The following is a 57,051-nucleotide window of genomic DNA, read 5'->3' as shown; positions in this document are numbered from 1 at the left end:
CCAGTTCCGACCGCTTCTCCCCCGCCGAGAGCGCGCGAACACGAGTCCGCAGCGTGGGCGACTGCGGTTCTGCAGACGAAGTCTTCGTGGAATCTGCACCTGCTGACGACCTGCGTTCGACGGTATCCAGGGCATCCGGCTGCGCTGCGAGTGACGATGCCTCGATCGAATCGGTTGGCGAGATAGCCGCTTTCGGCACATTGAGGTCGTGCAGGTGGCTCAGCGTGATCTGCGTACCGCGAATCGCCCCGGCCAGAGTCAGCCCGGTGCTGCGAACGTTGTTCTGCAGCGTCAGTTGTGTGTTGTGCAGGTTCTCGGTGATCACATCGCCGATCTGCTGCGCCGCGTGCTTGACGGTGATCTTCGCGTTGTGCAAGTTGGGTCCCGCGTTGATCAGGACGTCGATGCCGGCCTGCGCTATGGGCGCGATGGCAGTCACCACGCGGGCGACCCCGACTGACACGGCGTCGGCAACTGCGGCGAACGCCTGTCGAACGGGCACCGGCATCGCGCTGAGTGCGGCTGCGACGACAGCGTTGGGGATGATCAGCGCTAGATTGGCGAAGCCGAAGCCGAGGGAGGCCAGCTGTAGGTACACCTCCCGCGACAGAGACATCTTCGGCGCTGTGTAGTCGGTCAAACTGCCGGTGCTGTCGAACTCTGCGATGAGGGCGGCCAGAATCAGCGCGGACTGTTTGGGCTTACCGTCTGAAGTGAACAGACCAAAGTTCGCCTCGGCGTTCAGATCACCGGTCCTGATGTCCTGTGCGGTGTAGATGAACGCCGGTCCGGCGAAGGAGATCCTGGACCAGGCGGTGAGGAAGTCTTGCATGAGCTGGGCCTGCTCGGCCTGCGTGTTGCCGATGCCCGGAGTCGTGGCGGTGCCGTACTCGGTGGCCCAGATCTTCAGGTCGCCGTCGCCGTTGGCGGCCATGATCGAGTACAGCGCGCGAACCTGCTCCAGCGGGGAGTCCGTCACGCCCTCCCCCGCTGAGAACGGCAACGTGTAGTGGTAGGGGTGGTAGGACAGGGCGTCGAAATACCCACCGGCGCCCGCCGCGTACATCTGGTCGAGGAATTGTTGTGGGCTGACACTGATTCCGTTGAAGGTCTTGGTCGCACCGAGCGCGCCTGCCAGGACGGTCGCGTCGGGGTTGGCCGCCTTGATCGCGGTGTAGGCAGCCTTGAGCACCGCGGTGTATGAAGCAGCGCTGACGGGAGCGTAGAAAACGACCCCGTTGGGCTCGTTCCAGATTTCGTAGGCGTAGATCTTGTTGCCGTAACGGGTGGCGACCGTCGACGCGAAGTTGGCATACGCGGTCGGGTCGGGTGCCCCCGCCAGGACCACGCCGTCCCACGCGGGGTTGCCCGTGATGTCCGCGGTGATCGAGAAGCCCATGGATGTCGCCGTGTTGACGACGTTGTCCATCTTGGTCCAGTCATACGACGTGGAACTGGTGGGCTGGATGTACACCCAAGGCACGCCGATGCGCAGGTCTGTGACCCCGAGGCTCTTCATGGCGTTGAGCCGCTCGACCAGCTGCCCTTGGTCGAGATTGTAGAGAGTCGAGTCCGCAATCCCCAAAGCTGTTGAAGTGTCGGTGATTCCGGTGAGCAGCTGCACATCGATCTGAACCACGTGACGTGGCTGGGCCGCAGCGGTCACGTCGGGCGGCTGCGCAACGGCGGTTCCGGCCAGAACGGCGAGCGCCAGAGAGCCGGCTGCGATCTTGGCACGCAGAAGAGAAGTAGGCGTGATGGTCAACGTGGGTCCCCCAACCCGAGAGTGATATTGACGGGGACCGTACCAAATCAGCAAATGAATTTTCGACAATTGCCGAGTGAACACACCGAGAGCCGGTCACAGTTCGCAGCAGCGAAAATTGGTGCAGCAGGGCGCACCTCACAGGGCATAGCCTCGACCCATGACGTATGACGACGCCGGCTGGCATCACGATACGGCGATCGAAAACGGTCTGGAGCTGGCAGCCGCCAGCACCCACATCGGGATGTTCATGGCATGGCTTGCATTGCACGGCATGGCGCAGCCCGACTATGCCCCCTCGGAGCTCCACGAGCGGATGATCACCCCGGGTGAATATCTACGTCGGCACTGTGTCGACCAGATCGATCCGTTCATGCTGACCGACACCGGCAACGCGTTCGCCTCGGCGGCCTACCGCCCGTACCTTCGGCAGTATCGGAATGTGCCTGCCGTCGCCCGGTACGACTCGACATACGAGGCGCCGGACACCTGGGACACCTACGACGAAGTCACGGTGCTGATCGACGCCATGTACGACGAATGGCGTTCGGGCTCAACGACTCCCTAGCCTTCTGGGTAGAAGAGGAACAGCACACACCCCTCGGCCGATTGCGGAACGTGCCACGATCCGGCCGGGGCGTGCAGGAATGTGCCTGCGGCGTAGTCGTTCACGCCGTCGTTGAAGACACCGGAGACGACATAGACCTCTTCCGGGCCGGGGTCGTGTAGGTCTTCGCCGTCCCAGACAGCGCCCGGCGCGATGGTTGTCACCGCCGCCTTCGCACCGTTGGCTCCCCGCCAGAGCGGCTGGACGGTTATTCCGGGAAAGACCTCGATCGGTTCGACATCCGCTGTCGACTTCCATACGTATCCGGGCGCGTTAGGACCGAACGACGCAACATCGCCGTTTGTTGTCATATGTGGACGAACCGTGCGCACCGGCTCGCGATTCCCGAACACTCGAGTCCCACCTCAGGCACACAACCCGCTACGCCGACGGTTCCAGCGGCGGAAGCAGGCCGAACCGCTCCAATTCGGTGACGTATTTGGTGATGATGGGCGGTGAGATGCGTGGAATATCTGGATTCTCGTTGTCAGGACCGATTCCGGCCTCTCGCACCGCGGCCCGGAATCGATCGGTCGGGCCATACGATCCGTGGGTGGGCTCCGGGGCTTTCAAATCCCTTGTGAACTGCGACGCCAAGATCTGTAGCACCGAATGTCTGCGCTGCCGCTCGGGCAACGCGCGTAGGGCGGTCTCGAAGCGCTGCAACCATTCTCCGAAATCGGCGATGCGCTCGATCCGGTAGCCGGCCTCGATCAGCCAGTCGACGTATTCGTCGATGCCGATCCCGTCGTCGTGCGGGTTCATCACGTGATAAGTCTCGAAGTCGGCGGAGCCTGCGCGGGCCATCTGCCAGCCCAGAGTGGTGATCGCCTCAGCGACGAACCCGACGGGCAATGCGTCGTAGTGGGCTCGTTGACGGTTGCCATCGGGGTCGAGTTGATAGAAGGACGCCGGCGCGAGTCCGGTGGCCACGACACTCAGCACCATCCGGGTGAAATTGTCCGGCACGTTGAGCTGGCCCGCGTAGCTGGTGTCGGCCAAGATCATGTCGCAGCGGAACACCGCGACTGGCAGGCCGCACAGGTCGTGGGCCTCACGCAGCAACACTTCCCCGGCCCACTTGCTGTTGCCGTAACCGTTGGCGAAGCTACCGTCGAGCGCACGAACCGGGCTGATCACCCGAATGTCGGCGTGCTCGGTGAACGCCGAGGGCTCGATCTGATGGCGTACGTCGGCGGTCGACACGAACGTGTACGGCTTCAGCTTCGTGGTGATCGCGAACCGGATCAGCTCGGCGGTGCCCACCACGTTGGGTTGGAAAAACTCACTGTAGGGAAGGATTCCGTTGACGAACGCCGCTGAGTCGACGATCACGTCAACGGTTTCCGCCAACTGATGCCAGTTGGGTTCATCCAACCCGAGGTTGGGTTCGCCCTTGTCGCCGGCGATCACCTTGAGCCGTCCGTCAGTCAGTTCGCGGAAGTGGCGGTACAGAACCGGGTCGGTGTCGAATGTGGCCTCCAGCCTGCGCCGCGCGTCGGCGTCTGAGGCCGCGCGCACCAGACAGATGACAGCGTCGTCGGCGCGGCGCAGGCGTCTGAGCCAGTCCAGCAGCAGATAGCGGCCGAGGAAGCCCGTGGCCCCGGTCAGCAGCACGGTATGTGGCCTACGGCCGGGGCGCGACAGGGTCGGGGCGGTACGCAACGTGGGCCCGTCGACGAACTTCTCCAGCAACAGGTCACCGGCCCGCAATTCGTTGCTCCCGGTGCCGTGCACGGATTCGAAGCCGCCACCGCCGGCACCCGACAGGACACGCGATTCGGCCTCCCGGTCCAACTGCCGGCACAAACCGCTCACCGACGGCGTTTCGAACAATGTGCGTACGGCGAGGTCTGCGTCCAGTGCAGTGTTGACCGCTGCGACAACCCGCATCGCCGAGATCGAGTCACCACCCAGCTCGAAAAAGGAATCGTCGACGCCGACCCGCTCGACTCCGAGAACCTGGGCATAGATGGTGGCCACCGTCGTCTCGGCCTCGGTGGTCGGTGCTCGGTACTGACCGGTGCTCTGGAACTCCGGCGCGGGTAGTGCACGTTTGTCGAGCTTGCCGTTGACCGTCAGCGGCAGCGCATCAACCACCATGATGGCTGCCGGCACCATGTACGCCGGGAGCCTATCGGTCAGTGCACGTCGCAACCCAGCGGAATCGACCCTGCCGGTGGATGTTTCGGTGACGTAGCCGACCAGGCGCTTGTCCCCGGGACGGTCCTCGCGGGCAACCACCGCGGCCTGAACCACGCCGTCGAGCTCTGACAGAGCGGACTGGATCTCACCCAGCTCGATCCGGTAACCACGGATCTTGACCTGCTCGTCGGATCGCCCCAGATACTGCAGTTGCCCGTCCTCGCCCCACCGGACCAGATCCCCGGTTCGATACATGCGCGCTCCAGACCGGCCGAACGGGCACGCCACAAATCGCGACGCAGTCAGCTCGGGCCTGCGGACATATCCGACAGCCACGCCGAGTCCGGCCACGTACAGTTCGCCCACCACGCCGGCCGGCACCGGCCGCAGCCAGTCGTCCAGAACGAACAACGCTGCCCCGGGCACCGGAGAGCCGACCGGGACGACGGCCGTGCCGGTCGTCAAAGGAGCACTGATCGCGGCATAGATCGTGGTCTCGGTCGGACCGTAGCCGTTGACCATCGCTCGGCCCGAGGCCCACCGACCCACCACCTCCGACGGGCACTCCTCCCCGGCCACCATCAGCGCCGTCGAATCCAGACCCGCTTGTTCGAGCGCCGCCAACGCAGCGGGCGTCTGACTCAGAACGGTGACCCCTTCGGTGATCACCAACTCGTGCAGATCCCGCGGTGACGCGGCGACCGAGTCGGCGACCACCACCAGCCGCGATCCGTGTAGCAGGGCTCCCCAGATCTCCCAGACCGAGTAGTCGAAACCGTAGGAATGGCACTGCGTCCACACCTGTCCCGGCGCCGACGCGAGACCGACATCGAGTGAATCGAACAGCCGGGTGACGTTGTGATGAGTGACGGCAACGCCTTTGGGATTTCCGGTGGTACCCGAGGTATAGATCGCGTAGGCGATGTCGCCGGGCACGGGCGCATGCAGTTCGGTGGCGCGGCCGACGACACCGGCCGCGGAGTCGGCCTCGATGACCGGTATGTCCAAGCTGTCCAACCGCGGACGCAGTTCTGTCGTGGTGACCGCGACGATCGGCGCGGCATCGGCGATCATGAAACTCAACCGGGCGGGCGGGACGGCAGGATCGATCGGCAGGTATGCCGCCCCGGTTTTCAGCACCGCGAGCATCGCCACGATCGCGTCGGCGCAGCGGGGAACCATCAGCGCCACGAATTCACCAGGTCCCGCACCGCGCACCGCCAACTGGTTCGCCAGCCGGTCAGCCGACTCGTCGAGCTCGCGATAGCTCATCGAGCGGCCCCCGAACGTCACCGCTGGTGCCTGTGGGGTCCGTGCCACCTGTTCGGCAAACCGCTGCGGAATGGAGGTGGGTGCGCCCAACGGCCCGGACAACACCGCCTTATGCGCCCACTCGTCGAGCTGCTCACGCTCGGCCGCATCGAGCACACTGATGGCGCACAACTGCCGACGTGGCTCCTCGATCATGGCGCCCAGCAGTCGCCGGAACCGCTCGATCAGCAAGTCGATGCTCGCCACGTCGAATACCGCCGAGTCGAACTCCACCCGAATGCCGAGCTCGTTGCCGGGAATCACGATCACCGACAGCGGGTAGTGGTTGAACTCGCGGGTGTTGAAGCCGGTGAATGCCAATTCGTTGGCGCTGGAGAAGGCACTGAGGTCGAGCGGGTAGTTCTCGTACAGGAACAGCGTGTCGAACAGCCGGTCGTGACCGGTGAGCTGATGGATCTCGCTCAGCGACAGATGTTCGTGCTCGACCGTGTCGTTGTGGGCACTCTGCAACTGGCGCAACAGATCGGCGACGGTGTAGTCCGCCGTGGCGTGGGCCCGAATCGGCACGGTATTGATCAGCAAGCCCACGATCGTGTCGGACCCGGCCAACTCTGCCGGGCGGCCCGAGACCGCCGTGCCGAAGACCACGTCACGTCGGCCGGTCATCGTCATCAGCAACTGCGCCCACGCCGCCTGCAGCACGGTGTTGACGGTGGTGTGACACGAGCGTGCCAGTTCCCCAACGGCTTTCGTGACATCGGCTGAAACGCGGTAGGACTCCACACCGCGCGGCCCGGGATCTGCCGGCGCAGCGACCAGCGTCGGATGTCCGAATCCGTCCAGCGCGTGACGCCACGCCTCCCGCGCGGCGTCGTGGTCCCGTCCGGCCAGCCAGCTCACGAAGTCCCGGTACGCCCCGGTCACCGGCAACCGCTGCCCGAAATAACTGGCGCAGATCTCCTGCATCAGGATCGGCAGCGACCAGCCGTCAATGACGATGTGGTGGAAGGTCAAAACTATCCGGTGTTCATTGCCCCCGGTCCGGATCAGCGCCGCCCGAAATGCCGGCCGGCTGCGCAGGTCGCAGACCGCGTCGCGTTCGGCCGCGCACAGCCGGTCGACCTCGGCGTCGGGCTTGCGGTCGTCTTCCCGCAGATCGACGTAGCGCCAGGCGAGCACCGGATCGCCGGAAATGACCTGTACCGGCTCACCCATCTCGACGCAGAACCTGGCCGTGAGATTGGGGTGCCGGCCCACCACGGTGTGCAGCGCGTCGCGCAACCGATCGCGATCCAGTACCCCGGTGGCGGTGAGATCCAGCTGCACCGTGTACACATCGGCCGCTGCGGAGTCATCGGACCCATTACCGATGCCGGTGTGGAAGAGCAGTCCTTTCTGGATCGGGGTCAGCGGCAGTACGTCGGCGACGCGGTATTGCTGCTCCAGTTCGTCGATCTCCTGCTGGCTCAGCCGGGCGGGCACGATGTCCGACGGAGTCAGGCCACCGCCTCCGCCGGACACATGCGCACAGATCCCGGTCAGCGCCTCAAACCACAACTGGCTCAGCCGAAGCACTTGCGCCTCGTCCACCAGTGCCGGCGCCCAGGTCCACGTAGCCCGGAGACTCGGGCCCGCATCGCTGTCCTCGGTACCCGCGTTGAGTTCCACCGTGTGCATCAGCGGCATGGCCACCGCCGATGCCGCGTCGGCGACAGCCAGCTCTTTCTGGTCGATGCGCCACAGACCGTCTGAGTCCTCCACCCCACCGGCACCGACGCGCCCCAGGTAGTTGAACCCGATGGTCGGCTCCGAACCATCCAGATCCACCTCAGGGTTCAGATGTCGCAGCAGTCCGTAGGTGAGGCCGTCCGGCATGGCGCGCAACTGCTCCTTGGCGGCTTTGACGATCGAGCCGACAGCGGCTGCACCGGAAACGACCTGCTCCCAACTCGAACTCTCCGTCGACAACGAGACCGGATACCTGGTGGTGAACCAGCCCACGGTGCGCGACAGATCGATATCGGAGGCCAGTTCTTCGTACCGGCCGTGGCCTTCCACATCGATACCGACAGGTGCCGCGCCGGATCCCAGGAATTCGTTCCATGCCAATCCGAATGCGATCAACAAGATGTCCTGTACCCCAGCGCGAAACGCAGCGGGCACCGCGCCGAGCAACTGGCCGGTGGTCTCGGCGTCCAGCGAAACCGACAGGTGCCCGGCGTTGGCGTAGGTGTCACGGGCGGGGTCGATTTCGGGTAGGGCGGGCGGGCTCGACATCACCCGCCGCCAGGCGTCTGCCAGCTCGGCCACCTCGGGGCTAACGGCGTAGTCGTTCAGTACCGCTGACCACCGGGAGAATGACGTTCCACCGGTCGGCAACTGCACCGGCTCACCACGCCGCAATTGAGACCAGGCGATATTGAAGTCTTCCAAGAGGATCCGCCATGACACCCCATCGACAGCAAGATGATGGATGAGCAGTGCCAGCTGCCCGGTAGCCGGCGTCCACAACGCCGAGAGCGTTCGGCCCGCGGACAGGTCAAGCCGGTTCCGTGCCGTCGCCAGCGCCTCGTCCGACAGCGTCTCGACGGATCGCAGGCAGTCACCGGCATCCACCGAACCCGTATCGGGCACGCTCAGCGCCCAGCCATCTCCTTCCACCCGAATCCGCAGCCGCAGCATCGCATGGCGGTCCAGCAGGGCCTGGAGCACAGCGATCAGATCGGCCTCGGCCGCTTCCCCGGGCGCCTGCAGTACCACTGTCTGATTGAACTGTCCGACAGGGCCTTTGACGGTTTGCAGCCACCGCATGATCGGGGTCGGAGCCACCGGGCCGAGGCCTTCGTCGACGGCGTCATCGACACCGACCGCGCGGCACACCGCCGCCAGCCGAGCCACCGTCTGCTCGACGAACACATCACGCGGCCGGAACTGCAGGCCATGCACCCGCGCCAGCGCCACCACCTGCATCGACAGGATGCTGTCCCCACCCAGGGCGAAGAACGAGTCGTCGACGCCGACCTGCTCCTGGCCCAGCACCTGGGCATAGATCTCGGCCAGAATCCTCTCGACCTCAGTGCTCGGAGCCCGGAATTCATCTGCGCCGCTGCGGTATTCCGGAGCCGGCAGGGCGCGCCGGTCGAGCTTTCCGTTGATTGTCAGGGGCAGCGATTCCAGCGCCACCACAGCGGCCGGGACCATGTACGCCGGCAATCGGTTGGCCAGTGCGGTGCGAATCCCGGCCGGATCGGCTGTGCCGGTGATGTAACCGACCAGACGCTTGTCGCCGGGACGGTCTTCCCGGGCGACCACCACGGCCTGGTGGACGCCGTCCGACTCCGCCAGGACGGCCTGGATCTCGCCCAGTTCGATGCGGTAGCCACGAATCTTGACCTGCTCGTCGGAACGCCCCAGATACTCCAGCTGCCCGCTGCCGTCCCATCGCGCCAGGTCTCCGGTGCGATACATCCGTTGTCCCGGCGCACCGAACGGGCAGGCCACAAAGCGTGATGCGGTCAGGCCGCTCCGCCGCATGTATCCGACCGCCAGCCCCGCCCCCGCCACATACAGCTCGCCCGTCGCGCCCTCGGGCGTCTGCCGCAGGAATTCGTCGAGCACGAACGCTGCGCCCCGCGGCACCGGATGGCCGATCGGCACCACGCTGACATGTCCCGAAAGCGGCGCGCTGACCGCCGCGTAGATCGTGGTCTCTGTCGGCCCGTAGGCGTTGATCATCACGCGCCCAGGCGCCCAGTGCCTGACCAGATCAGCCGGGCAGGCCTCGCCGGCCACCACCAGCGTCGTCGAGTCCAGGCCGTCCGGGGCCAACATGCCTGCTGCGGAAGGAGTTTGGCACAACACCGTCACCTTCTCGGAGACCAGCAGATCGTGCAGGTCCGCCGGCGAGCTTGCCACCGACTCGGGCACCACCACCAGCCGACCGCCGTGTAGCAGAGCACCCCAGATCTCCCACACCGACACATCGAAGACCAGCGAATGCCATTGTGACCAGACCTGTTCCGGCACCGACGGCAAGACGGCAGGTAACGACTGGAGCAGTTGGGTGACATTGTGATGCGTCACGGCAACGGCTTTGGGCACACCGGTCGTTCCCGACGTGTAGATCAGGTACGCCAGATCCTCGGGGGCCGGATCGGACAATCGGCTGTCGGCCGGCCCGTCCTGGGCGGGGCCATCGACTTCGATTACCGGGATGCCGAATTCGGCCGTCCGCGGGCGCAGATCGGTTGTCGTGAGTGCGGCGACAGGCGCCGCATCGGCGATCATGAAAGCTATCCGCGCGTCCGGATGCGCCGGATCGATCGGCAGATAGGCCGCCCCGGATTTGAGCACGGCCAGTATCGCGATGATCGCTTCGGCGGAACGGGTGAACAGCAGCGCGACAGTCTCGCCCGGGCCCGCTCCGCGGCAGGCCAGCACGTGCGCCAGCAGGTTCGCGGCCCGGTCCAGCTCGAGGTACGTCCACGACCGTTCCCCGCATACCAGTGCCGTCGCACCCGGGGTACGGGTCACTTGAGCCGAGAACAACTCCGGAATTGATGCGGGCGCGCCCGCCGGCTGGGTCAGGGCAGCACGGTTGCCCCAGACATCCAGACTGTCGTGCTCGTCGTCGTCGAGCAGGTCGATCGACAGTAATCGCAGCGACGGGTCTCCACTCATGATTCCTCCCCCGAGAATCGACGGCTACGGTCTCCAAACCCGTCACAACTGGCGCCGACGACCTCCCGTACCCAGCAGAGAATAATGTGGAAGTTAGTGCCCTATCCATCGTTCGCGAAAACTCACACTTGCCAATTCATAAGCAAATATGAGCGCCCTGACAGTTCAATTGCCACATCCATTTTGGCAAACATGACGAACCTCGACAGGTGGCCCGCAATGAACCTTGATGGGGAAGCAACAGCCAGTCAGAGCAAGTTTCGATCGACCTGTCGCGAGGCGTGGCCGCTGAACAAAAAGCCCTGACCGCTAACGCTTTTGCATGCCGAATTGAGAAAGTAATCCCCAGTCGTTAGCAATGTGAAGAATGGTTCGTAGCCCTCGAATCCGCACCCTGAGTCGGCTATTCGAATGGCGCGAAAATCTCCACACAAACGAACTGTCGCATATTTGGCAAACCTCAGGATTCTTGCTCTCCACAGATTCTCGATCCGTGCCTCCGACGGGCGCAACGGCTTTGCCAGCTCTCCGCCGGTCTGCTCACGCGGCTTTGCCCCGGTCCGTCAGCGTCGACCGCGTTTGGTCGGGCCCGGTTTGCGGGCGACCTTGCCCGCGGCGGCACGGGCGGCCTGTTTCGCGAGAGTCTTCTCCCGTGCGGTGCGTTTCGGTGCCGGCTGGGCATGCCCCCGCGAAGAGCCGGGTTTGCGGCCCCGCACAATCCCGATGAACTCCTCGACCAGTTCCGGCTGCGGACCTTCTGGGAAAGCGAGTGCCACCGGGCAGGTGGGTGCATCGGCGATCGGCCGGTAAGTGAGGTCCTTGCGGTGATACAGCCGCGCCAGTGACTGCGGAACGATGAGAGCGCCCATCCCCGCCGCCACGAGTTCTATTGCATCCTTGGTGGTCTCCGGCCGGTGATCGACCGCGGTACCGGGAGCGCCCGCCCAGGCAACCGCATCGTCGAGTGGGAGCAGCGTCGGCTCACCGTCAAGGTCTGCGGCGGTGATCTCGTCGGCGGCGCTGAGTAGGTGATCGGTCGGGATCACCGCCACCGTTGTCTCCTCGTAGAGAGGGATGAGGGCCAGCCCAGACATGTCGGCGGACGGCCGAAGCAACGCCACATCGACGGCGCCGGCGCGTACCGCGTCGGCCGCCTCGGCCGCGTCGACGGCGCACAACTGCAGCGGCACGCCAGGGTGCCGCTCCGCCCAGATCCGAGCCCACTTCGCGGGCGTCCCGCCGGGGACATACCCGAGGGTGAGGGACTGCGGGGTCACCGCATCAGGTTACCGATACGCTGAATCCATGAGCAGGCCAAACGCGCAGTCCATGAAACCCGCCACAGCGGCGAAGAAGCTGGACGTGTATTTGCCCGCGACGCCTGCCGAGTTCCAGGAGAACGCGATCACCCGCGCCGAGCTCGCCGCCCTGCAGGCGGACCCGCCGCAGTGGCTCAAGGATCTGCGCAAGGACGGGCCGCATCCGAAGAACCTCGTGGCGGCCAAGCTGGGCATCTCGATCGCCGGCCTCGCGCGAGGCGCCGTCGGGGATGCCCTCACCACCGAGCAGATCGATCAGCTGCTCGAGGCGAAGCCGGAATGGCTGGTCGCCGAGCGCGAGAGCTATCAGAACGTGCTGGCCGAACAGCGACGCCTGAAGGCGCAGCGTGCGGGGCAGGCCCGCAAGAGCTGATTCCGAAAACGACCACTAGCGGTCGAAGATGTCGCTGACGCGATCAAAGAAGCGATCGATGCGCTGCTCCAGTCGCGTCCCTTTGCCCCACTTCTCCCACACATAAATCAGGCCGAAAATCGCGACAACGATCCCGAAAACCAGAGCGGTGACAAGGATTGCCTCAACGGTTGTCGACATCGGATCACCTTCTTCCCCTCCGAGCTGCTGCCGCTCGGCCGAGTTTCAGAACCTCAGCTCTTCCGACGGAAGAGCGGCACGCCCTCGTACGGGTTCCAACTGGTACTGCCGCGGGTGACGTGGAGGAAATAGGCCCAGTTCGCGGTGCTGGAGTAGAGCGCGCCGATCGCGGCGCCGTAGGCAGCCGGCGGGAAGGTGAAGTTAAAGGCGAACTCGATGATCGCGATGATGAAACTCACGACGAACGAAATGCCGAAGAGGCTGAGGCCCTTGCGCCAAGGCCCCTTGATCGCAAAGTAGATGGGGCCGAAGAAGAACGCCGGACCGTTCGCTCCGAGCCGCATCCGCTGTCCGAACGAGAGCTGCTTGAACGCGGCCGTCGCCTCGGGCGAGGACGCGGGCTGGCCGTAGCGGGAGAAGAAGTCGAAACGGCTGCGCCACTTCTCGGGCACCTCGAAGGCCACCGGGCCCGGTGCCGGCGCCCCGTAGGGGTTCGGTGTCGCGTAGGGGTTCTGCGCCCCGTAGGGGTTGGGCGCACCGTACGGGTTCTGCGCCGCGTAGGGGTTCTGCGGGTCATGCGAGTACTGAGGAGGAACGCCGTTATCGGTCACCGCGCGATAATAGCTGCCGAGCGAAACTCCATGTTTGCCAGCGGCACTGCCGTTCCAGTACCTGCCGCAGAGTGGCCGTCCCTACGTGCTGCGTGCGCCGCGAGGAATCGGGTCACCACTGACCATCATCGCCATCGTCGTCGTCGCCATCGTCGTCGTCCTCAAGCGGCGAGCGCGGCTCGCGCATCACGAACACCGCCCAGATCACACCGCCGATCAGCGCCGCGACCATCGCGAAGAAGAGCAGCTGTCCTACCAGTGCGGCCATCGTCGTACCCCCTCAGAGTCGCTCAGTGCCCTCCACACAGTCTGCCGAATGTCGAATGGCCAGTTATCACACGCTTTTTCGCAATCTGCGTGCAATAACTGGCCATTGAACGTGCGTGCTTACAGCGTCACAACATGCAGCTGACGCAGTTTTCCACCTCAGTGCCTTGCAGTGCCATCTGCCGCAACCGGATGTAGTACAGCGTCTTGATGCCCTTGCGCCAGGCGTAGATCTGCGCCTTGTTGACCTCACGGGTGTCGGCGGTGTCCTTGAAGAACAGGGTCAGCGAAAGACCTTGATCCACATGCTGGGTGGCCGCGGCGTAGGTGTCGATGATCTTCTCGTAGCCGATCTCATACGCGTCCTGGTAGTAGTCCAGGTTGTCGTTGGTCAGATACGGCGCCGGGTAGTAAACCCGACCGATCTTGCCTTCCTTGCGGATCTCGATCTTCGATGCCACCGGGTGGATCGAGGACGTCGAGTGGTTGATGTAGGAGATCGACCCGGTCGGCGGGACGGCCTGCAGGTTCTGGTTGTAGATGCCGTGCTTCTGCACCGACTCTTTCAACTGCTTCCAGTCGTCCTGCGTCGGGATGTGGATGTCCGCATCGGCGAAGATCTGCCGGACCTTGTCGGTGGCCGGCTCCCACACCTGCTCGGTGTACTTGTCGAAGAACTCACCCGACGCGTACTTCGAGTCCTCGAACCCGCCGAAGCGCGTACCACGTTCGATCGCAATGAGATTCGATGCCCGCAGCGCGTGGAACAGCACGGTGTAGAAGTAGATGTTGGTGAAGTCGATGCCCTCTTCGGAGCCGTAGTGGATCCGCTCACGGGCCAGATACCCGTGCAGGTTCATCTGCCCCAGGCCGATCGCGTGCGAGCTGTTGTTGCCCTGCTCGATGGACGGCACCGACCAGATGTGGGTCTGATCGCTCACCGCGGTCAGCGCCCGGATCGACGTCTCGATGGTCTGTGCGAAATCCGGCGAGTCCATCGCCTTGGCGATGTTCAGCGAACCGAGGTTGCACGAGATGTCCTTGCCCACCTTGGCGTAGGACAGGTCCTCGTTGAACAGCGACGGCGTAGAGACCTGCAGGATCTCCGAGCACAGGTTGGAGTGGGTGATCTTGCCGGCGATCGGGTTGGCCCGGTTCACCGTGTCCTCGTACATGATGTACGGGTAGCCCGACTCGAACTGCAGCTCGGCCAGCGTCTGGAAGAACTCGCGCGCCTTGATCTTGGTCTTGCGGATCCGGCCGTCGTTGACCATCTCGTGGTACTTCTCGGTCACCGAGATGTCGGCGAACGGCACGCCGTAGACCTTCTCGACGTCGTACGGCGAGAAGAGGTACATGTCCTCGTTCTTCTTCGCCAGCTCGAAGGTGATGTCCGGGATCACCACGCCGAGGCTGAGCGTCTTGATCCGGATCTTCTCGTCGGCGTTCTCGCGCTTGGTGTCGAGGAACCGGTAGATGTCGGGGTGATGCGCGTGCAGGTACACCGCGCCGGCACCCTGGCGGGCACCGAGCTGGTTGGCGTAGGAGAACGAATCCTCTAGCAGCTTCATGATCGGGATGACGCCCGAGCTCTGGTTCTCGATGTTCTTGATCGGCGCGCCGTGCTCACGAATATTGGTCAGCAGCAAGGCAACTCCGCCGCCGCGCTTGGACAGCTGCAGGGCCGAGTTGATCGAGCGCCCGATGGACTCCATGTTGTCCTCGATGCGCAGCAGGAAGCAGGACACCGGCTCGCCGCGCTGCTTCTTGCCCGAGTTGAGGAACGTGGGAGTGGCCGGCTGGAAGCGGCCGTCGATGATCTCGTCGACGAGCTTCTCGGCCAGCACGGTGTCACCGGCGGCCAGGGTCAACGCGACCATCACCACGCGATCTTCGAAACGCTCCAGGTAGCGCTTTCCGTCGAAGGTCTTGAGGGTGTAGGAGGTGTAGTACTTGAACGCGCCGAGGAACGTCGGGAACCGGAACTTCTTGGCGTAGGCCCGATCCAGCAGGCTCTTGACGAAATTGCGGCTGTACTGGTCGAGCACCTCGCGCTCGTAGTACTCCTTCTCGATCAGGTAGTCGAGCTTCTCGTCCTGGCTGTGGAAGAACACCGTGTTCTGGTTGACGTGCTGCAGGAAGTACTCCCGCGCGGCCTGCACATCCTTGTCGAACTGAATCTTGCCGTCAGCGTCGTACAGATTCAGCATCGCGTTGAGAGCGTGGTAATCCGTCTCGCCGGGAAGCGCGTGCGCGGCGGTGGTTACAGGCTCTGCAGCTGTGACGGTTGGTGGCACGTCTGGTCCTTCCAAAAGTCTTTCAACCCCGTGCGAACGGCTTCTACGTCGTCCGGAGTTCCCATGAGCTCGAAGCGATATAGGTACGGCACGCCGCACTTGCGCGAAATTACATCGCCCGCGTAGGCGAATTCCGCACCGAAGTTGTTGTTGCCCGCGGCGATGACGCCGCGGATCAACGACCGATTGTGTTCATTGTTCAGAAACGCGATGACCTGCTTGGGCACATAGCCACCGTCGTTGATGTCGGGGGTCGAACGGCCGCCGCCGTAGGTCGGGAGGATCAGAACGTAGGGCTCGTTCACCTCGATGCGGCCGTGCAGCGGGATCCGGGTGACTCGGTCTTCGGGCCACTTCAGCTTCTCGACGAAGCGATGGGTGTTCTCCGAGACACTGGAGAAGTAGACGAGATGACTCATCGTGTTCTCCGTCCTCCCCCGTTGATGACCTTCCGTTACGCGCTGGCCGCGACCGTGCTGAGTGCCTTGATCCGATCCGGCCGGAAGCCCGACCAGTGGTCGTTGCCGGCCACCACGACCGGCGCCTGCAGGTAGCCGAGCGCCATGACGTAGTCACGGGCCTCGCTGTCGAGGGTGATGTCGACCTTCTCGAACTCGATGCCCTGCTTTTCCAACGCCTTGTAGGTGGCGTTGCACTGCACGCATGCGGGCTTGGTGTACACGGTGACGGTCATCTTCGGTACGGCTCCTCTTGCGGAAAGTGAAAAAACTAGACAGTGACTGGCAACTGATCGGGTCTTACGTTTCGCTTAAGTTCAGCGACCTTCGGGCCGCCAAAATTCCTGCCGGTCGAAGTCGCTCTCCAGCTGGTCTTGAAACCGACTCAGCCGGATTCGCTGCGCTCCGGCGGGCTCCCGAACTGTGGTGGCCTGTCGGTCTCACAGACACTACACCTAGTGGCCGACAGTTCGAAGCCATACAACATGTTCTGAATAACATTTCTGAAATTCCCTGGTCGTAAGCTTGCCAGCAACCACACCGACGGCGTGTCGTGCCCGACTTGACAGACCGTGTCGCGCCGCACCCCTAGATGTACCACCAGGCACCGACAAACCCGGCCGCCGCAAAGCGCAAGACCCCCCAATAGCAAAGCCGCCGGCCGGGTCGGAGTGACCCAGCCGGCGGCAAGATTTTGCCGCAAAGCGGCGCGAACGGCAAAACGCGACGACGAACCCTCAGTCGACCTCAACTGTGAGCTTGCCCACAATGTCGCGCAGCGCCTCGGCCACCTCCGCGTTCTCCCTCGGATGCTTGTCGTCGAGCGTCTTGGACGGCACCGAGAGCTTGAGATCCTCGACCACGCGCGGCCCGGCGATGGCGAAGGACTTGCGGGTCTCGTCGTGCGCCCACACGCCGCCGTACTGCCCGAGCGCGGCACCCACCACCGCCAGTGGCTTGTCCTTGAGCGCGCCGTTGCCCCATGGCCGCGACAGCCAGTCGATCGCGTTCTTCAACACACCCGGGATGCTGCCGTTGTATTCAGGAGTGACCACCAGCGCGGCGTTAGCCTCGGCGGCCGCCGCGCGCAGCGCGACCACAGGTTCGGCCACGTCGTCGGTGTCGATGTCCTCGTTATAGAAAGGCAACTCCCCCAGCCGGTCGAAGATCCGCAGTTCCACCCCGTCGGGCGCCTGCTCCACGGCCAGTTCGGCGAGCTGCCGGTTGATCGACGCCGCACGCAGGCTTCCTACCAACACCAGGACCTTCACATCGGCCATGTTCACCACTCCCTTGTTCGTCTGACCCGATTCTCGCAACGATCAACCGGACTGTGGTCCGATTAATTCCACCTGAGTTAAAGTGCAGTTGTGGCAGCCTCTGACCGCCCGACCCAGCTCGCGGGCTTCGACCCGGCGCCACAGGAACGCGGCGATGCCGCGCGAAACCGTGCCCTTATTCTCGATGCCGCGCGCCGGCTCATCGCCGAACGCGGACCCGACGCGGTCAGCACCGACGATATCGCGGTAGAGGCAGGCGTCGGGAAGGGCACGGTGTTCCGCAGGTTCGGCAGCCGGGCGGGGCTGATGATGGTGCTGCTCGACGAGGACGAGACCGCCGAACAGGACGCCTTCATGTTCGGCCCGCCCCCATTGGGACCGGGCGCGCCCCCGCTGGAACGGCTATTGGCCTACGGCGCGGATCGCCTCCGCTTCGTGCACTGCCACCAAGCGCTGCTGTCGGACGCCATCCGCGATCCCGCCCTGCGCTACACCGGCCCGTTCACCCTGCACCGCACCCACGTCCGGATGCTGCTCGAAACCGCGGGCACCACAGGTGATCTCGATGCGCAAGCCGATGCCCTGATCGCGCTGCTGGACCCCGACTACCTGGCCCACCAACTCTCCCACGGCCGGAGCCTCGACGAGCTCACAGCGGCGTGGCAGGACACCGCCCGCAAGTTGTGTGGCCACTAGCACCATGAGCGCCTGGGTGCTGCATGTCGACCTGGACCAGTTCCTGGCGTCGGTGGAGCTGCGCCGTCACCCTGAACTCGAGGGCCTGCCCGTCATCGTCGGCGGCAGCGGTGATCCGACCGAACCGCGCAAGGTGGTCACCTGCGCGTCGTATCAGGCACGTGAGTTCGGTGTGCACGCCGGCATGCCGCTGCGCACGGCAGCTCGCAAATGCCCCGACGCCACCTTCCTGCCGTCGGACCCGGACGCTTACGACGCGGCGTCCGAACAGGTGATGGGTCTGCTGCGCGATCTCGGCCACCCGTTGGAGGTCTGGGGTTGGGACGAGGCCTATCTCGGTGCCGAGGTCAGCGATCCGGTCGAGCTGGCCGAGCGCATCCGCACCGTCATCGCCGCCGAGACCGGGCTGTCGTGTTCGGTAGGTATCAGTGACAACAAGCAACGGGCCAAGGTCGCGACCGGGCTGGCCAAACCGACGCGCACGCGAGGAGCAGATCAGACCCCAGGTGTCTACATGCTCACCGAAGCCAACTGGATGTCGGTGATGGGTGACCGTCCGCCCGATGCGCTGTGGGGCGTCGGCCCGAAGACCACGAAAAAGCTTGCCGCGCTGGGCATCACTACGGTTGCTGATCTGGCTGCCACCGATGCGACCGTGCTCACCTCGGCGTTCGGGCCCAGCACCGGGCTGTGGATCCTGTTGCTCGCCAAAGGCGGCGGTGACACCGAGGTGAGCTCCGAGCCCTGGATCCCGCGGTCCCGCAGTCACGTCATCACCTTCGCCGCCGACCTCACCGAGCGCGGCGAGATGGACGACGCGATCCGCGAGCTGACCCGCCGGACCCTCGACGAGGTGGTCGAACAGGGCCGCATCGTCACGCGGGTGGCGGTCACGGTGCGCACCAGCACCTTCTACACGCGCACAAAGATCCGCAAGCTGGCCGCACCGAGCACCGACGCCGGCGTCATCACCGAGACGGCGCTGGCGGTTTTCGACCAGTTCGAGCTGGACCGACCGATCCGGCTGCTGGGTGTTCGGCTGGAACTGTCCATGGACGGGATTCCCACCGGCCAAGTTGTCACAGTCGACCAATAGCCTCGAACCCATGCTGCAGACCATCGCGATCCGGGGCTACCGCTCGCTGCGGGAGGTGATCCTGCCGCTGACCGACCTCACGGTGGTCACCGGCGCGAACGGCACCGGCAAGTCATCGATCTACCGCGCGCTGCGGCTACTGGCGGACTGCGGCCGGGGCCAGGTGATCGGCTCGCTGGCCCGCGAGGGCGGCCTGCAGTCGGTCTTGTGGGCGGGCCCCGAGCAGCCGAACGGGCAGACCCAGGGCACCGTCCGGACTCGCCCGGTGTCGCTCGAACTCGGCTTCTCCGCAGACGATTTCGGGTACCTGGTGGATCTGGGCCTTCCGCAGATGGCCGGATCGGGTGGCGAGCCGTCGGCATTCGCCCAGGATCCCGAGATCAAACGGGAAGTGGTGTTCGCCGGGCCGGTGCTGCGGCCGGCCTCGACGCTGGTGAGCCGCACCCGCGAGTACGCCGAGGTCGCCGCGCAATCGGGCCGGGGTTTCGATGAGCTGACCCGCTCGCTGCCTTCCTACCGCAGCGTGCTCGCCGAATACGCACACCCGGACGCGCTGCCGGAACTGTCGGCCGTCTCGGATCGGCTGCGCGACTGGCGGTTCTACGACGGATTCCGGGTCGACGCGGGAGCGCCCGCCCGCCGGCCCCACATCGGCACCCGTACCCCGGTGCTCTCCGACGACGGCTCCGATCTGGCCGCGGCAGTTCAGACGATCGTCGAGACGACCTTCGACGACCTGGCCCGCGCGGTGGCCGACGCGTTCGACGGGGCCACCGTCTCGGTTGCGGTCAACGACGGCCTGTTCGATCTGCAGCTGCGTCAACGCGGCATGCTGCGACCGTTGCGCGCGGCCGAATTATCCGACGGCACACTGCGTTTCCTGCTGTGGGCGACGGCACTTGCCAGCCCGCGGCCACCGTCGCTGATGGTGCTCAACGAGCCCGAGACGTCGTTGCACCCCGATCTGGTCCGGCCGCTGGCCGCCCTGATCAAGACCGCCGCCAAACAGTCCCAGGTGGTCGTCGTGACACACTCACGTGCGCTGCTGGATTTCCTGGACACCACACCGGCCGCCGACGAGCAGCGGAGCACGGCGATCGAGGTGGAGCTCTACAAGCAGTGGGGTGAGACGAAGGTGGAAGGGTTCGGCATGCTCAACACGCCGTCCTGGCATTGGGGAAAACGCTAGGGCTGCACGGATTTCGGCCGCAACGCCCGGCTGAACAACACGTTGACCTGTCGCATGGCCACGCTGTAGGGCCACCACGCGGCGCGTTTGAAGGCGTACAGGGCGCGGATGTCGACCGAGGTGTAGATCAGGAACCGGTTGCGCGCCATCCCGGCCAGGATCTTGTCGGCCGCCTTCTCCGCCGAGATGGCGTGGCCGGCGAACCGGTCCACCCACTTCTGCACGTTCGGATCCTCCCGGTCCACACCGGCGATCTGAACCGTCTGCACCAGACCGGTTTTCACCGCACCCGGCACTACGACCGACACCCCGATGCGGTGCCTCGCCAGATCGAAGCGCAGCACTTCACTCAGCCCACGCAACCCGTACTTGCTGGCGCTGTAGGCGCTGTGCCAGGGCAGTGCGACGATGCCGGCGGCCGAGGACACATTCACCAGGTGCCCACCGCGGCGGGCCTCCACCATCGGCGGCAGGAACGTCTCGATCACGTGGATCGGGCCCATCAGGTTGACGTCGATCATCGAGCGCCAATGTTGATGGGTGAGTTGGTCGACGGTCCCCCATGCCGACACCCCGGCGATGTTCATCACCACGTCCATCGACGAGTGCGCCGCATGGATGTCGGCACCGAACGCCGCCACCTGGTCGTAGTCGGAGATGTCCAAAGCCCGGTGGGCGGGCACCTGGGCGCCCAGCGCACGGGCATCGGCAACGGTCTGGGCCAGACCGACCTCGTCCCGGTCGGTCAGGTACAACTCAGCGCCCCGGGCCGCCAGGGCCAACGCTGTGGCGCGGCCGATTCCGCTGGCGGCGCCGGTGATCAAACATTTCTTGCCCCGAAAGTCCGCCCGGGCGTTACCCGCGGTATCACTCCCCATAGCGGTGACCTTACCTGTGACGCTAGCCCTCCTGGCCACCCCACAGTGCGTTGAGCCACAGTCGCTCGACCACGTCGAGCGCACGGTCCGGGTCGGTGCCCCGTCCCACGAAGGCCGAGTCGTGCGACAGCGTCATCGCCGTGGTCGCAACCAGGGTCCGTACCAGCGCGGGGAGGTCGTCCGAGATCGGGCGGGCACCTGCGTCTTGTTCGACGAGGCCGACGATCTGGTCGATCACAGCGTCCTCGTAGTCGTTCATCAACTCCCGGATCTGGGCGTCGGTGTTCTGCGCGACGGTGCAGGCCGACATGATCGGGTCGTTGGTGGCGAAGACGGTTGCCGCACTGCCGACCATCCGCTTGGCGAAGGCGGCCGGTGTCTCGCCGGCGTCGCGGGGCGCGTAGTTGTGCGTCAACGCCGCGAGTTGTTCCATCGCGTCGGACACGATCACGGCCAGCACCGCGTACTTCGAATCGAAATAGAAGTAGAAGCCCGACCGGGCCACCCCGGCACGTTCGCTGATGGTGCTCACCGACAAATCGGCGAACGACTGCTCTTCGAGCAGGTCCCGCACGGCCGCGACGATGGCCTCGCGCTGCCGATCGCCCCTGCTGCGACGGGCCTGCGGACGCCCGGTGGAGCCATTGCTGCTCCCCGGTATCGATTCGGCGGTCATGGCATTAGACCTTTGCATCCACGACGCGCCAGTTCAAAACTTGACATGCGTCAAGTCTGACAGTCAGGATGGCCTCAAGTGGTGACATCGACCACACTTCGTCGGACTTTGTTGGTCAGGAGCGGCCCATGGCAACCATCAGCACCCCGAATTACCTGCTCGATCAGGCCAAGCGCCGGTTCACCCCGACGCCCAACACATTGCCGGGCATGGGTGCACTGGAAAAGCGCCTCAAGGCCAAGGACTGGGACCAGTTCGTCTTCGCCGAGCCCCCCGCCGGCAGCGGCCTCAAGCCGATCATGGGCGACTCCGGTTTGCCGATCATCGGCCACATGATCGAGATCTTCCGTGGCGGACCCGACTTCATCCTGGAGCAGTACCGCAAGAACGGTCCGCTGTACTACGCGCAATCCCCCGCCCTGTCCTCGGTGATGGCGCTGGGCCCCGACGCCACCCAGGCGGTCTTCTCCAATCGCAACAAGGACTTCTCTCAGCGCGCCTGGGACCCGGTGATCGGCCCGTTCTTCGAAGGCGGCCTGATGCTGCTCGACTTCGACGAGCACATGTTCCACCGGCGGATCATGCAGGAGGCGTTCACCCGTACCAGGCTGAGCGGCTACATCTCGCACATCGACTCGGTCGCCTCGGCCGTGCTCGCCGATGACTGGGCGGCCAACGACCCGCGGTTCCTGTTCCACCCGGCGATCAAGGAGCTCACGCTCGACATCGCCTCCGAGGTGTTCATGGGTGTCCCCGCCGGTACAGACCGGGCCCTGGTCACCACCATCAACAATGCGTTCACCACCACCACGCGAGCCGGCAACGCCATCGTGCGGACGTCGGTGCCGCCGCTGAAATGGTGGCGGGGCATCCAGGCCCGCAAGACCCTCGAGGACTACTTCGCCAGGAGCATCGGCGAGAAGCGGCGCTCGGAGAGCACCGACATGTTCAGCGTGCTGTGTCATTCCGCCGACGAGGACGGCCAGACCTTCACCGACGACCAGATCATCAGCCACATGATCTTCCTGATGATGGCGGCCCACGACACGTCGACCTCGACGATGACGACGATGGCCTACCACCTGGCGGCCAATCCGGAGTGGCAGGAGCGCCTTCGCGACGACTCCGCGCGGATCGGCGACGGGCCGTTGGACTTCGAGTCGCTGGACAAGCTGGAAACCTACGACCTGGTGATCAACGAGTCGCTGCGGATGATGACGCCGCTGCCGTTCAACTTCCGCGAGGCCGTGCGCGACACCGAGCTGCTGGGCTACTTCATCCCGGCCGGAACCAGCGTGGTGACCTGGCCCTCGATCAACCACCGGCTGCCCGAGCTGTGGACCGACCCGGACAAGTTCGACCCGGAGCGTTTCGCCGAGCCGCGCAGCGAGCACAAGAGCCACCGCTACGCGTTCGCCCCGTTCGGCGGCGGCGCGCACAAGTGCATCGGCATGGTGTTCGGCCAGCTGGAGATCAAGACCGTGATGCACCGGCTGCTGCGTCGCTACAAGCTGGAGCTCGCCAGCCCGGATTACCGGCCGCGCTACGACTACGGCGGCATGCCGGTCCCGATCGACGGCATGCCGATCGTGCTGCGCCCGCTGCACTGAGGTATTCAGTGGCCCATTGGCCAGTTGTGGCACGCTTTCCTGGAGTTTGCGTGCCACAACTGGCCATTCGGCGCCGCGCGGCCGCCTTCACGCCGCGGTCATCAGCCGATTGGCGCAGGCGATCACGGCGTACAGCGCCGACTGCTCCGGATCATCGGCGAGCCCCATGGCCCACTCGCTGTGCTGGCCGTCGCAGCCTTCGATGAACGTCGCGGTCCGACCGCCGGTGCGCAGCTGATGAAACGACATGGTCTCGACCGTGATCCCCCGCGCGTAGAGCATCTCGGTCAATGCGGCGATGGGTCCGCTCGCGGCCGCGGTCAAGGTACTGATGGTGTCGCCCAGGGCCAGCGTGGCCTGGTAGTGGCGAGCCTGCGGCCCCAGCCTGCTGGCTGAACGCTCCGTATCGGTGCAGGTCCACTGGCCCAGTTTCAACGCTCCGGGGCCGGACGCATATTCGTCCAGGAACTGGTCCCAGGAGGCGGCCTGGCCGGCTTCGCGCAGGCCACGCGGCAGCGGGTCGCTGAAATGGGCGGCGAACGACGGTGCCGAGTCGGATTGCGGTGCCGATGAAGTGAGATGCATGTGCCGGTCTTCTCTGATCAGAGGAAGTGACCGACGAAGTAGCGAACGACCCACAGCGAGGGGTCGGTCTGGTCAGACCCCGCTGCGGGTTGCTACTACAAGTCGCCTTGGCACGTTGGCGATGCTAGACGCAGCCCGCCCAGTCACGCAAACACTTTGACTCCGTAGTCTCGGCGGAGTGGGAACGGCATGAGCGTCGGTGAGGTCGTCCTGCTCGTCGTCGCCGGCATCGGTGGCGGACTCACCGGCAGTATCGCCGGGCTGGCCTCGGTGGCCACCTACCCCGCACTGCTGCTCATCGGCTTGCCGCCGGTCACCGCGAATGTGACCAACACCGTGGCGTTGGTGTTCAACGGCGTCGGTTCGGTGTGGGGGTCGCGGCCCGAGCTTGCCGGGCAGGCAGCCTGGATCAAACGGATCATTCCGGTCGCGGTGGCCGGTGGGGCACTCGGCGCGGCCCTGCTGCTGTGCACGCCGGCCGAGGGCTTCGAGAAGATCGTCCCGTTCCTGCTGGCGTTCGCGTCGGTGGCGATTCTGCTGCCGCGTGGCCGGCAGCGGGAGACACGGGTGGCCGACCATCGTGAACATCGAATCAAGGTCGCCATGGAGGCCGGCGCCATCTTCCTCATCACCATCTATGGCGGTTACTTCGGGGCCGCCGCCGGGGTGCTCCTGCTGGCGCTGCTGCTGCGGACCGGCGGCGCGACGCTCGCGCACGCCAACGCCGCCAAGAACGTGATCCTCGGTGTCGCCAATTCGGTTGCCGCGGTGGCGTTCATCGTGGTTGCCCCGGTGTACTGGCCGGCCGTCATCCCGTTGGGTGCCGGCTGCCTGATCGGCTCACGCCTGGGCCCGGTGATCGTGCGTCACGCGCCGGCCACCCCGCTGCGCTTCCTGATCGGCGCGGCCGGCGTGGCCCTTGCCGTCAAGCTCGCGCTCGACACCTACTGATTTCTCCGCGCGAGAAGTCAGCTGAACGGGTTGTCCCCCTTGGCGACCCGCGTCCCCAGCGCGAGAAGGTTCTCGGCCGAGGCATGCAGTTGCTCGCCGGCGTCGCGGCTGGCCCGCCCGGCCAGGTACCGCGACCAGGTGCCCTCGATGACGATGCCGAGTTTGAAACAGGCCAGCGCCACATACCAATCGAGCTGATCGGTCTGGCGGCCTCCCGCGGCGCGGTAGGCCTCGATGAGTTCATTGCGGTGGGCCAGACCGCCGAGGGCGGCCAGTGCCGACCCCGCATTGATCGGGTTGGGGTCGTCGGGCCAGCACACCAGCATCCACCCGAGATCGAGCAGCGGATCGCCGATCGTGCACATCTCCCAGTCGATGAACGCGGCCAGTTCGGGAGTGTCCCTGCGCAACAGGACGTTGTTGAGGTGCGCGTCGCCGTGCATGATGCCCGGTTCGGCGTCGGCCGGCCGGTTGTCCTCCAGCCATTGCGCCAGCTCCCCCACGCCCGTCAACGACTCGGGGGAATACTGCTCGTGGCGGTAGCTCTCGAGCAGCCCCAGGAATTGCGGAACCTGCCGGGCCAGAAAGGATCCTGGCCGGCGGATGGCGGCGAGTTCACTGTTCTCCCAGGCGACGTTGCCCAGTTCGGCCAGGCTCCCCGCGTACGACAGCCCGACGCGGTAGCGCAGTTCGGCATCGTCTCGGTAGGCCTGACTCACCTCGGTACCCGGGTTGAACCCGTCGACCTCCTCCATCAGGTAGAACACCACGCCGATCACGTCGAGATCGGTGCAGGCGGCGATGAAACCCGGATGCGGTACGGCCGAGCCCGCCAGGGTGCGCAGCACCGCGATCTCCCGCAGCATGGTCTTGTCACTGGTCGGCCGTGGGTGTAAAGGTGGGCGCCGCAGCACCATTCGGCGACCGTCGACGCTCATGCCCACCACGATGTTCTGGGTCCCGCCGGTCAGCGGTGCCACATCGGTCAGGGTTGTTCCGATCCGCTCATCCTGCAACCACCGCTGAATGGCGTCCTGATCGGCGGCACTGAGAGTCGGCAATTCCTGCACATCGTCGGGCATGCAGCCATGGTGCCAGCTGCCCTTCCCGCTCAGTGCACGTTCGCCAGTGTCAGCAGGTATTCCCACCGCATCGTGGAACCGCTGAGGTACCGGTCGCCGAGGGCGGCGATGTCGGCGTCCAGTGCCGCAACCCGGTCGGCATCGGCGGCGATGGCCCGGTAGGCCGAGATGGTCGGGCCGTAGTTGGCCTTGAAGTGGTCGCGGAACGCCGCGCCGTCGGGGAACAACGCGACGTCGAGTTCTCGCCGCTCGCAGGTCAACTCACCGACCCTGTCGCCCAGTAGGCCCCGCACATAGTCCTCGTCTCCCCACTTCGGCGGCGGGGACACCCCGGGCGGCGGCGCGGGCACATATGGCTTCATGGTGGCGAACAGCTGTCCGATGAACCCCTGTGGTGTCCAGGAGATCAGACCGATCCGCCCACCCGGGCGGGTGACCCGCACGAGTTCGTCGGCCGCCTGCTGATGGTGCGGCGCGAACATCACCCCGATGCAGGACAGCACGGCGTCGAAGGAATCGTCGTCGTAGGGCAACGCCTCGGCGTTGCCCTCGGCCCAGTCGATGGTCACGCCGGCGTCCGCTCCCAGCCGCCGTCCCTCTTCGACCAGTTCCGGGCACAGGTCGCTGGCGGTGACCCGCGCACCGGTCGCGGCGGCGGGGATGGCGGCGTTGCCGGTCCCGGCCGCGACGTCGAGGACTCGGTCACCGGGGCCGATGCCGCTGGCTTCGACCAGTACGGGTCCCAGTGGCCGCACGATGTTGGCGGCGATCGCCGCGTAGTCACCCAGCGCCCACAACGCCCGGTGTTTGGCCTCAAGCTCGCTGTCAGTGGTCATGGTGTTCATCGTGATCTCACTCGGTGCGGCAAATCCAGTACCAGATCTGTAGCGGCACCGGTTCTGGATCTGTACTGGCTTCCGGGCCCTGACAGCGGTGTACTTATGGCACTGCGCACTCTCCGTGGAGGTGGACCGCCGATGTCGACATATGGCCAGTTCTGTCCCGTGGCCAAGGCCATGGAGCTGCTCGACGAACGCTGGACCCTGCTCGTGGTCCGGGAACTGCTGCGGGGCAGCGCCCACTTCAACGACCTGCGCCGCGGGGTCCCGAAGATGTCGCCTGCACTGCTGTCCAAGCGACTGAAGTCGCTGACCCGAGCCGGGGTCGTCGAACGCTCCGAGATCGACGGCCGGACAAGCTATTCACTCACCGAGTCCGGGCAGGAACTGGCCGGCGTGGTCGATGCGCTCGGATCGTGGGGCGTGCGGTGGATCGGCGATCTCGGCGAGGAGGATCTCGATCCGCACCTGCTGATGTGGGACATGCGCCGCACCATTCCCATCGCCGACTGGCCCCGGTCGCGCACCACGATCGCGTTTGTTCTCGACGGCGTCGTGCCCAAGGCGTCGAGGTGGTGGCTGACAGTGAGCGACGGGCAGGCCGATGTCTGCGATTTCGATCCCGGCTACGACGTCGCCGGGACGGTGCAGACCAACCTGCGCACGTTGATCGAGATCTGGCGCGGTGACGCCGGCTGGGCCCGGGCGGTTCTCGACGGCAGCATCGCGCTGTCCGGATCCGCCGACGTCCGCCGGGCCATCCCGAAATGGCTGGGCCAGAGCACGGCGGCGGCGATTCCCCGGCCGGCCTGAGCGATCAGTCCAGGATCCGGCGGGCGACGTTGGTGGTGACGAGGTCCAGGAGTTCGTCGGCGCGACCGGCCAAGATGGTGCGGATCGCGTAGAGCGAGAAGCCCTTTGCCTGCTCGACGGTGATCGCCGGCGGTATCGACAGCTCCTGGCGCGCGGTGTGCACGTCGATCACGGCGGGGCCGTCGTGCGCGAAGGCATCGGCGATGGCGCGTTCGAGGTCCGCCGGTTCGGTGACCCGCCTGCCGAACATGCCCATGGCCTGGGCCACCGCGGCGAAATCCGGGTTGACCAGGTCGGTGCCGAACGTGACGATGCCCGCGGCCTTCATCTCGAGCTCGACGAAGTTCAGCGACGAGTTGTTGAAGACGATGAGCTTGACCGGCAGCCGGTTCTGGATCAGCGTCACCAGCTCACCGAAGAGCATGGTCAACCCGCCGTCACCGGCCAGGGCAACCACCTGCCGGCCGGGGAATGCGGTCTGTGCGCCGATCGCGTGCGGCAGTGCGTTGGCCATGGTGCCGTGGTTGAACGACCCGATCAGTCTGCGCCGCCCGTTCATGGTCAGGTAGCGGGCCGCCCACACCACCGGGGACCCGACGTCGCAGGTGAACACCGCGTCGTCGGAGGCGATCCGGTTGGCAAGCGCGGCAACGTATTCTGGCCGGATCGGGGTCTTGTCGCGATCGTTGACGGCCAGCGAGTCCAGCGTGGCACGGGTCTTGCGGTAGTGGCGCAGCGACCGGTCCAGGTGGTCCCGGTTGCCCTTGGGCCGCAGCAGCGGCTGCAGCACGGGCAGGGTGTCGGCGACGCTGCCGCGCAGGCCGAGGTCGATCGGGGTGCGCCGGCCGAGGTTGCGGCCGCGGATGTCGACCTGGATGACGGTGGCGCCCTCGGGATAGAACTGTTGATACGGGAAGTCGGTGCCCAGCATCAGCAGGGTGTCGGCTTCTTTGATGGCCTTGTAACCGGAGGCGAAACCGAGGAGTCCGGTCATCCCGACGTCGAACGGGTTGTCGTACTCGATGAGTTCCTTGCCCCGCAGCGCGTGAACGATCGGGGCCTGCAGGGTGGACGCCAGTTCGATCAGGGCGTCGTGCGCACCGGCAACACCAGCGCCGCCCAGGATGGTGACGCGCTCGGCGGCGTTGAGGATGTCGGCGGCCCGGCGCACCGACTCGTCGTCCGGACGCACGATCGACCGGGTGGGTCGCACCGGACGGGTGGTCCAGCCGGTCTCCCCCGCGCGTTGCAGAAAGATCTCACCGGGGATGACGACGACGGCCACCCCGTTCTCCTCGACGGCTGCCCGCATCGCCATCTCGAGGATGCGGGGTGCCATCTCGGGAGTGCTGACCAGTTCGCAGTACACACTGCACTCGCGGAACAGGTCCTGGGGATGGGTTTCCTGGAAGTACTCCGACCCGATCTCGGTGCGCGGAATGTGGGCGGCGATGGCCAGCACGGGGACGCGGCTGCGCTGCGCGTCGAACAGTCCGTTGATCAGGTGCAGATTGCCCGGCCCGCAGCTACCCGCACACACGGCCAGTTGCCCGGTCAGCGCGGCGTCAGCGGCCGCGGCGAACGCGGCGGTCTCCTCGTGGCGGACGTGCTGCCAGCTGATGTCGCCACTGCGCCGGATGGCATCGGTGAATCCGTTGAGGCTGTCACCGGGAAGGCCGTAGACCCGCCGTACCCCGCTCAATGTCAGTGCGGAGATGACTTGGTCTGCAATCGTCGCCATGACGCCTCCCGGTATGCGATTCCGGCGTGATCGGTGACGCGGGCGCGCCCTCGATCACGCCGGAATTCACTCTACTTGGGGGCGAAACGCTGTCCGGCGTCCAAACGCAGGCACTGGCCGTTGAGCATCGGGTTCTCGGCGATCGCCACGGCGAGCTTGGCGTACTCCTCGGGCTTACCCAGACGCTTGGGGAACGCGGCGTCCTTGGTCAGCACCGCGGCGAACTCGTCCGGGATGCCTTCGGTCAGGCCGGTGGCGAACAGGCTCGGCGCGATGGCCAGCACGCGGATCCCCAGGCTGCCCAGGTCGCGCGCCATGGTCAGGCACATCCCGGCGATGGCGGCCTTGGACGCGGTGTAGGCGACCTGACCGATCTGACCCTCGAACGCCGCGATCGAGGCGGTGTTGATGATGACGCCGCGCTCTTCGGCCTCGGCATCGACCGGCTCGTTCTTGCTCATGTGCCAGGCCGCCAGCCGGCTGATGTTGAACGTACCGATCAGGTTGAGGTCGATGGTGGAGCGGAACGAGTCCAGGCTGTGCGGACCGTCCTTCTTGATGGTGCGCTCGCCGATGCCGCCACCTGCCGTGGTCACGATGATGTGCAGGCCACCCAGGGCGGCCACGGCCTCTTCCAGCACCTTTTCGGTGCCGTCGAAGTCGGTGACGTCGACGGGGAGGAACGAGCCGCCGATCGCGTCGGCCACTTCCTGTCCTTTGGACTGCGGCCGGTCGAGCACGGCCACGCTGGCGCCACGCTTGGCCAATGCCTCAGCGGTGGCCCGGCCGAAGCCCGACGCGCCGCCGACGACGATCGCCTTCTTGCCTTCGATCTCCATCTAGCTTCCTTTCCAAAAATGACCGAAATCGTAAAGCAACCTATCCCATCGACCCTTCCCGTAAGCCTTTCGGGTTCCCCTTGCTGTTCCCTTCTGCTCCCGTGCTGCTCCCTTCTGCACCGCGAGCGACCGTGTCTGTACGCCGACACGCCGCATTTTGCGTACCGCCGCGGTCGCTCGCGGTGCAGAGAGCGTGCGTAAATCCCTCGACGCCACCCCGCAACCCCGTTAAGTTCGCCTGCCATGACACCTGCCCAGCACTGGCGCGACCACCTGCGCGAGTCCCTGCTGTCGGCGCGCAAGTCCCGCGACACCGCCGGCGTCACCGCCATCCGGTCGGCGCTGAGCGCCATCGACAACGCGGAGACGCCGCAGGCCGACCAGACCGATACCCGCATCGGTGGAGCGATCGCGGGCGCGGTGTCCGGCGTGGGCTCGACCGAGGTCGCCCGCCGGACGCTCAGCGATGGTGAGATTCGCGGCCTCATTCAGGCCGAGGTCGATGAACGACTCACGGCAGCAGACCAATACATCGCGCACGGGCATCACGAACGGGCAGCTGACCTGCAATCGCAGGCCGCCGTCCTGACACAGGTGCTCGGCCAAACGCCGGAGGTTGTCTGAGCCCCGTGGCACGCTGAGGGCGTGTTGCTCGCCGACGTCGCCGCCGCCTCTGCCGACATCGCGGGGACGTCGGCGCGGCTGGCCAAGATCGACCGCATCGCCGCCCTGCTGTCGGTGGCCGCCGCCGAGGGCGATGCCCGGACGGTGGCGGTCACGGTGTCCTGGCTGTCCGGGGAACTCCCCCAACGCCAGATCGGTGTCGGGTGGGCGGCGCTGCGTTCACTGCCCGCACCTGCAGAAGACCCAGCGCTGACGGTTGACGGGGTCGACGCGCGGTTCACCCGCATCGGCACGGTCTCCGGCAAGGGCTCTCAGGCGCAGCGTGCCGAGTTGGTGCGTGACCTCTTCGCCACGGCCACCGACGCGGAACAGACCTTCCTGCGCCGGCTCCTGGGCGGCGAGCTGCGCCAGGGCGCCCTGACCGGGGTGATGGCCGACGCGGTGGTCCGGGCTTCGGGCATACCGGCGGCCGAGGTCCGGCGCGCGGCGATGCTCGCCGGTGATCTGCCCGCCGTGGCCGCCGTGGCGCTGACCGGTGGCCGTACCGCCTTGGCCGAGTTCCAGTTACAGGTCGGGCGCCCGGTCGGGCCGATGCTCGCGCAGACCGCGACCGGTGTCGCCGACGCGCTCGAACGGCTCGGCGGTACAGCGATTCTGGAGGCCAAGCTGGACGGCGCCCGCGTGCAGATCCACCGCAAGGGATCGGAGGTGTCGGTGTTCACGCGCAGCCTCGACGACGTCACCCACCGACTGCCCGAGGTGGTCGAGGCGACGCTGGCACTGGCCGCCACCGATCTGATCGCCGACGCCGAGGCCATCGCTCTGCGTCCGGACAACCGCCCGCACCCCTTTCAGGTCACCGCCGCCCGGTTTGGCCGCAAGACCCCCAAGGATCTCGAACCGTTGTCGGTGTTCTTCTTCGATCTGCTGCACGTCGACGGTCAGGACCTGCTCGATCTGCCCACCGAACAGCGGCTGGCCGCCCTCGACGCACTGGTACCGCAGGACCGGCGCGTCGATCGCGTCGTCACCGCCGACCCCGCCGTCGCACAACAGTTCCTCGACCGGACTCTGGCCGCCGGGCACGAGGGAGTGATGGCGAAGGCGCCGACGGCACCGTACGAGGCCGGCCGCCGCGGGGCCGGCTGGCTCAAGGTCAAGCCCATACACACGCTCGATCTGGTGGTGCTGGCCGTCGAGCGGGGTTCGGGGCGGCGCACCGGCAAGCTCTCCAACATCCATCTGGGCGCGCGCGATCCGGACACCGGCGGATTCGTGATGCTGGGCAAGACGTTCAAGGGCATGACCGACGCGATGCTGGCATGGCAGACCGAGCGGTTTCACGAACTGCAGGTCGACGACGACGGCTGGGTGGTCACGGTCCGGCCCGAGCAGGTGGTCGAGATCGCCTTCGACGGCGTCCAGCGGTCGAGCCGGTACCCGGGCGGCGTCGCGCTGCGCTTCGCCAGGGTGCTGCGCTACCGGGACGACAAGACCCCGGATCAGGCGGACACGATCGATACCGTGCGCGCATTCCTCACCTGACCTGCCCACGGTTTCCCGGCTACGGTTCGGAAACCGGGATTCGATGCCGCGCGGTTTGGCTCGATGAAAAGATCACACACGACGCGTACGACACTGGGCGAGCGAGGAGAAACCGTGGCAACACCGGATGCCCCACCGGCGGATCGGATCGAGGAGCACGACGGCGACATCACCTATGTCCGCACCGACAAAGACCTCCCGCCGGTGGCGATCATCGACCGGTCGCCGATCACCGCCAAGCACAAGGCGATCTTCGCGGCCATCGCGGTGCTGGGCGCCGTCGCCTGGGCGGTGATCGCCTTCTTCCGCGGTGAGACTGTCAACGCGGTCTGGTTCGTGATCGCCGCGATCTGCACCTACATCATCGGCTTCCGGTTCTACGCCCGGTTGATCGAGATGAAGATCGTCCGGCCACGCGACGACAATGCCACTCCGGCAGAGCTTTTCGAGAACGGCACGGATTACATGCCGACGGACCGGCGCGTGCTGTTCGGTCATCATTTCGCCGCGATCGCCGGCGCCGGGCCGCTGGTCGGTCCGGTACTGGCGATGCAGATGGGCTATCTGCCCGGCACCATCTGGATCATCGTCGGCGCCGTCGTGGCCGGCTGTGTCCAGGACTACCTCGTACTGTCCATCTCGGTGCGCCGGCGCGGCCGCTCACTGGGTCAGATGGCGCGCGACGAGCTCGGCGTGGTCGGTGGCGTTGCGGCTATCGTCGGCGTGCTGGTGATCATGGTGATCCTTCTGGCGGTGCTGGCCCTGGTGGTGGTCAACGCACTGGCCGAAAGCCCCTGGGGCGTCTTCTCGATCGCGATGACCATCCCGATCGCCATCTTCATGGGGTTGTATCTGCGCTTCTTCCGGCCCGGCCGGGTGTCGGAGGTGTCCCTCATCGGCGTGGCCCTGCTGCTGCTCGCGGTGATCTCCGGCGGCTGGGTGGCCGAAACCTCCTGGGGTGTCGACTGGTTCACGCTCTCGAAAGTCACCCTGTCGTGGTGCATCATCATCTACGGCCTGGCGGCCTCGGTGTTGCCGGTGTGGTTCCTGCTGGCCCCGCGTGACTACCTGTCGACGTTCATGAAAGTCGGCACCATCGCCCTGCTTGCCGTCGGCATCCTCATCGCGCGGCCGGTGATGCAGGCTCCCGCCATCTCGCAGTTCGCCACCAGCGGCACCGGCCCGGTGTTCGCCGGCTCGCTGTTCCCGTTCCTGTTCATCACCATTGCCTGCGGCGCACTGTCGGGCTTTCACGCGCTGATCTCCTCGGGCACCACGCCCAAGCTGCTGGAGAAGGAAAGCCAGATGCGGCTGATCGGCTACGGCGGCATGCTCACCGAATCGTTCGTCGCGATCATGGCCCTGATCACCGCGGCCATCCTCAATCAGCACCTGTACTTCGCGATCAACGCGCCGACGGCGGCCACCGGGACGACCGCGCAGACCGCGGCCGACTACGTCAACGGCCTTGGCCTGTCGGGTCAACCGATCACCGCGCAGGAGATCACCGCGGCCGCCGAGGGCGTCGGTGAGCATTCGGTCGTGTCGCGCACCGGCGGTGCACCCACGCTGGCCTTCGGCATGTCCGAGGTACTGCACCAGGTGTTCGGCGGAGAAAGCCTCAAGGCGTTCTGGTACCACTTCGCGATCATGTTCGAGGCCTTGTTCATCCTCACCACGGTCGACGCCGGCACCCGCGTCGCGCGGTTTATGCTCTCCGACGGCCTGGGCAATTTCGGTGGGCCGCTGAAGAAGCTGCGCGATCCCAGCTGGCGGGTGGGCGCATGGGCCTGCTCGATCATCGTGGTCGCCGCGTGGGGTTCGATCCTGCTGATGGGTGTCACCGACCCGCTGGGCGGCATCAACACATTGTTCCCGCTGTTCGGCATCGCCAACCAGCTACTGGCGGCGATCGCGCTGACAGTGGTGACCGTGGTGGTGATCAAGCGCGGACTGGTGAAGTGGGCGTGGATTCCCGGTGTTCCGTTGCTGTGGGATCTGACGGTGACGATGACGGCGTCGTGGCAGAAGATCTTCTCCGCCGACCCGAAAGTCGGGTACTGGAAGCAGCACTCGCAGTACGTCGCGGCCCAGGAGGCGGGCAAGTCATCGTTCGGAGCCGCCAAGAACCCCGACCAGATCGACGCGGTCATCCGCAACACCTTCATCCAGGGCACCCTGTCGGTGGTGTTCGCGGTGCTGGTGCTGATCGTGTTCATCGCGGGCGTGGTGATGGCGCTGCGGGCGCTGCGTGGCGCCGGCCGCCCGCTGGCGGTCGACGAGGAGGTGCCCTCGCGCATCTTCGCACCGTCCGGACTGATCGCCACACCGGCCGAGAAGGAGGTGCAGAAGCAGTGGGACGCCTTACCCGGAGCACACGCCAGGCCGCACGCCACGTCGGGTGGTACTGGTCAACATTGATGGGCGACAACCACTATCGGCGCTACGTCGCACATCGGGAGCTGACCCACCCGGGTGAGCCGGTGCTGTCCGAGCGGGATTACTGGAAGATGCGGCACCGCAACACGGAGGCCGATCCGGGCGCGCGCTGCTGCTGAGACGAGAGTGCTGAATGCGCATACTGTAACCTATTCAGTATGTCGCTTTCCGGGAAGACGCTGTTCATCTCCGGCGCCAGTCGTGGTGTCGGGTTGGCCATCGCCAAGCGCGCCGCCGCCGACGGGGCCAACGTCGCGCTGATCGCGAAAACCGCGGAACCGCACCCCAAACTTCCCGGCACCATCTACACCGCCGCCAAAGAGATCGAGGAAGCCGGCGGGCACGCCCTGCCGATCGTCGGCGACATCCGCGACGGGGACACCGTGACCGAGGCCGTGGCCAAGGCGGTCGCACAGTTCGGCGGCATCGACATCTGCGTCAACAACGCCTCGGCCATCAACACGGGCTCCATCGAGGAAGTGCCGCTCAAGCGCTTCGACCTGATGAACGGCATCCAGGTCCGTGGCACCTACGCGGTGTCGCAGGCCTGCATCCCGCACATGAAAGGTCGCGAGAATCCGCACATCCTGACGCTCTCGCCGCCACTTCGGCTCGAGCCGAAGTGGCTTGCGCCGACGGCCTACATGATGGCGAAGTTTGGGATGTCGTTGTGCGCGTTGGCACTTGCCGAAGAGCTCCGACCGTACGGGATCGCGTCGAACACACTGTGGCCGCGCACCTCGGTGGCCACCGCGGCCATCCTCAACCTGCGTGGCGGCGAAGAGTCGATGAAGCGCTCCCGACGCCCCGAGGTGTACTCCGATGCCGCCTACGCGGTGCTCAACCGGCCCTCACGCGACTTCACCGGTCGCAGCCTGTTGTGCGAGGACGTGCTGCTCGAATCGGGCGTCACCGACCTCTCGGTCTATGACTGCGTACCCGGCGCCGATCTTCGTGTCGACCTGTGGGTCGACACAGCCGATCCGCCCGGATACGTAGGCCCAACTCCGGGCCGATAATCCAGCATCAAGGCTAAACTGTGAGCCATACGGTAAGGCAGTCGTGAATGGAGCGCGTTCGTGAATAAAGACGACATGATCCTGATCAGCGTGGACGATCACATCGTCGAACCACCTGACATGTTCAAGAATCACCTTCCGAAGAAGTACGCCGACGAGGCACCGCGCCTGGTGCACAACCCCGACGGCAGCGACACCTGGCAGTTCCGTGACATCGTCATCCCCAACGTCGCGCTGAATGCGGTGGCCGGCCGCCCCAAGGAGGAGTACGGCCTGGAACCCCAGGGCCTCGACGAGATCCGCAAGGGCTGCTACAACGTCGACGAGCGCGTCAAGGACATGAACGCCGGCGGCATCCTCGGCTCGATCTGCTTCCCGTCCTTCCCTGGTTTCGCCGGCCGGTTGTTCGCCACCGAGGATCCGGAGTTCTCCCTGGCCCTGGTCCAGGCCTACAACGACTGGCACATCGACGAATGGTGCGGCGCCTACCCGGCCCGCTTCATTCCGATGGCGCTCCCGGTCATCTGGGATGCCGAGGCATGTGCCGCCGAGGTCCGCCGGGTGTCCAAGAAGGGCGTGCACGCCCTGACGTTCAGCGAGAACCCGGCCGCGATGGGCTACCCCAGCTTCCACGACGACTACTGGACTCCGCTGTGGAAGGCGTTGTGCGACACCAACACCGTGCTCAACGTGCACATCGGATCTTCGGGCAAGTTGGCCATCACCGCACCCGACGCACCGCTGGACGTGATGATCACGCTGCAGCCGATGAACATCGTGCAGGCCGCCGCGGATCTGTTGTGGTCCAAGCCCATCAAGGACTACCCGGATCTGAAGATCGGCTTGTCCGAGGGCGGCACGGGCTGGATTCCGTATTTCTTGGAACGCGTCGACCGCACCTACGAGATGCACTCGACCTGGACGCACCAGAACTTCGGCGGGAAGCTTCCCAGCGAGGTGTTCCGTGAGCACTTCCTGACCTGCTTCATCTCCGATCCGGTCGGCGTCGCGCTACGCGACAAGATCGGCATCGACAACATCAGCTGGGAGGCCGATTACCCGCACAGCGACTCGATGTGGCCGGGCGCCCCCGAGGAGCTGTGGGACGTGCTGACCGAGAACAACGTGCCCGACGACGAGATCAACAAGATGACGCACGAGAACGCCATGCGCTGGTACTCGTTCGATCCGTTCACGCACATCTCGCGGGAGCAGGCCACCGTCGGTGCGCTCCGCAAAGCCGCTGAGGGTCATGACGTTTCGATCCAGGCGCTGAGCCACCACGAGCAAGGCACCCGCGGCGATGCGCTTCATGCCGCGGCCAGGGGCAACTCGGGAAGCGAGTAGGCAACTCCGCCTCGAGACAGAAGTCAGGGCTGCTGACCCTTCCAGTTAGCAGCCCTGATTGCTGTTTCGCAGCTCCTAGCGCAGTGAGTACCGCACCGGCAGGTGCTTGAGACCGCCGACGAACGTGGTGGCCATGTGCTGCGGTTCGCCGGCGAGCTCTGCGGAGCGCAACCGCGGTAGCAGCTCGGAGAAGAAGCTGTTGATCTCCAACCGGGCCAGTGCGGCACCGAGGCAGAAATGCACACCGTAGCCGAACGCGATGTGTTTGTTGGGATCCCGTCCGACGTCGAAGCGGAACGGATCGACGAAGACGTCCTCGTCGCGGTTCCCTGAGACATAGGACAGCAGTACCGACTCGCCCTTGGCGATGCGTACACCGCGAATCTCGTAGTCCTGTTGCGCGGTACGCATGAACTCCTTGACCGGTGTCGTCCACCGGACCATCTCCTCGACCGCCAGCGGCATCAGACTCATGTCGTTCTGCAGCCGGGCCAGCTGGTCGGGATTCTGCAGCAGCGCGTGCATACCGCCGGAAATGCTGGCACTGCTGGTGTCGTGGCCGGCAGCGGCGATGATCGCGTAATAGGAAACCGTGTCGATATCGGACAGCGGCTCCCCGTCCAGGGTGGCGTTGGCGATCGTCGAGGCCAAATCTTCGGTCGGATTCGCCCTGCGCGAGGCGGTCAGTTCGGTGAAGTACTGGAACATTTCGAGCAGCGCCATGCCCTGCTCTTCCATGCTGGTGCCGCGCTTGTACTCGTCGTCGTCGCTGCCGAACAGCTCCTGGGTGAGCTTGAGCATGAACGCGAAGTCGGACTCGGGCACACCGAGCAGCGTCATGATCATGTACAGCGGGTAGTTCACAGCGACCTGCTGCACGAAATCGCATTCCGGCCCCTCGTCGACCATTCTGTCGACGAACTGCTTGGCCAGTTCATCGGCGCGATCCTTCAACGCGCGCATGGCCTTCGGCCGAAACCAGTTGGCTCCGATGGCCCGCAGGTCGCGGTGCAGCGGGTCGTCCGTGTGGATCAACGTCCGGATGCCGATCGCGGCCTGCTGCTCGTCGCCCTCGCGGGTGACCAGAACCGGGCGCGGCGAGTTGGTGAAGATGTCGTTGGCACGCTCGATCTCCATGATGTCCGCATGCTTGGTGATCGCCCAGAAGGGGGCATAGTCGGGTACCTCGACCCAGGACACCGGGGCGTTGGCCCGGAGGTGGGTCAGGTCCGCGTGAAGTGTCACCTCGTCGGCGTACGCCGCCGGGCTGGCGAACATCTTGGCGACATCGTCGATCGTGCGGACGGTCATACGTTGCTCCTCACTGGCGGGCATTCGCGAAACTCCTGCAGCACCGCGTTGACGGTTTCCGGGGACACGGCGACGGGAAAACCTGGCAGCACGCGGTCGATGACACCGTCGCAGCGGCGCCGCAACGTCGCAGCCAATTCGGGGATCGGGGCGACGACGGCGAAGGTGCCGAGCACTTCGTCGTCGATCAGATCGCCCATCGCATCCCACTGGCCGTCCAGCGACAGCCGGTGCAGATCGGTGTGCAGATCACCCCAGCCGTGCAGTTCCAGGACTTTGCGGTAGGCCGGTGTCGAGCCGTAGAACGCGAGCTGTTTGCGGGTCGCGACCGAAGCCGCGGCCATCTCCTGTTCGTCGGCGCCGGTGACCACGAAGACGGGGCAGGACAACTCGAAGTCGGCGCGATCACGCCCGCTGCGGTCCATTCCGCGCTGCAACGCCACCGTGGTCACCTCGTCCAGATAGCGCCGAGTGGTGAACGCGTGGGCCAGCAACCCATCGGCCACCTCACCGCACACTTCGGTCATCAGTTCGCCGACCGCGGCCAGGAACACCTCGGGGAAGGGCAGGGCCGACGGCTCCGGGGTGAACATCGGCGTCATGATCTTGTGGGTGTAGAACTCGCCCTCGAACCTCAGCTTGGTGCCGTCGCGCCAGCAGCCCCAAATCGCATGCAGCGCTTCGATGTACTCGCGCATGCGGCGCGCCGGGTGACTCCACGGCATGCTGAAACGCTTCTCGATGTGCGGCTGGATCTGGGTGCCCAGTCCGAGGATGAAACGTCCGCCCGAGTAGTTCTGCAGATCCCAGCCCAGCTGGGCAGTGGTCATCGGGTTGCGCGCGAAGGCCACCGCGATGCTGGTGCCGATCTGAATCCGCTCGGTGTGCTCGGCCGCGATCGCCAGGGGCAGGAACGGGTCGTGGTTGATCTCGCCCGTCCAGCACCCGTCGTAGCCGTGAGCTTCCAGCTCACGGGCGGTGTCCGGAACTTCGGCCAGCCGGCTGGGGATGCCGCGGTCGACTTTGACAGCGCGGGGAACGGGGTCACTCATCGGCGACGCATTCCTTTGCCAGCGTGTTTCACCATGCGCAAAACGAGCACCCGAACGACGCTACAGTAAGCAATTCAGTATGGTCAACGGCGGTAGGCTTGTGCACCCAGGCGCGAACGCTCGACAAGAAGGACGGCGGCATGACGAACGACCCGGAGTGGAAAGAGACACTTGAGGATCTCGCCAACCGACGTGAACGTGCGTACGGCATGGGCGGAGCCGAACGGCTGGCCAAGCACCACGGCAAGGGCAAGCTCGACGCGCGCGCCCGGATCGCCCGCCTTCTCGATCCCGACACCTTCCAGGAATTCGGCACCCTGGTCGGCGGTGACATCGCCTCCGACGGTCTGGTGGCGGGCGCCGGCCGAATCGACGGCACGCCGGTGATGGTGGGTGCCGAGGATTTCACCACCCTGGCCGGCAGCATCGGCCCGGGCGGCAATGCCAAGCGGTACCGGCTCGCCGAGTTGGCGCTGCGCAACAAGATTCCACTCGTGATGCTGTTGGAGGGCGCGGGTTTTCGCCCGAGCGGGGAGCACTACGGACGCACCCCCACTGATCTGATCGCGCAGGCGAAGTGCTCCGGAAAGGTGCCCACCGTATCGGCCATCCTCGGCCCGTCGGCCGGCCACGGCGCGCTGGTGGCCCCGGTATGCGACTTTTCGATCATGAGCCGTCAGGGGGCGATCTTCACCGCCGGCCCGCCGGTCGTGAAAGAGGCTACCGGCGAGGAGATTTCGAAGGAGGACCTCGGCGGTCCGGGTGTGGCGCTACCGAGTGGGGTGATCCACAACTACGCCGAGGACGACGAGACGGTCATCGACGACATCCGGCGCTACCTGTCCTATTTCCCGTCGAGCGCATGGTCGTATCCACCGACCCGACTCGCCGATGACACGGCTGATCCTCGACTCACCCCGGAAATCCTCGACATCGTGTCCCGCGACAACCGCCAGATCTACGACATGCGTGCGGTCCTCGATGAGATCTTCGATCGTCCCGACTGGTTCGAGGTGCAGCCCAAGTTCGGCCGGGCGATCATCTGTGCGCTGGCCCATCTCGGCGGTTATCCCGTCGCCGTGGTGGCCAATCAGCCACAGGTGGTGGCCGGTTCGATCGATGCCGACGCTGCCGACAAGGCCGCGCATTTCATCACCGTGGCCGATTCGTTCCATCTGCCGATCGTGTTCCTCGCCGACAATCCGGGAATGCTGCCGGGTAGTCATTCCGAGCGCACCGGGGTGCTGCGTAGCGGTGCGCGGATGTTCGCTGCCCAGACCGCCGCGACGACGCTCAAGCTGCACGTGACGCTGCGCAAGGCGTTCGGATTCGGCTCGATGGTGATGTCTCTGTTGGGTTTTGACGATCAGGTGGCGACGTTCGCCTATCCAGGTGCCACCATGGGCGCGATGGGCGCGGCGGCACTCAGTGCCGCGACCCATGCCGGCGAGGATTACACCGAGGTGCTCAAGCGGATGGAGCTGGAGGCGTCCTTCCGGTCGGCGGGTCACCTCGGCTTCGATGAGCTCATCTCCCCCGAGGAGACCCGCAACGCGCTTCTGGTCACCCTGCAGCACGGCATCTTCAGCCGTCAGGCGGTGGCCGAGCCGGTGTCCCGCACCCTGATCATGCCGTGACCGCGGCCCAGCGTCCCTACTGTCGGGTGGCCCGGTATTCGGCGACGATCGGCTCGAGCTCGTCCGGGGTGGCCCCGTGCATGATCACCGCATCGGCGCCGTAGTCGAACTCCTTGCGGATGCGGTCCACACACTGACGTGACGATCCGGTGGCCGACGGCTCCAGCCACTCGTCGGGGATCAGGGTCGCGATGTGTTCGATCTGTTCGGCGCTGGCCTTGTGGTCGATGCCGCCCGGGATCGAGGTGACGACGGAGTCTTCCCGGAAGCGTTGCAGCACGGCGGGATCCCAGTTGTTCGTGCTGACCAGCAGGTCGCCGTAGCCCTGCAGGTAGGTGGCGAGCCGGGCCACGGTCTTCTTGAGCCGCAGTTCCTCGGGCAGGTGGTCGCCCACGGTGGCGAAGCACGACCAGACCCGGACGCTCGCCGGATCACGGCCGGCCTGCTCGGCGGCTTCCTTGACAGTCTTCACCGCGCGCTGCAGCGTCTCCGGGGTGAAGTAGGTGTGCAGGATGACGTCGTCGAACTCGCGCCCGCCCAACGCCAGCGTCTGCGGTCCGAAGGCCACGATCGCCAGGCGGATGTCCTCGTTGAAGTCGGGGTCGAGGAACAGCACCTGGTACTTGCCGATCGGCCCGTCGTGGTTGAAAACCACCTCGCCGTGCCACAGCCTGCGCATGACCTGCGCGAAGTCCTCCATCTGCGCGGTGGTCACCGCGGGCACCCCGAACGCGTTGTACATGGCCGCAACACCGCGGCCGATGCCGAGGGTGAACCGGCCCCGCGACAGCCGGTGCATCGTGGTGGCCCACGATCCGGTGATCAGCGGATGGCGGGTGTTGTGATTGGTTGCGGCCGTGGCGATCTGCATGCGTTCGGTCACCGCGCAGGCGGCGCCGACGAGCGAGGATGCTTCCTTGACGTTCCACCGTTCAGAGATGAACGCGGTACCGAAGCCGAGCTCCTCACCACGGCGCGCCTCGTCCATCAGCGTGGCCGGGCCCTCACCGCCCGCACCGGCCAACAGGTAGTAGCCAAGTTCGTCGAGAACCGGTTCTGACATTCGAAACCCCTTTGTTCACAATCTCTTAAGTCGCCGCACCACGGTGTTGAACGGCAACAACGTAGCAAGGCCGGTACGCAACGAGGGTCCCATCGGGCCGAAGTTCACCACGACAAGGTGGCGCACACCGTGATCCCGCCACACCGCGGCCTGCTCCAGCACATCGGCCGGACTGCCGTTCAAGATCATGTTCCTGACCACATCGCCCGGAACCTGCGCTGCCTTCTCGGTGATGGTCTGCTCGTCCATGGTGAACGCCACATGGTCTTGCATCCCGGCGTATCCCGCGCCCATCGGATGCTCGGCTCCGTAATGGGCGTAGAACTCGGCTGGTGCGTTGAGAGACCAGGCCCGCACCGACATCGAGTCGAGCGCCTCGTCGACGGCATCGCGGCTGGACGCTGTGATGACCGGGATCCAGACCGCCGGCGTGATGGACATCGGGTCCCGTCCGGCATCCGAAGCTGCTGAGCGCACGATCTCCAGCCTCGCCGCGTAATCCTCGGGCCGGTGCGCGAACCCTGGGAACCAGGCATCGCCGTAACGACCGGTGGCGCGCAACATGCGCGGCCCGTGCGCAGCGATCCAGATCTCGGGCCATTTTCCGCGGTAGGGCGGCAGGTCGAACATCGCGTCGCGAAGTGGGAAGTATGGCGAATCACGCTTCACCAGCCGGCCTTTGGAGTTCCACAGCGCGCGGATGGTGGCCAACGCCTCTTCGAACCTGGCCACCGGCCTGCTCCAGTCGACGCCGTAGGGTTCGTTACCGACTCGTTCGCCGGGGCCGATGCCGAGAATGGCCCGGCCCTTGGTCAGCAGGTTGAGGGTGGCCGCGGCCTGGGCAGTGACAGCCGGGTGGCGCTTGCCGGTATCGGTGACGCCGACGCCGAGTCGCACGTTGCTGAACCGGCGGCGCGCTGCCAGGCTGCCCAGCAGTGTCCACGCTTCCATCGCCGCGTCGGGTGACTGCATCAGCCTGGCGGCCACTGTGTACTTCTTGTCCCACAACGGCCTCGGCGTCTGGCCGTTGATGTGGTCGGGGACCCAGTAGGAGTCCACCCGGTTGGCCACCGCAGCAAGGTAATTCGCCCTGGTGAACGCGTCGGCCGTGGGCCGCGCCGCCATCACCGGGTCCATCAACCCGACCCGGAACCGGTTCAGGCCCATACGCCCTGCTTGTAGCCGCAGTTCCACACCTCGGTGATGCGGCCGTCGACCACCCTGAAGATCTCCATACTGCCGACGGTGATGGCGTTGCCGTCCGGGAATGTCATCGGGGATTCGTACACGATCGCGACGTGCTCGCCATCGTCACCGGCGACGATCAGGTTCAGGTCGAAGCGGATCGTCTCGAACATCCCCCAGTGGTCGATCACCCGATTGACCGCCTCCTCGTGGGTGAGCACCGTCGCCTCACCCACTTCGTGGCGGGTGACGGTGTCCCCCAACAGTTCATCGGCGAGGGCGAAGTCCTTCTCGTTCCAGACCACCCAGTTGTACTGCTCCACCACTTCACGCGCGGTGCGAACGGTCATGCAAACTCCTCAAGGGCGTCGATGTCTTCGATGGCCGCGACGGCCCGGTCGATGAGCGTCAGACACAATTGCCGGGACCGCTCGGGCGCGACGTCCCAGGTGAGTAGGGCGACCACCGGCATGTACAGCAGCAGCGCGGTCGCGAAACGGTAATGCCGCCACGCCTCGTCGAACGAGTACCCGTCGACCTGGCCGACGTAGTCACGCACCAGCTGCTCGTCGTGGCCGCGGCGCACCTCGGTGGGCAGACCCTGGCTGACCAGATACGCGATATCGGCCGCGCCCGCTCCGCGGACGGTCAACTGGAAGTCCACCACTTTCAGCGCATCATCACGGAAGAACATGTTGTCGGCTCGAATATCTCCGTGCAGCAGCATGCTCCGGTCCGAAAGCGCGGAGAGCGCGGTGGGTGCGAGTTCGGCGAACCGCTCGGCGAACGCGGCGACCGCCGGAGGCACCGGCCGGCGCGTGTGCTCTCGGTAGAGCTGCCACCCGGGCGCGAACGCGGGCAGGAACAGGTCCCTGGTCAGCGAGCTGTCGATGCTCGGGAATTCCTGCAGTACAGCATCATCGATGCCGGACGACCATGTGTGCAGACCGGCCAGCTGTTCGATACAGAGCTGGGCACGCGGCAGCGACAGCCCGGCCAGGTGGTCGGCGTTCTCCCAGTCCCGCAGGTCTTCGAGCACCAGCACGAAGTCGGGACCGGACATCCGCGCGACATAGCAGTTCGGTGTGGCGATAGGAGATTCCGGCGCGACGTGCCGGTAGAAGTACAGCTCACGTTGGTAGCCGCCGAGCATCTCCATCCCCCCACGGGCAAGTGAGTCGGCGGGCAGTTTGACGATCAGAGTCTCTGGCACATCGGAGGATCCGCGTAGATGGACCCGGTACAGCGCTGCGGAGAAACCGGTGTCCAAAGCGATCCGCTCGGCCCGCACCTCGCTTACCTGCGCGCCCAGCGCCTCCGTCAACCAGGGCGCGGTGACCTCATCGATGCCCGTGGGCACCGAACCGGAAAAGGGCACTGCGACTGACGTCATCGTCGACCTCCACACAGAAATTTGACGCTGAACAACTAAGTTAGTTGTCGACCGTCTAATATGCAAGGGTGCCTTCCCCAGCCCACGGCCTCACCCAGCCGGAGCGCGTCGAGCAGTCCTCGCGCCGGCTGCTGCAGGCCGCCGCCGAGTTGATCGTCGAAAAGGGCTGGGAAGCAACGACTGCCGCTGAGATCGGCCGGCGGGCCGGCTACAGCCGGGCCATGGTGCACGCCCGCTACGGCAGCAAGGACGCCATCCTCGACGCCTTCCAGGACGTGTACGTGTCACGCCTGAACCCCGACCCCGAACCTGGCTCCGCCGGATTGCAGCAGGTTCTGGCGCATTTCGACCGCGTGCAGGAGATTCATGCCGAGGATGCCGCGGTGACCAGGGCGATGTTCGTATCGGCCTTCGAGGCGGTCAAGACCACGTCGCCGCTGCGCGACGGTGTGCGCACCCAATTGGCCGGGGCCGCCGTCAAGATCGAGGCCGGCCTGCGCGCCGGAATCGCCGACGGTTCACTGCGACCCGACATCGATGTCGACATGGCGCTGCGAGACATCACCGGATCGATCTTCGGTATCGCTTTCCAGTGGGTGGTGCTGCCCGAGGACCACGATCTCGACCATGAGATCGACTGTGTTCGGGCCCGGATCACGTCAAGCTACGGTCGTTAGGAACCGTTCGGTCGCATCCTGCACCGCACCGGAAAACAGGTGCCCGACATGACTGCCGTCGTGCCAGTGGAGTTCTCCTCCCCACTGCTCGTGCATGGCCAACGCCGAACTGCGCATGGCCATCTGGTCATGCCAGGCACCGACGATGAGACGCCGCTCGGCATGCGGCCGGCTGCGCAGCGGGTCGATCACCGAGGTCATCGCCGCCACCGTGGCCGATTGCAACTGCTGCGCCGACTGCTGTCCCGCTGATCCCCAGCGGCCCAAGTGCATCCCGATCATCGTGTTGAGACCCAGGATCGGCGTGTACAGCGCCACGGCGTCGACCCGGGAGTCCAGATGTGACACCAGCGCCGCCACCGCGCTGCCAAGTGACAGGCCAGCGACCGAAATCGACGATGCCTGTGGTTCGAGCCAGCCGATCAACGCCCGCACCTCCGACACCGCGCGCATCGTGCCGGCGACATTGGCCAGCGGATCGCGGGCGGGATACTCCGGCCAGGACCTGCGCCGCGGCCCATGCCCGGGCTGCACGGGCAGCGCCACATTGAATCCGAGGTCCCGCAACTGCCGTACCCGGGCCACCAGAAGATCCATCGAATCGCCTTGACCGGCGCCGTGCACCCAGATCAGCCAGGGCCGCGCATCGTCGCCGCAGCGATACAGCCGTACCCGGGCCGTGGCGACTCCGCCGTGACCGTCGGCCAGCACCGAGGCCGGCAGCGCGGGATCGTGATCGAAGACCAGCTCTTCGAATGTCAGCGCGCCGAATCGGCGCGGCCGGATGTGTTTGACCTCCAGCGCATCCGGGCGGGGGTGCGCCGCATCGATGTCGAGTGCGCCCAGTTCGTCGGCGGCCCACTGGTATTCACCCAGCGGACGCGGCAGCTGCGGCGGTGGACCGGTCAGCGTCATACCGGTCACCACGAGCTCGTCGAGGGTGACCTCGCCGAGCTGCCGCAGGCCGGTGACCGACAGCGGATTCCAATCCCCCGCGCCTGCCAGAGCGCCCACCGAGCGCGGCACTACGCCACCGAGCTCCCACGCTATGCGGGTTGCCCTAAGCAATGGTGAATCCCGGGTAGCCATCAGCTGCGATCTCGTCACAGCGGCGACGGTACTCGGGGATGCCTGCGGTGTATCCCAGGTACATCCGCTTCTTGCCCGGTACGTTGCCGCCGTTATACCAGGAGTTGCAGCTCGGATGCACCAGCACCGTGGGCGCCACCAGGGCTGTGGTGTGCTCAACCCATTCGGCCTGCGCCTGGGGCGTCGCCTCGATACTCCGATGGCCGCCGGCCCTCAGGTACGCGATGCACTCCGCGATCCACTCGACGTGTTGTTCCAGGGCCGCCACGAAATTCGTCGCCGCCGATGGGCTTCCCGGCCCCTGGATCGTGAACAGATTCGGGAATCCGGCCACGGCCAAACCCAGATAGGACAGTGCCCCCTCCTTGGACCAGTACTCCCCCAGCACCAACCCGTCCCGGCCACGCACGTCGATCCGGCTCAACGCGCCCGTCATGGCGTCAAATCCGGTGGCGTACACGATCACGTCGAGGTCGAAATCTCCTTGCTCGGTGGAAATCCCGGTGGTCGTCACCTCACGGATGCCGCCCTTGCGCAGATCGACCAGGGTGACGTTGTCCCGGTTGTAGGTGTCGTAGTAACCCTGGTCGATGATCGGCCGCTTACAGGCGAACGGGTGACTGGGTGTCAACGAGGCCGCCGTCCGCGGATCGGTGACGATGCGCGCGACGGCCTGGCCGTACAGTTCGGTGGCCATCCGGTTGGCGTCGATGTCGAAGAAGACGTCACCCCAATTCAGGGCACCCATGACGCCGTGTTCCTCGACGGCGTGCCGCTTCTCCTCGGGCGACGCAGATTTCACCGGCGGCCGCACCAGCATCTCGAGGAGCACCGAGAACGCACTGAGTCGAGCCGCCCCGACCGGATGCTCCCGCTGCGCGGCGCGGATGGCCGCGTAATCAGCCTTGAGCGCGTCGAGTTCCCCGGGTTCGAAGGACCGGACCTGCCACGGCAGGGTGAACGCCGGGGACCGCTGGAACACCGTCAGATGTTCGCACTGCCCGGCCACCACCGGAATCAGCTGAACACCGGTGGACCCGGTGCCGATCACCCCGACCCGCTTGCCGGTGAGGTCGACGCCCTCGCGCGGCCAGCGGCTGGTGAACAATGACGTGCCCGTGAATCGGCTCATTCCCGGGATGTCGGGTTCCAGTGGTACCGAGAGGATTCCGGTGGCGGCCACCACGAACGGCGAGTGCAGCGTCTGACCGTCGGCGGTGGTGACCGCCCACAGAGATGTGGCCTCGTCGAAGGTCATCGTCACGACCTCGGTGCCGAATGCGATGTCGCGGCGCAGGTCGAGTCGGTCGGCGACGAAGTTCAGGTACGCCTCGATCTCGGGTTGGGCCGGCATCGTCTCGGTCCAGACCCACTCCTGCTGGATCTCATCGCTGAAGCTGTACGAGTACTCGATGCTCTCGATGTCACAGCGCGCCCCCGGATACCGGTTGACCAGCCAGGTACCACCGACGGCGTCGGCCTTCTCCAGAATCCGCACCCGCAGGCCCTGCTCCCGTAGCCGGTGCAGTGCGTACAAGCCGGAGAATCCGGCACCGACGACGATCGCATCGAAATCGGCGTTGCTCACAAGTCGATGACTTTCTCGTCGCGGTTCCTGCGGTCGACGTAGAACTGCGCCGCCCGGCCGATCGATTCGGCGGTGGGTGCCGGTTTCCAGCCCAGTTCACGCGTCGCCTTGCCGTGGTCCGCCGGCGAGGTCAGCCACATCAGTCGCGCGGCGGTGAGGTTCATCGGAAAGTCGGTGCCGAACAACCGATTCGACATGCCGGCGAACCAGCCGAAGACATACAGCGGGGCCATGGGGATACCGACTCGCGGCGGTCGCGCACCCACTGCCTCCGCAGCCGTGGTGAACATCTGCCGCTGTGACATATAGCCTTCGGACACGATGTAGCGTTCGCCGATCCGGCCGTGCTCGGCCGCCCGGATGAGCGCATCGGCCGCGTCGTCGATCCCAACCACCTCGGAGCCGACACCGCGCACGTACACGGGCAACTTGCCGAATGCGGCCATCGCGACGAGCGCGCCCTGTCTCGGCTGCCAGTCGGGCGGTCCGTACGGGTTGGACACACACATCGCCACAGCGGGCAATCCGCGCTCCCTGGCGTAGGACAGCACCAGGTCTTCGGCCTGGCGCCGCGATTCGATGTACGGCCCGCCTTTGCCGGCCCAGTTGAACGGGGTGTCCTCATCAACAGTTGCGCCGTCGTCACCGACCGCGATCGTTCCGATGGTGCTGAGGAAGACGAAGCGCTGCAGGTCGGCGTCCATCGCGACGTCGAGGACGTTGCGCAGGCCCTCGACGTTGGTGGAGAACAGTGGCGCCGGGTCGGCCAGGTGGGCGCGGGTGTCGACGACGCAGTAGAACACCACGTCCCGGTCGCCCATCGCCGCCGCCACCGCATCGGTGTCGAAGATGTCCCCGTAACACCGCTCGACGTCGAGACCGTCGATGCCCTTGGTCGAACTACTTCGCCGCAGCAGCACCCGAACGTCGTCGCCGCGCTCGACGAGTTGACGGGTGACACAGGCTCCCACGTTTCCGCTTGCGCCCATCACGAGTACTTTTCGCCGGCGATCCATCGCTACTCCATCCCAGTTGACGACCAACGATGGATGTTACGGTAACGCTTTCAGTAGCACTCTGAAACGGGTCAGAAACGGAAAAGATCCATGAAGTACACCCTGGAATATCCCAGCGAGCTGCCCACCGCACCTGACGATTTCCTGCGGCCGGACGTCATCCGCGAAGTCGCCACCCAGGCCGAAGCGGCGGGCTTCTCGGCCGTCGCGCTCAGCGAGCATCCGGCCCCGTCGGCCAAGTGGCGCAGCAACGGCGGCCACAACACGCTCGACCCGATCGCCGCGTTGAGTTTCATGGCGGCGGCCACCTCGCGCATCCGGTTGATGACCAACCTGTACGTGCTCCCGTTCCGAAATCCGTACCTGTCGGCCAAGGCACTGGGAAGCCTCGACCTGGTGTCCGGCGGCCGGCTCATCGCGGGCGTCGGAGCGGGCTACCTACGATCGGAGTTCTCGGCGGTGGGCGTGGACATCGACCGCCGCGCCGAGCTGCTCGACGAGGCCCTGACGGCACTGCGTTCGATTTGGACCGAACCTGAAACACCGTTCACCGGTGCCGATTTCGCGGCTGTCGGCGTGGTCCATCTGCAACATCCGGTCCAGCGGCCCCATCCGCCGATCTGGATCGGCGGGAACGGCGCCGCAGCCATTCGGCGCGTCGTCGAACACGGTGACGGGTGGATGCCGATCATCGCCGCGGCGGGCATGGCGTCGACGATGCGCACCGCGGCCATCGAGAACACCGAGCAGTTCGGGGACGCCGCAGCGCGACTGCGTAATCGGCTCGCGGACGCCGGCCGGGACCCGTCGACGGTCGACATCCAGGTGGTGTGCCCACCTACCGACCTGGACGACGCCGCCTCGCTGCGACGTGCCCGCGATACCCTCGCCGAACTCATCGGACACGGCGCCACCTGGGCGGTCGTGCATGTCGACGGCAGCAGCCCGCAGTCGGCGCTCGACTACATCAAGGCGTTCGGCGCGGAGATGGATCTTGTTGCAACACGGGATATCTCGGAATCACGTGTGTAGCGCTGTGGCGGTGATCCGCGCGATTCTTCGCCACAGCGCTTCACACGCGGCGACCACTCACCGGGCTAGGCGGTTTTGAACTTCAACAGCGTCCGGGTCAGGTGCAGGCTGGTGATCTGCCATGTGCCGTCGCGCTTTTCGTAGGTCTCGTGATAGTGGCCTGCCCCGTGCAGCTCGCTGCCGTCGGGGAAGAACAACATGTCCTCCATGGCCCAGATGCCCGTCGCGGTGGTGTCGGAGGTCAGCATGATCTCGGGGGTGTGGCAGTGGTGCACCGTCGCTGCATGCTCGACACCGCCCCACACCACAGGGAAGAACTCGTCGAAGCTGTTCAGCGGAGGGGCCGTCTGCGGATCGGCACCCCCGGTCGAGACGGCCATGTCGAGCTTCACCACAACCTCGTCGACGAACAATCCGCGCCACGCGTCGATGTCCTTGGTGTCCAAGAATCTGCAGTACCGGGCCTTGAGCTGCTTGATCGCTTCGATATCGTCGGACATGAACGCCTCCCGTTCCGTTACGGAGATGTATACCGTAACGGACTCGACTCGCCTCGCGACGGGTGGTGAAGTCAGTCCCAACGCCCTTCTTTGCGCCCACAGTTCCAAACCTCGGCGATGCGTCCGTCGATCACCCGGAAGATCTCCATGCTGCCGCTGTGCACGACGTCGCCTTCCTTGCCGGTCATCGTTGTGTCGTACACGATGGCGACATGCTCGTTGTCCTGGCCGGCGACGACGACCGGGAGCTCGAAGATCATGTTGCCGAACAAGGCCCATACATCCTGGATACGTTTGACGGCTTGCTCACGAGTGAGGGTGTGCGCTTCGCCGACTTCGTGGCGGATCACGGTCTCGGCGAAAAGTTCGTGTGCGAGGTCGAAGTTGCGCTCGTTCCACACCACAAAGTTATAGGTCTCGACAACTTCTCGTGCTGTGCGAGTCATATCCCTAAACTCGCTTCGGGATTCCAGTAGCCTTCGAAAAGATCATGTCAGTGATCGGCGAAGGCAGGATCCGGGTGTAGGCGTGAGCCTTCGAGCCCTTGCCCACGAGGTAGCGGGCGCGGGGGCGCTTGTCGGTCAGCGCCCGTTCGATGGCCACACTAATTTCCTCCGGCGAGGAGATCACGCCGTCCATGAGGTCGATCGCCTTGTGCATCCCCTCGGAGTGCTTGGCGTACAACTTCCGATGGTCGGGGCTCATCTTGGCGATGTTTTCTTCATGCTGTTCGTGCGACCCCTTACTCATATCGGTGTCGATCTGCCCGGGCTCAATGAGACTCACCTTGATTCCCCAGGGCCGCAATTCGTTTCGCAAGGAGTCGCCGATAGCCTCCAAGGCGAATTTGGATGCGCCGTACGCTCCGAGCGACGGTGTAGCCACCCGCCCGCTGGTCGACGAGATGTACACGATGCGTCCACGCGTTCTACGGATCAGCGGCAACACCACCTGGGTCACACCCACCGAGCCAACGACGTTGACGTCGAGCTGCCAACGTAGGTCGTCCAGAGCCAGGGTCTCGATGGGCCCGCCGACCGCAACACCGGCATTGCTCACCAATGCATCGAGTCGTTCCGGTAGCTGCGATGGCAGCTTCGCCAGATGCTCTTCATTGGTTACATCGACAATAACCGGTGTTACATTGGGGATTTCAGCCATCATCTCTGCGTCGGCAGCACTGCGAACACCCGCGTGGACCTGCCAGCCGGACGCCGCGAGTTTGACAGCTGCGACGTGGCCGAGACCACGGCCGGCACCTGTCACCAACACTGAGGGATTGCCGTGGACGGCGGTCGAACGATTACGTGACATGTCGACGATCGTGGTCTATCCATTAACAGACTGTCAATGGTAATCTCCCATTTCATGGCAGAAAGCGCACGAGCCCCCTCTCAACGCTGGCTGGATCTGGCCGACGAACAACGCACCGCGGTCGCACGTGCCGCCGTTAATCTTGTTGCGGAAGGCTGCATCCCGCTCAAGGTGGCGGATCTAGCCGATCGCGCGGGGATCACCCGTCCAACGTTCTACAAGTACTTCCCCACCCTTGGTGCTGCTGTGCTGCACACCGCACGCACATTGCTTGCCGAACTCGAGGTCTACCTGAAGCCGCGGTTGCCGAAAAAGGCCAACGCACGCGAACTGTTGCTGGCACGGTTCGACCTGAGTTTCCAGTACGCACGCTCCCACCCCGAGATGACCCGCTTCTTCAGCTACTACGACTTCTCCTTCAGAGGACAGGGCCTGTCGGGCGAAGAGGACGCTGAACGGGCCAACATCGCCGACGTCGCCGGTGACCCGTTCTTCGAACTTTTCAAGACAGGTCAAGAGGATGGTTCGATCGATCCCGAGCTGCCGCCTGACGTCACCGTCCTGGCGCTGGTCACCTCGATGACCGGTACCGGCCAACGCCTGCTGATCGAGAACACCTGGACCACCGGTTCGGACCGGCGCGCCAAAGGCGTGCACAAGACCATGATCACCATGTGGCGAGATGCCCTGACCCCCAAGGAAATTTGATGACTGACAACGCTGCCCGCCCCCATTTCCCCGAACTCGGCTTCTACGCGCTCGGCGGGCAGCCCACGTCCGCGCGGGTTGGTTTGGACGAGGTACGCGAAGCAGAAGAGTTGGGACTGGGCACAGCATTTATCTCGGAGCGCTTCAACCTCAAAGAGATCGGTGCACTGTGTGGGGCCGCCGGCGCCGTCACCGAACGGATCATCGTCCATTGCGCCGCCACCAACCACAACACCCGCCATCCCATGATCACCGCGGGCATGGCGCGCACCATTCAAAGCCTCTCCGATGGGCGCTTCGTGCTCGGGCTGGCCCGCGGCGTGAAGCTGATGCAGGACATCTACGGCATCCCGCACATCACCACCGCGCAGATGGAGGACTTCGTCGGCATCATGCGGCGGCTCTTCCGCGGCGAGACCATCCTCGGCCACGAAGGCCCCTGCGGGTCGTGGCCCGTTTTGCAACTCGATTCCACCCTTAACGGCTACCTGCCGATGAGCTTGGTTGCGCTCGGCCCCCGGTCTCAGGAGTTGGGCGGCCGGTGCTTCGACGAAGTCATCCTGCACACGTTTTTCACCGACCAGGCCACTGAGCGCTGCGTCCGAACGATCAAGGACTCTGCCGAGCGTGCCGGGCGCGATCCCGGCCAGGTAAAGGTGTGGTCATGTTTTGCCACGATCGGCGATCACATCCCGGAACCCTTGCGGCTCAAGAAGTCAGTTGGTCGCCTTGCCACCTATCTACAGGGCTATGGCGATCTGATGGTCGAGATCAACGATTGGGACCCGGCGGTACTGAAACGGTTCCGTGAAGATCCCGTGGTATTGAGCGTCCCCGGGTCGATCGACGGGCTTGCCTCCACCGCGCAGCTCGAGCACATCGCAACCTTGTTCCCGGACGAGTGGCTGGCGCCATCGGCCTCGGGCACACCGGAACAATGTGCGGCGGCGGTGCGTCGTCAGCTCGACATCGGATGTGACGGCGTGATCATGCATGGCGCGACACCACACGAACTCGCTCCCATCGTCAAGGCGTATCAGCAATGACGGCGACCGCCGGCGATCCGGTCGGAGTGGATACCGAGCGACTCGTAGGGTGGCTGAAGGCGACGCTGGAACCCACGCTCACCGGGATTGAGGCAACCCGGATCGGCGGTGGAAATTCCAGTGGCGCTTGGCAGCTGGACTTGAGAACGCGCTGCGGCCCACATCGGGTCGTGCTGAAAGCCCCGAACAATGGTGGTTTGGTCTACGAATGCGACGCCGCTCGCGAGGGAGGGATCCTGCAGGCCGCCAAGAAGGTCGGTGCGCCCGTTCCCGAGGTGCTCGCCGTCGATTCATCCGGTGCCGTGCTGGGGGTGCCATGCTTCGTCATGGCGCACGTCGACGGTGACGGCGTACCCGAGGACACTCCGGCCAGTTTCCACGGTGTGGGCTGGTTCCGTGATGCCGACGCCGCCGACCAACGCACCGTGTGGTGGTCGTTCATCGATGCCCTCGCCGACCTGCACGCGGTCGACTGGGTCGATGTGCCTGCCCGCTACGGCCGCGATGGCTTGGCCGATTTCCTCGGGTACTGGCGCCGATCCCTTCTCGATGCTGCGCCCGCACAGCTGGTTCCACGACAGCTGGCGGTCATCGACTGGTTGCTGGCTCACATTCCCGCCGGGGCCGACGACCATCCGGCCCTCTGCATGGGTGACGCTCGCCTGGGCAACGCCCTGATGACGGGCAATGCCGTGCACACTCTCGTTGATTTTGAAGTTGCCTACATCGGCAACCCCGCCGCCGATGTCGGCTACTGCCTGATGCACGAAGCGTTCACCCGCCGACTGACCGACCGACCCGCCACCGGTATACCGACCGTCGACGAAACGTGGGAGCACTGGGAAGCCAAGACCGGCCGTGCCGTGGACGACCGTGACTATTGGACAGCTATCGGCGCCACCGTCCTATGTATCACCGGAACCCGCGCGATGCTCAAGTGGGGCATGCCGGTCGAGACCATCGACAACGACAACATCGTCATCGCCGAATGGGAACGGATCATCGAGCAGACCGGGGCTAGCTACTAGTCCCGTCCCAGCCTCCCGGCGCGGGCGCTCCCGCACGCTTGACGCCCGCGTTTGCTTTCCATCCCACGGGCATGAGCCATCGTGCGCCAAATACATTGCAACAGAGTACTTTTGAGACTTCTGCCGCGGACGACTCGGCGCAGCAGTCAGTACTTGAAGATCCAAACTAACTATTGACATGCCGTAAAGAGATACATACCGTCGACGTCACGGTAAGCGTTTGAGTCGCACACACGGTGCACACAATGAAAGTGGGCAGTCAATGAACCTCACCGCACGGTCGCCACGCTCATGACCATCAGTAACCGCCTCGCAATACCGTCTGGCTCAGCAGATGTGACTGCAGAGTGGCTGTCCTCGGCGCTCCAGGACTCTCATCCGACGACGTCGGTTATCGCGGTCGCGCTCGAACCGGTGGGGACGGGCCAAGCCGGTGCCACCTATCGGGCCACGGTGCGATACGCCGCCAATCCTGCTGGATTGCCGGCAACGCTCATCGTCAAGCTTTCCTCACAGCGTCCCGAGATCCGCGCCAAGGTCAGCAGCAGCTACCGCGTTGAGCACGCGTTCTACAGTCAGCTCGCTTCACGCGTGGAGATTCCTCTGCCACGCGCCTACCACTGTGAAATCAGTGAAGACAACTTGGATTTCGTCTTGGTGATGGCCGACCAGGCGCCGGCCGAGCAAGGTGACCAGATCGATGGGTGCTCGGCAGAACGCGGGCGGCTGGCCGCCCGTGCGATTGCCGGGTTGCACGGACCCCTGTGGTGCGACACCACAATCGCCGATTACGCGCACACGGTGATGCCGAGGCCAGGCCCGGAGTCGGCGGCGGCACTGGGTCAGGTCATGGCAAACGCGTCGGAAATCGGACTTCGCGAGGTCGGTCATTTGATGGCCGCAGAGGATCAGGCCACGTTTACTGAAGCTGCCGCGCTCACCGAATCGTGGTTGTTGCTGGAGCCCGAGCGGTTCAGCATCCTGCATGGTGACTACCGCATTGACAACCTCTTGTTCGCCCCTGATGACTCGGCGATATCGGTCGTCGACTGGCAGAGCGTGACAGTCGGCCTCCCCGGCCGCGACCTCGGGTACTTCGCCGCCACAAGCCTGCTGCCGGAACTGCGCGCAGAGATCGAGCGGGAACTGGTTTCGGTGTACCACGCGGCGTTACAAAGCCACGGTGTCGCTGAGTACGACGAGCAGGATTGCTGGGATGACTACCGCCTGGGCATCCTGCAGGGAACGCTGATCTCAGGCTTGGCGGCGGCGTTTACCCCCTCCCCTAATGAGCGCGCCGAGCGCATGTTGATGGCCATGATGAGTCGGTCATGCCGCGCCATCCGCGAGCTCGGAGTCCTCGAACTCATCCGCGAAATGTCCGACGAAACAGCGCAATTGAAAGGCCGCAAATGACCGCCCACAACATCGCCGAAAACAAGGTCCTAGCCCGCAGGTTCATCGAGATCATCAACAAGCGATCCTTGCCCGACATGGATGAGCTGCTGCACGAAGATTTCGTCTGGAACACCGCCGTGGCGCCCGACGACGGTCCCAACGAGCTCCGGCCTCTGCAATCAAGCCGTCTGAAAGGAACCAACCTTCCCCACCCGAAGCCCCGGATGAACCGGCCTGAATCGATGACATTCTTCGCCGGCATCTTCGGCACGTCGACCGAGGGGACCGATGCCGAGGAAGCATTCGAAATGACCGACGAGCACGGTCACATGCACTTCGACATCCTCAACCTCACCGCCGAGGAGGACCGTGTGGCGGTCGAGGCCACCTCCACCGGTATCGCCGATCCCGAGAGCGGCAAGGTGTACAACAACTTCTACCACTCCCTCATACGGATCCGGGATTCCAAGGTGGTGCTCTACAAGGAGTATCAGGACACCTTGCATGTCTATGACTACGTATCCGAGTGAGCCGATGAACGGTCGATCGGAACCTCCGCCACCGGTGAAAGGACATGGATCGTCGTGAAAATTCATCTACAGGTCGATGGAGCCCCGGACAAGGCGGCCCGCAGCGCCCGCCACATCGCCGAGTTGGGGGCCGACGGCGCGTTCTCGTTCGAAGGTCAGCACGATGTGTTCTTCCCACTCCTGGTCGCTGCGGCAGAGACCGAATTGGAGTTGATGACCAATGTCGCCATCGCCGGCCCACGCAGCCCCTTACATCTGGCA

At 65.3% G+C, this 57,051-nt stretch carries 52 protein-coding genes and 1 pseudogene (1 of these 53 running past the window's edge); 23 read left to right on the top strand and 30 right to left on the bottom strand.

What is annotated here, in order from left to right; genetic code table 11:
* Positions 1 to 1,765, bottom strand: partial view of a cellulase family glycosylhydrolase gene (locus TX88_RS32795; protein ID WP_049924907.1) — the 5' portion only. 197 nt of this gene lie to the left of the window's left edge; only the first 1,765 of its 1,962 coding nucleotides appear in the window; it begins with the start codon at positions 1,763 to 1,765; its stop codon lies beyond the left edge, outside the window.
* Positions 1,766 to 1,925: 160 nt separating this feature from the next.
* Here TX88_RS32795 and TX88_RS13035 point away from each other — a divergent pair, with 160 nt between their 5' ends.
* The gene (locus TX88_RS13035; protein WP_044517333.1) at positions 1,926 to 2,333 is read left to right on the top strand and encodes a DUF7832 domain-containing protein; all 408 of its coding nucleotides are present in this window, start codon (positions 1,926 to 1,928) and stop codon (positions 2,331 to 2,333) included.
* Here the strand turns inward: TX88_RS13035 and TX88_RS13030 are convergent.
* The 3 genes from TX88_RS13030 to TX88_RS13020 form a co-directional block, all read right to left on the bottom strand.
* Positions 2,330 to 2,683: a cupin domain-containing protein gene (locus TX88_RS13030; protein WP_044517331.1), complete on the bottom strand. Its 354-nt coding sequence runs from the start codon at positions 2,681 to 2,683 to the stop codon at positions 2,330 to 2,332. The genes TX88_RS13035 and TX88_RS13030 overlap by 4 nt on opposite strands.
* 70 nt (positions 2,684 to 2,753) lie before the next feature.
* Complete coding sequence (locus TX88_RS13025; RefSeq protein WP_044517330.1) at positions 2,754 to 10,469, bottom strand: non-ribosomal peptide synthetase; 7,716 nt, start codon at positions 10,467 to 10,469, stop codon at positions 2,754 to 2,756.
* A 563-nt stretch (positions 10,470 to 11,032) separates the two neighbouring features.
* Positions 11,033 to 11,746 (bottom strand): LysR substrate-binding domain-containing protein, encoded by a 714-nt coding sequence (locus tag TX88_RS13020; RefSeq protein WP_044517328.1) that lies wholly within the window; start codon positions 11,744 to 11,746, stop codon positions 11,033 to 11,035.
* A 28-nt stretch (positions 11,747 to 11,774) separates the two neighbouring features.
* Here TX88_RS13020 and TX88_RS13015 point away from each other — a divergent pair, with 28 nt between their 5' ends.
* Positions 11,775 to 12,161 carry a DUF5997 family protein gene (locus TX88_RS13015; RefSeq protein WP_044517327.1) on the top strand — a complete coding sequence of 129 codons (387 nt, stop codon included), beginning with the start codon at positions 11,775 to 11,777 and terminating at the stop codon, positions 12,159 to 12,161.
* Between the two features lie 15 nt (positions 12,162 to 12,176).
* Here TX88_RS13015 and TX88_RS34540 read toward each other — a convergent pair whose 3' ends face one another.
* The 7 genes from TX88_RS34540 to TX88_RS12990 form a co-directional block, all read right to left on the bottom strand.
* Entirely contained in the window at positions 12,177 to 12,341 is a 165-nt protein-coding gene (locus tag TX88_RS34540) for a hypothetical protein (protein ID WP_164480724.1), read from the bottom strand.
* Positions 12,342 to 12,394: 53 nt separating this feature from the next.
* Positions 12,395 to 12,952 (bottom strand): DUF2628 domain-containing protein, encoded by a 558-nt coding sequence (locus TX88_RS13010; RefSeq protein WP_084621895.1) that lies wholly within the window; start codon positions 12,950 to 12,952, stop codon positions 12,395 to 12,397.
* 112 nt (positions 12,953 to 13,064) lie between these two features.
* Positions 13,065 to 13,220, bottom strand: a complete 156-nt coding sequence (locus TX88_RS34535; protein ID WP_167333294.1) for a hypothetical protein — start codon at positions 13,218 to 13,220, stop codon at positions 13,065 to 13,067.
* A 127-nt stretch (positions 13,221 to 13,347) separates the two neighbouring features.
* Positions 13,348 to 15,516: a class 1b ribonucleoside-diphosphate reductase subunit alpha gene (gene nrdE, locus TX88_RS13005; RefSeq protein WP_084621894.1), complete on the bottom strand. Its 2,169-nt coding sequence runs from the start codon at positions 15,514 to 15,516 to the stop codon at positions 13,348 to 13,350.
* Positions 15,483 to 15,935, bottom strand: a complete 453-nt coding sequence (gene nrdI / locus TX88_RS13000) for a class Ib ribonucleoside-diphosphate reductase assembly flavoprotein NrdI (protein WP_044517324.1) — start codon at positions 15,933 to 15,935, stop codon at positions 15,483 to 15,485. Before nrdI ends, nrdE begins: the two co-directional genes overlap by 34 nt.
* A gap of 35 nt (positions 15,936 to 15,970) precedes the next feature.
* The gene (locus TX88_RS12995) at positions 15,971 to 16,210 is read right to left on the bottom strand and encodes a redoxin NrdH (RefSeq protein WP_044517322.1); all 240 of its coding nucleotides are present in this window, start codon (positions 16,208 to 16,210) and stop codon (positions 15,971 to 15,973) included.
* A 501-nt stretch (positions 16,211 to 16,711) separates the two neighbouring features.
* The gene (locus TX88_RS12990; protein ID WP_044519363.1) at positions 16,712 to 17,254 is read right to left on the bottom strand and encodes an NAD(P)H-dependent oxidoreductase; all 543 of its coding nucleotides are present in this window, start codon (positions 17,252 to 17,254) and stop codon (positions 16,712 to 16,714) included.
* Between the two features lie 90 nt (positions 17,255 to 17,344).
* Here TX88_RS12990 and TX88_RS12985 point away from each other — a divergent pair, with 90 nt between their 5' ends.
* Genes TX88_RS12985 through TX88_RS12975 form a run of 3 tightly spaced genes read left to right on the top strand, consistent with a single transcriptional unit; the run spans position 17,345 to position 20,235 of the window.
* Positions 17,345 to 17,950 (top strand): TetR/AcrR family transcriptional regulator, encoded by a 606-nt coding sequence (locus TX88_RS12985; protein ID WP_044517321.1) that lies wholly within the window; start codon positions 17,345 to 17,347, stop codon positions 17,948 to 17,950.
* Between the two features lie 4 nt (positions 17,951 to 17,954).
* Entirely contained in the window at positions 17,955 to 19,046 is a 1,092-nt protein-coding gene (locus tag TX88_RS12980) for a DNA polymerase IV (protein WP_044517319.1), read from the top strand.
* Between the two features lie 10 nt (positions 19,047 to 19,056).
* Complete coding sequence (locus tag TX88_RS12975; protein WP_044517317.1) at positions 19,057 to 20,235, top strand: AAA family ATPase; 1,179 nt, start codon at positions 19,057 to 19,059, stop codon at positions 20,233 to 20,235.
* On the opposite strand, the gene TX88_RS12970 is transcribed toward TX88_RS12975, so the two are convergent.
* Both TX88_RS12970 and TX88_RS12965 read right to left on the bottom strand, forming a co-directional pair.
* Positions 20,232 to 21,113, bottom strand: coding sequence for an SDR family oxidoreductase (locus TX88_RS12970; protein WP_044517315.1), 882 nt, complete (start codon positions 21,111 to 21,113; stop codon positions 20,232 to 20,234). The genes TX88_RS12975 and TX88_RS12970 overlap by 4 nt on opposite strands.
* 22 nt (positions 21,114 to 21,135) lie before the next feature.
* Complete coding sequence (locus TX88_RS12965; RefSeq protein WP_044517313.1) at positions 21,136 to 21,789, bottom strand: TetR/AcrR family transcriptional regulator; 654 nt, start codon at positions 21,787 to 21,789, stop codon at positions 21,136 to 21,138.
* 128 nt (positions 21,790 to 21,917) lie between these two features.
* Between TX88_RS12965 and TX88_RS12960 the strand changes: the two genes are divergently transcribed.
* The gene (locus TX88_RS12960) at positions 21,918 to 23,399 is read left to right on the top strand and encodes a cytochrome P450 (RefSeq protein ID WP_044517312.1); all 1,482 of its coding nucleotides are present in this window, start codon (positions 21,918 to 21,920) and stop codon (positions 23,397 to 23,399) included.
* Between the two features lie 87 nt (positions 23,400 to 23,486).
* Here TX88_RS12960 and TX88_RS12955 read toward each other — a convergent pair whose 3' ends face one another.
* Positions 23,487 to 23,984 carry a 2-isopropylmalate synthase gene (locus TX88_RS12955; RefSeq protein WP_044517310.1) on the bottom strand — a complete coding sequence of 166 codons (498 nt, stop codon included), beginning with the start codon at positions 23,982 to 23,984 and terminating at the stop codon, positions 23,487 to 23,489.
* Between the two features lie 189 nt (positions 23,985 to 24,173).
* Here TX88_RS12955 and TX88_RS12950 point away from each other — a divergent pair, with 189 nt between their 5' ends.
* On the top strand, positions 24,174 to 24,935 hold the full coding sequence (locus tag TX88_RS12950) for a sulfite exporter TauE/SafE family protein (protein WP_044517309.1): 762 nt from the start codon (positions 24,174 to 24,176) through the stop codon (positions 24,933 to 24,935).
* 17 nt (positions 24,936 to 24,952) lie between these two features.
* On the opposite strand, the gene TX88_RS12945 is transcribed toward TX88_RS12950, so the two are convergent.
* Positions 24,953 to 26,017, bottom strand: a complete 1,065-nt coding sequence (locus TX88_RS12945) for a phosphotransferase family protein (RefSeq protein ID WP_044517308.1) — start codon at positions 26,015 to 26,017, stop codon at positions 24,953 to 24,955.
* 29 nt (positions 26,018 to 26,046) lie between these two features.
* Entirely contained in the window at positions 26,047 to 26,862 is an 816-nt protein-coding gene (locus TX88_RS12940) for a class I SAM-dependent methyltransferase (protein WP_044517306.1), read from the bottom strand.
* A gap of 132 nt (positions 26,863 to 26,994) precedes the next feature.
* Between TX88_RS12940 and TX88_RS12935 the strand changes: the two genes are divergently transcribed.
* Positions 26,995 to 27,669: a winged helix-turn-helix transcriptional regulator gene (locus TX88_RS12935; protein WP_044517304.1), complete on the top strand. Its 675-nt coding sequence runs from the start codon at positions 26,995 to 26,997 to the stop codon at positions 27,667 to 27,669.
* Between the two features lie 4 nt (positions 27,670 to 27,673).
* On the opposite strand, the gene poxB is transcribed toward TX88_RS12935, so the two are convergent.
* Together poxB and TX88_RS12925 are read right to left on the bottom strand one after the other, a co-directional pair.
* Positions 27,674 to 29,410, bottom strand: coding sequence for a ubiquinone-dependent pyruvate dehydrogenase (gene poxB / locus TX88_RS12930; RefSeq protein WP_044517303.1), 1,737 nt, complete (start codon positions 29,408 to 29,410; stop codon positions 27,674 to 27,676).
* Between the two features lie 71 nt (positions 29,411 to 29,481).
* Complete coding sequence (locus tag TX88_RS12925) at positions 29,482 to 30,249, bottom strand: SDR family NAD(P)-dependent oxidoreductase (RefSeq protein WP_044517300.1); 768 nt, start codon at positions 30,247 to 30,249, stop codon at positions 29,482 to 29,484.
* A 243-nt stretch (positions 30,250 to 30,492) separates the two neighbouring features.
* On the opposite strand from TX88_RS12925, the gene TX88_RS12920 reads away from it, so the two are divergent.
* The 6 genes from TX88_RS12920 to TX88_RS12900 all read left to right on the top strand — a co-directional run bounded on the left by TX88_RS12920 (position 30,493) and on the right by TX88_RS12900 (position 37,223).
* A complete protein-coding gene (locus tag TX88_RS12920) occupies positions 30,493 to 30,873 on the top strand; it encodes a GatB/YqeY domain-containing protein (RefSeq protein WP_044517298.1) in 381 nt (126 codons plus the stop codon).
* A gap of 21 nt (positions 30,874 to 30,894) precedes the next feature.
* Positions 30,895 to 32,418: an ATP-dependent DNA ligase gene (locus TX88_RS12915; protein WP_044517295.1), complete on the top strand. Its 1,524-nt coding sequence runs from the start codon at positions 30,895 to 30,897 to the stop codon at positions 32,416 to 32,418.
* A gap of 114 nt (positions 32,419 to 32,532) precedes the next feature.
* Positions 32,533 to 34,839 (top strand): carbon starvation CstA family protein, encoded by a 2,307-nt coding sequence (locus TX88_RS12910; protein ID WP_044517293.1) that lies wholly within the window; start codon positions 32,533 to 32,535, stop codon positions 34,837 to 34,839.
* A complete protein-coding gene (locus TX88_RS33325) occupies positions 34,839 to 34,976 on the top strand; it encodes a YbdD/YjiX family protein (RefSeq protein WP_210741831.1) in 138 nt (45 codons plus the stop codon). Before TX88_RS12910 ends, TX88_RS33325 begins: the two co-directional genes overlap by 1 nt.
* A gap of 39 nt (positions 34,977 to 35,015) precedes the next feature.
* Positions 35,016 to 35,876 (top strand): SDR family oxidoreductase, encoded by an 861-nt coding sequence (locus tag TX88_RS12905; RefSeq protein WP_044517290.1) that lies wholly within the window; start codon positions 35,016 to 35,018, stop codon positions 35,874 to 35,876.
* A 60-nt stretch (positions 35,877 to 35,936) separates the two neighbouring features.
* Positions 35,937 to 37,223, top strand: a complete 1,287-nt coding sequence (locus tag TX88_RS12900) for an amidohydrolase family protein (RefSeq protein ID WP_044517288.1) — start codon at positions 35,937 to 35,939, stop codon at positions 37,221 to 37,223.
* Positions 37,224 to 37,298: 75 nt separating this feature from the next.
* Here TX88_RS12900 and TX88_RS12895 read toward each other — a convergent pair whose 3' ends face one another.
* Positions 37,299 to 38,534, bottom strand: a complete 1,236-nt coding sequence (locus tag TX88_RS12895) for a cytochrome P450 (protein ID WP_044517285.1) — start codon at positions 38,532 to 38,534, stop codon at positions 37,299 to 37,301.
* On the bottom strand, positions 38,531 to 39,586 hold the full coding sequence (locus TX88_RS12890) for an LLM class F420-dependent oxidoreductase (protein WP_044517283.1): 1,056 nt from the start codon (positions 39,584 to 39,586) through the stop codon (positions 38,531 to 38,533). The genes TX88_RS12895 and TX88_RS12890 overlap by 4 nt, the downstream gene beginning before the upstream one ends.
* Before the next feature lie 140 nt (positions 39,587 to 39,726).
* Here TX88_RS12890 and TX88_RS12885 point away from each other — a divergent pair, with 140 nt between their 5' ends.
* Entirely contained in the window at positions 39,727 to 41,223 is a 1,497-nt protein-coding gene (locus TX88_RS12885; protein ID WP_044519362.1) for an acyl-CoA carboxylase subunit beta, read from the top strand.
* Between the two features lie 16 nt (positions 41,224 to 41,239).
* On the opposite strand, the gene TX88_RS12880 is transcribed toward TX88_RS12885, so the two are convergent.
* The 4 genes from TX88_RS12880 to TX88_RS12865 are packed head-to-tail and all read right to left on the bottom strand — an operon-like array spanning position 41,240 to position 44,864.
* Positions 41,240 to 42,286 carry a TIGR03857 family LLM class F420-dependent oxidoreductase gene (locus TX88_RS12880; protein ID WP_044517281.1) on the bottom strand — a complete coding sequence of 349 codons (1,047 nt, stop codon included), beginning with the start codon at positions 42,284 to 42,286 and terminating at the stop codon, positions 41,240 to 41,242.
* A 15-nt stretch (positions 42,287 to 42,301) separates the two neighbouring features.
* Positions 42,302 to 43,447, bottom strand: a complete 1,146-nt coding sequence (locus TX88_RS12875) for an LLM class flavin-dependent oxidoreductase (RefSeq protein WP_110918064.1) — start codon at positions 43,445 to 43,447, stop codon at positions 42,302 to 42,304.
* Positions 43,444 to 43,821, bottom strand: coding sequence for a nuclear transport factor 2 family protein (locus TX88_RS12870; protein ID WP_044517279.1), 378 nt, complete (start codon positions 43,819 to 43,821; stop codon positions 43,444 to 43,446). Before TX88_RS12870 ends, TX88_RS12875 begins: the two co-directional genes overlap by 4 nt.
* On the bottom strand, positions 43,818 to 44,864 hold the full coding sequence (locus TX88_RS12865) for a phosphotransferase (protein WP_044517278.1): 1,047 nt from the start codon (positions 44,862 to 44,864) through the stop codon (positions 43,818 to 43,820). The genes TX88_RS12870 and TX88_RS12865 overlap by 4 nt, the downstream gene beginning before the upstream one ends.
* Before the next feature lie 68 nt (positions 44,865 to 44,932).
* Here TX88_RS12865 and TX88_RS12860 point away from each other — a divergent pair, with 68 nt between their 5' ends.
* Positions 44,933 to 45,541, top strand: coding sequence for a TetR/AcrR family transcriptional regulator (locus TX88_RS12860; RefSeq protein ID WP_044517275.1), 609 nt, complete (start codon positions 44,933 to 44,935; stop codon positions 45,539 to 45,541).
* Here the strand turns inward: TX88_RS12860 and TX88_RS12855 are convergent.
* From TX88_RS12855 to TX88_RS12845, 3 genes are read right to left on the bottom strand one after another with little or no spacing between them, the layout of a single operon-like run.
* Positions 45,524 to 46,630: an alpha/beta fold hydrolase gene (locus tag TX88_RS12855; RefSeq protein WP_044517273.1), complete on the bottom strand. Its 1,107-nt coding sequence runs from the start codon at positions 46,628 to 46,630 to the stop codon at positions 45,524 to 45,526. The two genes, TX88_RS12860 and TX88_RS12855, sit on opposite strands and share 18 nt — an antisense overlap.
* Complete coding sequence (locus TX88_RS12850) at positions 46,602 to 48,218, bottom strand: flavin-containing monooxygenase (protein WP_044517272.1); 1,617 nt, start codon at positions 48,216 to 48,218, stop codon at positions 46,602 to 46,604. Before TX88_RS12850 ends, TX88_RS12855 begins: the two co-directional genes overlap by 29 nt.
* The gene (locus TX88_RS12845; protein WP_044517270.1) at positions 48,215 to 49,234 is read right to left on the bottom strand and encodes an NAD-dependent epimerase/dehydratase family protein; all 1,020 of its coding nucleotides are present in this window, start codon (positions 49,232 to 49,234) and stop codon (positions 48,215 to 48,217) included. Before TX88_RS12845 ends, TX88_RS12850 begins: the two co-directional genes overlap by 4 nt.
* Before the next feature lie 90 nt (positions 49,235 to 49,324).
* Between TX88_RS12845 and TX88_RS12840 the strand changes: the two genes are divergently transcribed.
* A complete protein-coding gene (locus TX88_RS12840) occupies positions 49,325 to 50,266 on the top strand; it encodes an LLM class F420-dependent oxidoreductase (RefSeq protein ID WP_044517268.1) in 942 nt (313 codons plus the stop codon).
* Positions 50,267 to 50,331: 65 nt separating this feature from the next.
* Here TX88_RS12840 and TX88_RS12835 read toward each other — a convergent pair whose 3' ends face one another.
* The 3 genes from TX88_RS12835 to TX88_RS12825 form a co-directional block, all read right to left on the bottom strand.
* A complete protein-coding gene (locus tag TX88_RS12835) occupies positions 50,332 to 50,766 on the bottom strand; it encodes a nuclear transport factor 2 family protein (protein ID WP_044517266.1) in 435 nt (144 codons plus the stop codon).
* A 71-nt stretch (positions 50,767 to 50,837) separates the two neighbouring features.
* Entirely contained in the window at positions 50,838 to 51,212 is a 375-nt protein-coding gene (locus tag TX88_RS12830; RefSeq protein WP_044517265.1) for an ester cyclase, read from the bottom strand.
* A 4-nt stretch (positions 51,213 to 51,216) separates the two neighbouring features.
* A complete protein-coding gene (locus TX88_RS12825) occupies positions 51,217 to 52,080 on the bottom strand; it encodes an SDR family NAD(P)-dependent oxidoreductase (protein ID WP_044517263.1) in 864 nt (287 codons plus the stop codon).
* Positions 52,081 to 52,134: 54 nt separating this feature from the next.
* Between TX88_RS12825 and TX88_RS12820 the strand changes: the two genes are divergently transcribed.
* The 6 genes and pseudogenes from TX88_RS12820 to TX88_RS12795 form a co-directional block, all read left to right on the top strand.
* On the top strand, positions 52,135 to 52,788 hold the full coding sequence (locus tag TX88_RS12820) for a TetR/AcrR family transcriptional regulator (protein ID WP_044517262.1): 654 nt from the start codon (positions 52,135 to 52,137) through the stop codon (positions 52,786 to 52,788).
* Positions 52,788 to 53,834: a TIGR03857 family LLM class F420-dependent oxidoreductase gene (locus TX88_RS12815; protein ID WP_044517260.1), complete on the top strand. Its 1,047-nt coding sequence runs from the start codon at positions 52,788 to 52,790 to the stop codon at positions 53,832 to 53,834. Before TX88_RS12820 ends, TX88_RS12815 begins: the two co-directional genes overlap by 1 nt.
* Positions 53,831 to 54,862: a phosphotransferase family protein gene (locus tag TX88_RS12810; protein WP_044517258.1), complete on the top strand. Its 1,032-nt coding sequence runs from the start codon at positions 53,831 to 53,833 to the stop codon at positions 54,860 to 54,862. Before TX88_RS12815 ends, TX88_RS12810 begins: the two co-directional genes overlap by 4 nt.
* Positions 54,863 to 55,153: 291 nt before the next feature.
* A complete protein-coding gene (locus tag TX88_RS12805; RefSeq protein ID WP_044517257.1) occupies positions 55,154 to 56,278 on the top strand; it encodes a phosphotransferase family protein in 1,125 nt (374 codons plus the stop codon).
* Positions 56,275 to 56,790 carry a nuclear transport factor 2 family protein gene (locus tag TX88_RS12800; RefSeq protein WP_044517255.1) on the top strand — a complete coding sequence of 172 codons (516 nt, stop codon included), beginning with the start codon at positions 56,275 to 56,277 and terminating at the stop codon, positions 56,788 to 56,790. Before TX88_RS12805 ends, TX88_RS12800 begins: the two co-directional genes overlap by 4 nt.
* A 54-nt stretch (positions 56,791 to 56,844) precedes the next feature.
* Positions 56,845 to 57,051, top strand: a pseudogene (locus TX88_RS12795) (LLM class F420-dependent oxidoreductase); the annotation flags it as partial.

This window comes from Mycolicibacterium septicum DSM 44393 (genome assembly GCF_000455325.1).
In the GTDB taxonomy this organism is placed as follows: domain Bacteria; phylum Actinomycetota; class Actinomycetes; order Mycobacteriales; family Mycobacteriaceae; genus Mycobacterium; species Mycobacterium septicum.
This window is presented reverse-complemented; position numbering and strand designations above follow the sequence as displayed.

Excerpts from the sequence above, each read along its gene's own strand:
- TX88_RS13035 (WP_044517333.1), top strand. The coding sequence starts at position 1,926 with ATGACGTATGACGACGCCGGCTGGCATCACGATACGGCGATCGAAAAC.
- TX88_RS13030 (WP_044517331.1), bottom strand. The coding sequence starts at position 2,683 with ATGACAACAAACGGCGATGTTGCGTCGTTCGGTCCTAACGCGCCCGGA.
- TX88_RS13025 (WP_044517330.1), bottom strand. The coding sequence starts at position 10,469 with ATGAGTGGAGACCCGTCGCTGCGATTACTGTCGATCGACCTGCTCGAC.
- TX88_RS13015 (WP_044517327.1), top strand. The coding sequence starts at position 11,775 with ATGAGCAGGCCAAACGCGCAGTCCATGAAACCCGCCACAGCGGCGAAG.
- TX88_RS34540 (WP_164480724.1), bottom strand. The coding sequence starts at position 12,341 with ATGTCGACAACCGTTGAGGCAATCCTTGTCACCGCTCTGGTTTTCGGG.
- TX88_RS34535 (WP_167333294.1), bottom strand. The coding sequence starts at position 13,220 with ATGGCCGCACTGGTAGGACAGCTGCTCTTCTTCGCGATGGTCGCGGCG.
- nrdI (WP_044517324.1), bottom strand. The coding sequence starts at position 15,935 with ATGAGTCATCTCGTCTACTTCTCCAGTGTCTCGGAGAACACCCATCGC.
- TX88_RS12995 (WP_044517322.1), bottom strand. The coding sequence starts at position 16,210 with ATGACCGTCACCGTGTACACCAAGCCCGCATGCGTGCAGTGCAACGCC.
- TX88_RS12990 (WP_044519363.1), bottom strand. The coding sequence starts at position 17,254 with ATGGCCGATGTGAAGGTCCTGGTGTTGGTAGGAAGCCTGCGTGCGGCG.
- TX88_RS12980 (WP_044517319.1), top strand. The coding sequence starts at position 17,955 with ATGAGCGCCTGGGTGCTGCATGTCGACCTGGACCAGTTCCTGGCGTCG.
- TX88_RS12975 (WP_044517317.1), top strand. The coding sequence starts at position 19,057 with ATGCTGCAGACCATCGCGATCCGGGGCTACCGCTCGCTGCGGGAGGTG.
- TX88_RS12970 (WP_044517315.1), bottom strand. The coding sequence starts at position 21,113 with ATGGGGAGTGATACCGCGGGTAACGCCCGGGCGGACTTTCGGGGCAAG.
- TX88_RS12965 (WP_044517313.1), bottom strand. The coding sequence starts at position 21,789 with ATGACCGCCGAATCGATACCGGGGAGCAGCAATGGCTCCACCGGGCGT.
- TX88_RS12960 (WP_044517312.1), top strand. The coding sequence starts at position 21,918 with ATGGCAACCATCAGCACCCCGAATTACCTGCTCGATCAGGCCAAGCGC.
- TX88_RS12955 (WP_044517310.1), bottom strand. The coding sequence starts at position 23,984 with ATGCATCTCACTTCATCGGCACCGCAATCCGACTCGGCACCGTCGTTC.
- TX88_RS12950 (WP_044517309.1), top strand. The coding sequence starts at position 24,174 with ATGAGCGTCGGTGAGGTCGTCCTGCTCGTCGTCGCCGGCATCGGTGGC.
- TX88_RS12945 (WP_044517308.1), bottom strand. The coding sequence starts at position 26,017 with ATGCCCGACGATGTGCAGGAATTGCCGACTCTCAGTGCCGCCGATCAG.
- TX88_RS12940 (WP_044517306.1), bottom strand. The coding sequence starts at position 26,862 with ATGAACACCATGACCACTGACAGCGAGCTTGAGGCCAAACACCGGGCG.
- TX88_RS12935 (WP_044517304.1), top strand. The coding sequence starts at position 26,995 with ATGTCGACATATGGCCAGTTCTGTCCCGTGGCCAAGGCCATGGAGCTG.
- poxB (WP_044517303.1), bottom strand. The coding sequence starts at position 29,410 with ATGGCGACGATTGCAGACCAAGTCATCTCCGCACTGACATTGAGCGGG.
- TX88_RS12925 (WP_044517300.1), bottom strand. The coding sequence starts at position 30,249 with ATGGAGATCGAAGGCAAGAAGGCGATCGTCGTCGGCGGCGCGTCGGGC.
- TX88_RS12920 (WP_044517298.1), top strand. The coding sequence starts at position 30,493 with ATGACACCTGCCCAGCACTGGCGCGACCACCTGCGCGAGTCCCTGCTG.
- TX88_RS33325 (WP_210741831.1), top strand. The coding sequence starts at position 34,839 with ATGGGCGACAACCACTATCGGCGCTACGTCGCACATCGGGAGCTGACC.
- TX88_RS12905 (WP_044517290.1), top strand. The coding sequence starts at position 35,016 with ATGTCGCTTTCCGGGAAGACGCTGTTCATCTCCGGCGCCAGTCGTGGT.
- TX88_RS12895 (WP_044517285.1), bottom strand. The coding sequence starts at position 38,534 with ATGACCGTCCGCACGATCGACGATGTCGCCAAGATGTTCGCCAGCCCG.
- TX88_RS12890 (WP_044517283.1), bottom strand. The coding sequence starts at position 39,586 with ATGAGTGACCCCGTTCCCCGCGCTGTCAAAGTCGACCGCGGCATCCCC.
- TX88_RS12885 (WP_044519362.1), top strand. The coding sequence starts at position 39,727 with ATGACGAACGACCCGGAGTGGAAAGAGACACTTGAGGATCTCGCCAAC.
- TX88_RS12880 (WP_044517281.1), bottom strand. The coding sequence starts at position 42,286 with ATGTCAGAACCGGTTCTCGACGAACTTGGCTACTACCTGTTGGCCGGT.
- TX88_RS12870 (WP_044517279.1), bottom strand. The coding sequence starts at position 43,821 with ATGACCGTTCGCACCGCGCGTGAAGTGGTGGAGCAGTACAACTGGGTG.
- TX88_RS12865 (WP_044517278.1), bottom strand. The coding sequence starts at position 44,864 with ATGACGTCAGTCGCAGTGCCCTTTTCCGGTTCGGTGCCCACGGGCATC.
- TX88_RS12855 (WP_044517273.1), bottom strand. The coding sequence starts at position 46,630 with ATGGCTACCCGGGATTCACCATTGCTTAGGGCAACCCGCATAGCGTGG.
- TX88_RS12845 (WP_044517270.1), bottom strand. The coding sequence starts at position 49,234 with ATGGATCGCCGGCGAAAAGTACTCGTGATGGGCGCAAGCGGAAACGTG.
- TX88_RS12840 (WP_044517268.1), top strand. The coding sequence starts at position 49,325 with ATGAAGTACACCCTGGAATATCCCAGCGAGCTGCCCACCGCACCTGAC.
- TX88_RS12835 (WP_044517266.1), bottom strand. The coding sequence starts at position 50,766 with ATGTCCGACGATATCGAAGCGATCAAGCAGCTCAAGGCCCGGTACTGC.
- TX88_RS12830 (WP_044517265.1), bottom strand. The coding sequence starts at position 51,212 with ATGACTCGCACAGCACGAGAAGTTGTCGAGACCTATAACTTTGTGGTG.
- TX88_RS12825 (WP_044517263.1), bottom strand. The coding sequence starts at position 52,080 with ATGTCACGTAATCGTTCGACCGCCGTCCACGGCAATCCCTCAGTGTTG.
- TX88_RS12820 (WP_044517262.1), top strand. The coding sequence starts at position 52,135 with ATGGCAGAAAGCGCACGAGCCCCCTCTCAACGCTGGCTGGATCTGGCC.
- TX88_RS12815 (WP_044517260.1), top strand. The coding sequence starts at position 52,788 with ATGACTGACAACGCTGCCCGCCCCCATTTCCCCGAACTCGGCTTCTAC.
- TX88_RS12810 (WP_044517258.1), top strand. The coding sequence starts at position 53,831 with ATGACGGCGACCGCCGGCGATCCGGTCGGAGTGGATACCGAGCGACTC.
- TX88_RS12805 (WP_044517257.1), top strand. The coding sequence starts at position 55,154 with ATGACCATCAGTAACCGCCTCGCAATACCGTCTGGCTCAGCAGATGTG.
- TX88_RS12800 (WP_044517255.1), top strand. The coding sequence starts at position 56,275 with ATGACCGCCCACAACATCGCCGAAAACAAGGTCCTAGCCCGCAGGTTC.